Here is a 56,046-nt window from a genome sequence, read left to right as displayed (position 1 = left end):
AGCTTGACGAGGACCTGGTCACCGCAGGCATGGCCGTGAAGATCGTTTACGCGCTTGAAATGATCTATATCCAATATCAGGATCGACAGCGGGATATCCGCCGCCTTCGCTTGTTCCAACAGGTAGTTGGCTTCCGGAAAGAAGAATCGACGGTTGTAGAGTCTGGTCAACGGGTCTGTGGAAGCCTGTCTTTTCAGTTCTTCCTGAGAGGCGCGAATATCCTCCAGCAATTTGATGCGATGAGAAATGACGAATGCCAGCGTCAGCGCCTCGAGCATAATGCCAATGCCCACTCCATGACCGCTCACATAGCTGAGCGGGATCAGGCCTTTGTAGGCGAGCACGGCGATACCGTTGAAAACCACAAATGCGCTGTGGCCGAGCAGGAAGTATTTCGCCAGCGGGTGGCCTTTGCGGTAAAGCGATATACCGACTGTTAATGTCACTACCATCATCAATGCCGCCAGGCTGCTGGCGGGTTTCAACGCAGCAGAAATATCAAAAACGCCCCAGATCAGCGTACCGCCCAGGAGCGCGATGAGTCCTTGCAGAAAACGGTGCTCGGTGGGATAGGACAGTTTGGTTTCAAAGATAGCCATCATGAACAGCAGCAGGAATATCGGCATGGTGAACAGCGACAGGTTCAGCTTGAAGATGGCGGCGCCATATATATCGAATACACTCGCGATCAGTCCATATGAAAGGGCGATCCATACCAGGCCCGAGACCAGATACAGCGAGTAGAAAATGTTCTCCTTTCTACTGGTAGCGAAGTACAACAGGCCGTTATATAACACCAGTGCCAACAGCATACCGACCATCAGTGCTATGTCGGTATTGATGCCTACCAGGGTGTGGCGTGAGGCGTACGCATCCAGCACCTCGATGGCCAGCCATTGGTGTGAATAGGAAGCGCTGCGCAGGTAAAGGGTGGTGGATTGGCCTGCCGGCAGGGTAAGCGGGTAGACCGCAGTGCCGCGAAACATCATGTTGGTGTCGGCGATCCGGTCCATATCAAGCACGTCGCTGTGCGCCAGCTCGCCGTTGAGTTCCTGATATATGGCAACCGACTTCAGGTGATAGGCATACGGCAGGTGGACAAAAAGCCGTTGGTCGCTATCTGAGGTATTGTCCAGAATCAGCTTGAACCAGGTGACCCGCGCATCGGTACCCAGGCTGACCTTGTTGCGAATTTCGGCGAATGGCAGCGTCCTGACTTCTTCAAAGGTCAATTCCTGAGAAGGGTCGACGTGGTAGCCCATTCTGAAATCGGTGAGGCTGATCTGCGGCTGGTCAATTGAAATCCGAGGCTCCGCCCATGCCAGCACAGCCGCCAACTGGAGTAGCAGGAACAGCGATAGGTGCCGGTGTAGGTCCATCTACGATCGCCTGTTGTGTATTTATATGATCCAGCAGCTCAATCCCGCCCCAGCGCGAATAATCAGCGCAAGCCATGGTTCTAATCACACAGGAACACTTGGGATACTACCTCAAATGGTGGCTGCGGTAGAAGCAGCATTGGGCATAACCTAGCGCACCTCATATGAACCAGCCCAGCCCCTTCGCTGTCATAGTTGTGGCTGCGCTCCATTCAGCCTGACCCACGCTGCCCGTGGCGCGTGATTGGTGCTCAATAAGAATGCTGGAGTCAATTATGAGTCTGACACTGAAATCAGTATTGCTCGGAATGATGGTTCTGTTTATGGCCGGTTGTAACACCATGGAAGGCGCCGGTAGAGATATCCAGAGAGGCGGCGAAGCCCTGGAAGACTCGGCTTCGGATAGATAATGCCGGACCAAGCCGGGCCACCCCTTGGGTGCCCGGTACTGCCCCACCCATAAACCTCCTGAATACCCAACCAATCTGGTGTTTGCCCGCACGGGCCGCCTACACTCAGTCGACATTTGCCACCGGCACGCGCGGCGTGCTGCAACTCGACTCGGTAGGTACGCATGAAAACCAGAATCACAGAACTCTTCGGTATCGAGCATCCCATCATCCAGGGCGGCATGCACCACGTTGGCTACGCGGAGCTGGCAGCGGCGGTGGCCAATGCTGGTGGATTGGGCATGATCACGGCGCTGACGCAGCCGTCCCCTGAGGCATTGGCCAACGAGATTCGCCGCTGCCGCGAGATGACCGACAAGCAGTTTGGCGTGAACCTGACCTTCCTGCCGTCGGTTAAGCAGCCGGACTATCCCGGTTACATCAAGGCCATTATCGAAGGCGGTGTGAAGGTGGTGGAAACGGCCGGCAACAACCCGCAGAAGTGGCTGCCGATCCTCAAGGAAAACGGCATCAAGGTGATCCACAAGTGCACGGCGGTGCGCCATGCGCTCAAGGCCGAGGCCATTGGTTGCGACGCGGTGAGCGTGGATGGCTTCGAGTGTGGCGGTCACCCCGGTGAGGACGATGTGCCCAACTTCATCCTGCTGCCGCGCGCGGCGGAAGAGCTGAAGATTCCCTTTGTCGCCTCCGGTGGCATGGCCGATGGTCGTTCGCTGGCCGCTGCGCTGGCATTGGGCGCCGAGGGCATGAACATGGGCACGCGGTTTATCGCCACCCAGGAAGCGCCGGTGCACGAGAATGTGAAGCAGGCGATTGTGGCGGCCAGCGAGCTGGATACCCGGCTGGTGATGCGCCCGCTGCGCAATACCGAACGGGTAATGAACAACGCGGCGGTGGAGCGCCTGCTGGAGAAGGAGCAGCGCCTGGGCGCCGCGCTCAAGTTCGAGGATATTGTCGACGAAGTGGCCGGCGTCTACCCGCGTATCATGAAGACAGGTGAGATGGACGCCGGCGCCTGGTCCTGCGGCATGGTAGCGGGGCTGATTCACGACGTGCCGACGGTGCAGCAACTGATCGACCGCATCATGGCCGAGGCCGAAGGCATTATTCGTGAGCGCCTCAGCGCCATGCTCAACGGTTGAGGAGACGACACATGACTTTTGATACGCCTCTTTACCTGTGCGGCCCGCTGCGCGAGCCGAAGCAGATGTTGGCCGACCAGCAATACAGCGGCCATACCTCCATCCATGATGACGACATGGCGGAAAAGCTGGGCTTCCGCGCCGGCCCCATTGAAGGGCCGACGCACTTCAGCCAGTTCGTGCCGCTGCTGGCGGAAATCTGGGGCCAGGATTGGTTCGAGCGCGGCTGCTTCTCGGCGCACTTCCAGAACATGGTGGTGGAAGGTGAGCAGGTGCGCGCCTTTGTCGAGCGACCGGCGCCGGGGGCCACCCGCGTACGCTGCTGGGCCGAGAAGGCCGATGGCACACCGGTGCTGGAAGCTAGCGCCAGCCTGGGGCCGGGCGATGGTCCGACGCTGCTGGATGAGCGCATGGCCAAATTGCGTCCGCCGGAGCGGCTGGTAATCCTGGCGGATCTGCACGTGGGCATGACCGGGGCAGAAGACGAGCCGGTGCGCATGGATGCCGACCAGCACATGGGCGACCTGTATCCGTTCTCGCTGAGCCAGAAGCTGGCGGGCATTACCGAAAACTCGCCCTGGTATTCGCAGGCGGAAGCCTCACCCTGGGGGCGGCCGATCATCCCTTTGGAGATGGTCAGCGTGCTGGCGGAATACAGCAGCAAGCAGGCGGCCTTTCCGGTGAAACAGCCGGTGATCGGCCTGTTCGCCGACCAGGAAATCCGCATGGTCGACGGGCCGCTGTTCGTTGGGGAGGAGTATCTGATTCGCCGGGAAGTGGTGGCGCTGTCGGAGAGCAAACGCACCGAGTCGTACTGGGTGCGGTCGCGCATCTATTCTGCCGATGGCACTCAGCTGAAGGCGGAGATGCTGCTCAACCATGCCACGCTCAAGCACTCCTACGCGGATTACCCGAAGGACTGATAAGCGCAAGCCAGGAGCTGCCGCACCCCGTGCGTCAGCTCCTGCGGCTCAGGACGGAATAACCCGGGTCCGACCGCGATCGTCGATCGCCACGAAGACGAAGGTCGCTTCGGTCACCTTGCGGCTTTCCTCGTGGGTGTGATCGTCACTCCACACTTCTACCAGCACGGTAATCGAGCTGCGGCCGATGTCTTCCACCTGGCAGTGAAAGGCCAGTTGCGCCCCCACCGGTACCGGCACCATGAAACCCATGCGATCAATGGCCACGGTAGCGACCCGGCCGCGGGCGATGCGTGAGGCCGTGCTGGTGCCGGCCATATCCATCTGGCCAACCAGCCAGCCGCCGTAGATGTCGCCGAAGCTGTTGCAGTCGCGGGGCAATGCGGTGATTTTGAGTGCCAATTCCCCCCTTGGCACCGGGTCTTGATCTAGGTCTTGCATGGACTACTCGATGTTGTAGTTGTTGTTTGGCAGGGGCCACGAAAAGATGCAGTTCGCTGCATCCGGGATTAACCCCCTGGATAAACGACGATGATGATTGTTGACAATCCCAAGCCGCGTATCTTAAGGGATTGCGCGGGGGCGCTCAATGGCGGGGCGGCTGAAAAGCGGTCCGGGGCGGTGATATGGGGGCAGGGGCGACGGGTAACCAGGGCGGCCGGCACTGTGCCAGCGCTTTTTCATCCAATTGTCATAATCCGGGCATAGAGTTGTCACATCGGCTCCCGATACTGAGTCGCGTGTTGCAAACACTACCTCACCAGGAGAAAGACATGAAAATGAAGCGACTGTGCGCCGCTATCGCTGTTGCCGCCGCCGGGATGGCCGCAGGCACCAGCTTTGCCAACGTTGATGCAGACCTGAAAGCCTACGAGCGCGTCGGTGGCGTGTCCGGCAACCTGTCCAGTGTCGGTTCCGACTCGCTGGCCAACATGATGACCCTGTGGGCCGAAGAGTTCAAACGCCACTATCCGAACGTCAACGTGCAGATCCAGGCCGCCGGTTCTTCCACTGCGCCGCCCGCCCTGACCGAAGGAACCTCCAGCCTGGCGCCGATGAGCCGCAAGATGAAGGACAGCGAGCTGCAGGCGTTCGAGGAGAAGTATGGCTACAAGCCGGTCGAGATCCCGGTCGCCATCGACGCCCTGGCGGTATTCGCGCACAAGGACAACCCCATCAAGGGTCTGACCATGGCCCAGCTGGACGCCGTGTTCTCCTCTACTCGCCTGTGCGGTCATGACAGCGATATCACCACCTGGGGCCAGGCTGGCCTGGATGGCCAGTGGGAAAACCGCGACATCCAGCTGTACGGTCGCAACTCGGTATCCGGCACCTACGGTTACTTCAAGGAGCAGGCCCTGTGCAAGGGTGACTTCAAGAGCGGCGTGAACGAGCAGCCCGGTTCCGCTTCTGTGGTGCAGTCCATCAGCCAGTCGCTGAACGCCATCGGCTACTCCGGTATCGGCTATCGTACTTCCAGTGTGCGCACCGTGCCGCTGGCCGCCGAGGAAGGCTCCGAGTATATCGATGCCACTCCCGAGAACGCAGTGTCCGGCGAGTACCCGCTGGCGCGTTTCCTCTACGTGTATGTGAACAAGGCGCCGAACAAGGAACTGGCTCCCCTGGAGCGTGAATTCGTCAAGCTGATGCTGTCGAAGGAAGGCCAGGAAGTAGTCTTCAAGGACGGCTACGTGCCGATGCCCAAGCGTGTTGTAGACAAGGTCTACGAAGAGCTGGGCATGTAAGCGATGGATCGCTGAGGGCAGGATGCCCAAGGGAAAGGGTTGTGCCACGCGCACAGCCCTTTTTCGCCTTCTCGCTGTAATTATTCTGTCATATATGCCCTGTAGGGTGGCGCCATGAACATGCAACCATCACCCCAAGATACCCGCGTCGACTACGATACCAAGGCGATGCAACGCCACCGCAAGGTTCGTCACTTCAAGGATCACTTCACCCGCTGGTACGTGGCGGTCGGTGGCCTGGGCGTGATTGCTGCCATCTTGCTGATCTTCCTCTACCTGCTGTCCGAGGTGCTGCCGCTGTTCAGCGGGGCCAGCCTGGAAGAGCGCGCGCGGTACCAGCCGGCGTGGGCGCAGGAGAGCGGCGCGCCGCTGTTGCTGGCCATGGAGGAGCAGGCCGAAGTGGGCGTGCGTCTGGCCGATAGCGGCCAGTTGGCCTTCTTCCATACCGCCGATGGTTCGCTGATCAGCGAGCAGCAGTTGCCGATCCCGGCCGGTGTGCAGATCACCAGTTTCAATGTGGAAAGCCCCACCTCCCGGCAGTTTGTGGCGGGCCTGAGCAACGGCCAGGTCATCATTGGCCGGCATGATTATCGCGTCTCCTACCCCGACGACCGTCGGCTGATCACGCCCTCGCTGGTGTTCCCCTATGGCAGCGAGCCGCTGACCCTGGACGAGCAGGGCCGGGCGCTGGACAGCGTGACCATGCGCCTCAGTGGCGACAACATGGTGCTGGTCGGCAGTATCGACCGTGAGCTGGTCTATACCCGCGTCAGCACCCGCGAGAACCTGATGACCGGTGAGGTGACTGTCGAGCAGCGGCAGATCCCGATTGCGCCGGTGAGTGGCGATATCCAGAAGGTGCTGGTCGATCCGCTGCTGCAGTGGATGTATGTGTTCAATGGCGACCAGTACGTCAACGTCTACGCGCTGCGCCAGGACGCCAGCCTGCTGGCGCGTTATCCGGTGGTCGAAGGTGCCGATCGCAAGGTCACCTCCGCCAACCTGTTGCTCGGTGGCATCTCGCTGTTGATTGGTGACAATCAGGGCAACCTGGCCCAGTGGTTCATGGTGCGCGGTGAAGGCACCGCCAAGCTGACCCAGGTGCGGACCTTTGATGAGCAGCGCGGCAACGCTATCACCCATATCCAGGGCGAGGAGCGCCGCAAGGTATTCCTGGCGGCGGACGAGACCGGCCAGTTGGGCTTCTACAACACCACCGCCCACCAGAACCTGATGGTCCATCCGGTGGACGAGCAGCCGGTGGCCGCCTACGGCATCGGGCCGCGCGCCGCGGATCTGCTGGTGGAGCACGCCGATGGCCAGATCAGCGTCTGGGATGTGGACAACCCGCACCCGGAGATTTCCTGGTCGGCGCTGTGGGGCAAGGTCTGGTACGAGAGTTATCCCGAACCCGATTACGTCTGGCAATCCAGCTCCGGCAGCAGTGAGTTCGAGCCCAAGCTGAGCCTCGCGCCCTTGACCTTCGGCACGCTCAAAGCCGCCTTCTACGCGATGATCCTGGCGACCCCGCTGGCGATTGCCGCGGCGGTCTACACCGCCTACTTCATGGCCCCGGCCATGCGCCGCAAGGTCAAGCCGATCATCGAGCTGATGGAGGCCCTGCCGACGGTGATCCTGGGCTTTCTCGCCGGGCTGTGGCTGGCGCCGTTGCTGGAGACCAACCTGCCGGGCGTGGTCAGCCTGCTGATCCTGACGCCGATCGCCTTCCTGGGCTTCGCCTTTGCCTGGAGCAAGATGCCGGAGAAGGTGCGCTTCATGGTGCCCGACGGCTGGGAAGCGCTGCTGCTGGTGCCCGTGCTGCTGCTCATCGGCTGGTTCAGCTTCGAGATGAGCATCTACCTGGAAGCCTGGTTCTTCGGCGGTGACATGCGCATGTACCTGACCCATGACCTGGGCATCGACTTCGACCAGCGCAACGCCCTGGTAGTGGGCTTGGCGATGGGCTTTGCGGTGATCCCGACCATCTACTCGATTGCCGAGGATGCGGTCTTCAGCGTGCCGCGGCACCTGACCCAGGGCTCGCTGGCGCTGGGCGCCACGCCTTGGCAGACCATGAGCCGGGTGGTCATCCTGACTGCCAGCCCGGGGATCTTCTCGGCGGTGATGATCGGCATGGGCCGCGCCGTTGGCGAGACCATGATCGTGCTGATGGCCACCGGCAACACCGCGATCATGGATATGAACATCTTCGAAGGCATGCGCACGCTGTCAGCCAACATCGCCGTGGAAATGCCCGAGTCCGAGGTGGGCAGCACCCACTATCGCGTGCTGTTCCTGGCGGCGCTGGTACTGCTGAGCTTCACCTTCGTGATGAACACCCTGGCCGAACTGATCCGTCAGCGCCTGCGCAAGAAATATGCGTCGCTCTAAGGCCCACGGACAACAGGAATCGACATTGTGAAACAAGATACTTTCAAAGCCTGGTGCAAAAGCGGTAGCCCGTGGATCTGGATGAACGCCGGCGCGGTTGCCATTGCCGTGGTCATGACCCTGGGGTTGCTGATCCTGATCGCCGTACGCGGGCTGAGCCACTTCTGGCCGGCGGACGTGATCGAGGCCCAATACCGCATGCCGGGGCAGGAGGCCCTGGTTATCCTCGGCGAGGTCAACACCCGCGAAGAGGTGTCCGCGGCCCGGCTGGCCAGTGCCGGCATGCCGGTGGACCCGGAGAGCGATGGCTTCATGGAGCGCCAGCTGATCAAGGTCGGTAACCGCGACCTGTACGGCGCGGACTTTCGCTGGGTAGTCGGTGACTGGATGGAAGACATCCGCACGCCGGAAGAGGTCGTCGTCATCGAGCGGCGCGAGTGGGGCAACTTCTATGGCTACCTGAATGATGTGCGGCAGAACGGCGAGGTCATCGCCACCGGCGCCGACGCCTGGCCGGCGCTGGAGCAGGCGGTGGATCGCGCTCTGGCCATCTACGATGACATCCAGCAGCTGGAAAAGTCCGATATCGGCCGCATCAACGCGGGCCTGGAGCGGGTGCGTCTGCGCGAGCGCGGCTATGAACTGAACAACGAACTGACCCCCGAGCGGCAGGCCGAACTGGACGCCGAGCGCACCGCGCTGAACAACGAATATGCCGCGCTGGAGGGTAACCTCACGGCGCTGTATCAAGAGTTCAGTCGCGACAGCCTGACCATGCGGGTGCCCGACGGCCGCGAGAAGGAAATCAACCTCAGCAAGGTCGTGCGGGTCATCCAGCCCAACGCCATGTCCACCCTGGACAAGACTGGCCATTACTTCGCCAAGCTGTGGGAGTTCGTCAGTGACGAGCCCCGTGAGGCCAACACCGAGGGCGGCGTGTTCCCGGCCATCTTCGGTACCGTGCTGATGGTGTTGATCATGTCGGTGGTGGTCACGCCCTTCGGCGTGCTGGCGGCGGTCTATCTGCGTGAATACGCCAAGCAGGGCCTGGTCACCCGCATCATTCGCATCGCGGTGAACAACCTGGCCGGGGTACCCTCGATCGTTTACGGGGTATTCGGTCTGGGCTTCTTCATCTACTTCCTCGGCGGCAGCATCGACTCGCTGTTCTTCCCCGAGGCGTTGCCGACTCCGACCTTCGGTACCGGCGGCATGCTGTGGGCGTCGCTGACCCTGGCGCTGCTCACCGTGCCGGTGGTGATCGTGTCCACCGAGGAAGGTCTGACGCGGATTCCCCGCTCCCTGCGCGAAGGCTCCCTGGCGTTGGGTGCGACGAAGTCGGAGACGCTGTGGAAAATCATCCTGCCCATGTCCAGCCCGGCGATGATGACCGGTCTGATCCTGGCGGTAGCCCGGGCCGCCGGTGAAGTGGCGCCGCTGATGCTGGTAGGGGTGGTCAAGCTGGCGCCATCGCTGGCGGTCAATGGCAACTATCCTTACCTGCACCTGGACCAGAAGTTCATGCACCTGGGCTTCCATATTTTCGACGTCGGCTTCCAGAGCCCCAACGTCGAGGCCGCACGGCCGCTGGTCTACGCCACGGCACTGTTGCTGGTCGCGGTGATCGCATTGCTGAACTTCTCGGCCGTGGCGATCCGCAACCACCTCCGGGAAAAGTACAAGGCGCTGGAAAACTGATCATCTCACTCTATACGACGCGGATACCGAATTATGTCCAATAGCAGCAAAACCCATGCAATGGATATGAGCGCCCTGGGGCGCTCGCACCAGGCGCTGAGCATGGATCAGGAAACCGTCGCCCTCGATGTGCCCGGCCTGAGCCTGTTCTACGGCAGCAAGCAGGCACTGTTTGATGTCAACATCCAGATCCCGCGCAACCGGGTCACGGCCTTCATCGGCCCTTCCGGTTGCGGCAAGTCGACCCTGCTGCGCTGCTTCAACCGGATGAACGACCTGGTCGATGGTTGCCGGGTCGATGGCCAGATCTTGCTGGATGGCAAGGACATCTACGCCAAGGGCGTGAATGTGTCCAACCTGCGCCGCCGGGTCGGCATGGTGTTCCAGAAGCCCAACCCCTTCCCCAAGTCGATCTACGAAAACGTGGCTTACGGCCTGCGTATCCAGGGCGTCAACAGCAAGCGTACCCTGGATGAAGTGGTCGAGTGGGCGCTCAAGGGCGCGGCGCTGTGGGACGAGGTCAAGGACCGCCTGCATGAATCGGCCCTGGGCCTGTCCGGCGGTCAGCAGCAGCGCCTAGTGATCGCCCGGACCATTGCCGTGGAGCCGGAAGTATTGCTGCTGGACGAACCGGCCTCGGCGCTGGACCCGATCTCGACGCTGAAGATCGAAGAGCTGATCAACGAGCTGAAAAAGAAATTCACCATTGTCATTGTTACCCACAACATGCAACAGGCCGCGCGGGTCTCCGATTACACGGCGTTTATGTACATGGGCGAGCTGGTGGAATACGGTGATACCAACACCCTGTTCACCAACCCGACGAAGAAACAGACCGAAGACTACATTACCGGCCGCTACGGCTAAGCAGGGCATTGGGGAGAGTCGCCATGAATAAAGAGATCGAGAGCTTTACCCAGCATATTTCCCAACAGTTCAACGAAGAGCTGGAGTCGCTGCGCACACGCCTGCTGGAAATGGGCGGGCTGGTGGAGAAGCAGGTCTACGATGCGGTCACCGCCCTGATCGAAGCCGATGGCAAGCTCGCCGAGCAGGTGCGCGAGAACGACCGGGTAACCAACGAGATGGAGCGCCAGATCGACGAGGAGTGCATGCGTATCCTCGCCCGGCGCCAGCCGGCGGCCAGCGACCTGCGCCTGGTGGTGAACATCAGCAAGATCATCGTCGATCTGGAGCGCATCGGCGACGAAGCCTCAAAGATTGCCCGCCGCGCGCTGCAATTGATCGAGGAAGGCCAGGCCCCCCGTGGCTACGTGGAATGCCGACATATCGGCTACCACGTGCACAAGATGGTCCAGCAATCGCTGGATTCCTTCGCCCGTTACGACAGCCAGCAGGCGCTGGAAGTGGCGCGGGAGGACAAGGTGGTCGATCGGGAATACAAGACCGCCATGCGCGAAATGGTCACCTACATGATGGAAGATCCACGCTCCATCAGCCGGGTACTCAACATACTCTGGGTACTGCGCTCGCTGGAACGGGTCGGCGACCACGCCCGCAACGTCGGCGAACACGTGATCCACATGGTCGAGGGCACCAACGTGCGGCATATCGGCCTCAAGCGGATGGCCGAACAGGTGGAGGGCAACGCCCCCCAGGATAACGCTGCCGAGGAGTAATCCCGGCAGTGTTACCGCTGACTGCGAATCTGCACCAGTCGTCCATCGATAAAGCGCAGATGGTAGGACATGCCACGGGTTGGGCCGTATAACCAGTGCTCAACCGTGGCCGCGCCCGGCACGATCTGGCCGGCCGCATCCACATCAGGATGATTCACCTGGCGGGACGCCGGCTCACCGCATTTCTCCGTGACAATCAAAATGGTGTCGCCTGTGGAAATCAGGCCATTGTCGCACCGCATCGTCGCTGCCTGCGCTCCCGCAGCGAGCATCAATAGCGTGGTACCGGCCAGGCAGTAGGAAATGGGGTTCATTGCGCACCTCTGCAGCATGTCATGGCAAGAATCGCACCCAGCATATCGAGTGTCAGCGGCCTTGGGTAATGACTGATGTGCCGGTGCTGTGATGCACCTCTCATCCAGACAGCAAGCACCTTGACCTGCCTCGATGCTTCGCTAGGATCATCGCTGCCTCAATCCATAGGGCTCATCAGGAAAACAGGGACGGCGATGATCAAGATAGGCGTAGGCTCCAAGACCTCTACCGGCGGCACGGTGATCGAAGGCAATCCCGGCATTCTGTTCGATGGCCTGGTGGCCAGCTCGGTCGGACATCAGGCGACTTGTCCCAAATGTAAGAAAGGCATCGGTCCCATTGTGGCGGTCGGCACCAGAACCGTAGTGCTGCCAGCGGGCCCGGCAGCGCGCGCCGGTGACTACGTTGCCTGCGGCTGCCCGGCGGGTTCGAATACGTTGCTGGCGGACGGTACTGTGCATATTGGTAGTCTGGGCGGTGGCGTAGCTACCGCCGGTGCCTTCATCGTTGGCAACACCGTAGTAAACAAATCCGTCGATCGCATCTACTGGTCCTACAGTGAGAGTCAGACACCGGTATCCGATACTTCACGTTTCTATGTTGATCTCAATCTGCACGCCGAAACCTCAGGTTACAAGCCCGGTGAGACGGTGGAAATACAGCTGGAAGGGCCGCTCGACAAAGTCGTGACCGGCACCGTACAGAGTGACGGTACGGTATTTATACCGGAGGTTCTGAAGAATCAGCATCTGGAACTGCAGGGAGTACTCTAGTGACCAGTCTCGTCGCCACCGCCGGGGGAGCCTCGGCCCGCATGGAAATCAAGCGCCCCGGCTTCCAGTCGTTGTGGGAGGCCTATGCCGAAGTGGGAGCCATGGCCGCTCCGGATGTATACGAGCTGGTGGGAGGGGATGTGGCCGAGCATCGCCGGGCTAACCCAGAGGCTTACACCAACGCCTGCGCGCTGCGTATGAGCCGGGCCTTCAACAATGGTGGCTACGTAATCCCGCGAGGCACCATCATTCCCGCTACATCGATCTACCGGGTTGGTGGCGCTGATGGTCAGCCCTACATCATGCGGGTCGATGGCATCATCCACTTCGTCAAGCATAACTGGGGCAACGCAGATAAGGTGCTGCAGCCCGCCCAAGCGGGGCAACTGGCGGGACTGAGGGGGCTTATCGTGATGGAGGTGTCGGGCTGGAATGATGCCACAGGCCATGTCACCCTCTGGGATGGTACGCGCACCGCTGATGGCACGGACTATCAAAACCCGAACAGCCATAGTTATAACAGCCGGGTATCGCTTATCCGCATCCTGTATTGGGAACTCAAATGAAACCGCTCCTGTTTTTTCTGGCATTGGTTATAGGCACCCCCGTCTGGGCCACTCCATCCGAGGCGACGCTAGCGGCCCGCCAATCTTTGAAGAACTACGGGTTGTCCCGGTGTCTGCTGGACGCCTATCCGCAACCGGGCGCGCTCACGGATGATGTGGCAAAGGCGGTCGGCGCATATCATTTCATGGGGCGGGGCCAGCATCGGATTCAGCAGGACGAAGATACCCTTGAGACCCTGCACGACCCTTACGCAGCGGTGGAAAGCTACTTTCGCGAAGCCATGGCCGACGAGCCGGCGCAGATGAAGCGGGGCGGGGCGAATGCCTTTGCCGGGTGTCTTGCGCTGTATAACTCAGTGGGTGTGGATGAACTGGTGCGCCAGCAGGATGACTATATCCTGCCACGGACTGGAGATCAGACAGACGACTGAGACAGCTGCGGCTCAGGTCCGAAGGCGGCGTGACAACAGGATCAGGCCGTGGGCGCAGAGTTTTCCGGTCAGCACCACGCCGATCAGCCGCAAAGTCTGCAGGGCGACCACGAAGCTGGCATCGGAGCCGGTTTCCACCGCGATGATCGCCATGGCGTCGAGTCCACCGGGACTGGTGGCGAGAAACACGGACAGGAAATCCTTGGCGAACAGCCAGCTCAAGGGCCAGGCCAGGGCGGCGCACAAGAGGATGAGGAACAGGTTGGCAGTGATGATGGTGGGTATCAGCCGGACTACCTGCAGCACCGTTTCCCGATCGAAGCGCAGGCCGATATAACTGCCGATGGCGCCATAGGCCAGGGCCAGGATGCTGCTGGTCAGGGTGATGTCCAGCCAGCCCAGCAGGTTCAGGGCGCTGCCGATGATAATTGGGGTCAGCAGGGCGCCAGCGGGCAGGAAGTTGGCGCTCAGGGCACCTACAAACGCAACCGCCAGGGTCAGGGCAAGATTGACCAGACTGAAGCCGTTGTCACTATCAGCGCTGATTTCATGCATGGCCTCGGGGGCCACAATCAGGTGGCTGATCCAGGCGCCAGCCATGACTACGCACACCACCCGGATGTACTGCATGCAGGCCACGGCGCGGTAATCGGCGCCGGATTCCTCGGCCATGGCGATCATCGCCGAGGCCGCGCCGGGCGCAGTACCCCACGCCGCCGTGGTCGCCGGGATACCGCCGAACCGAACCATACCCAGCCCCACCGCCGCGCTCAGGATGAGCGTCAGGGCCGTCACCACCAGCATCAGGTGCCAGTCCCGACTCAGCGCCAGCAACACGCCGAGGGTTACCGACTTGGCCACCATCAGCATGACCACGCCCTGGCCGGAGCGAAAGGCCAGCCGCGGCACCCGGATGCTGCTGCCGGCGATGCCCATGGCCACGGCAACCATCATCGGCCCGAGAAATAGCCCGGCGGGCACCTTGAGGTAGTGCAGCAGGTACCCCGCGACCCCGCCAGCCGCAGCTAGCACACACCATTGCAGCCAGTGCGGCAGGCGGCTCAGACCAGGGGCGGTTGACGTAGGCATGGCGGTATTCCAGCGGGTTTCAGGTTAACGCAGCGCGAAAGTGTACCCGACGATCAGGCGGTTCTCATCCGCACCCCGGGCAAAGTCGGAGCGGTAGGATGCGTTGCGCCAGCGCAGCGACAGGTTCTTCAGCAGGCCGGTCTGGAATACGTAACGCACTTCCGAATCGCGCTCCCATTCCTTGCCGGTTTCGCTGGAGCCGATCACGGTCGCATCCGAGCCCCGGATGTAGCGGGTCATGAAGCTCAGTCCGGGCACGCCCGCATGGGCAAAGTCGTAGTCATAGCGGGCCTGGTAGGAGCGCTCGTCTGGGTTGGCGAAGTCATTGATCTGGGAAAAGTTGACCAGGAACGGGTCGGTACCCTCGACATAGGCAAAACCGGTATCACCGCCCATGTCCTGCCAGCCCAGGCCGAACTTGTGGCCGGCCTGCCCGTAGGACAGCATGCCGTTGAAGGCGCGGTTATCCACTTCGCCGCCGGCCTTGCGGCCATAGTCATCGCTCAGCGACAGGCGTACATCCGCCTGGAAAACGCCATCACCCAGCGGCTGGGAGTAGGCCATCCCGAAGAAGTGCTGGCGGTAGATGTTATCCAGTTCGGCGCCGAAATAACTCAGCTTTACGCGCTCACCGGCCGGGGCTTCCACGCCGATCAGGTTGAAGTAGTCCGCTTCGGCGCCGGCGGTGAAGCGGCGGTTCTTGTTGTTCAGCATCAGGGTGTCGCGGTCGGAGGAATTGCGCTGGCGCACTTCCTTCAACTGGCCCGCGGTGATGGCCAGGCTGCCAAGATCGCGGGAGGTCAGCATGACCCCATCAAATGTCTGGGGTATGATCCGCCCGTTGTTGGGCTTGAGTACCGGTAATACCGGCATGTGGGTGCCGACCGTGAGCTCGGTCTGGGACATCCGCACCTTGCCGGTCAAGCCCAGGCTGGCGAACTCATCGGCGGCGCGACCATCATCGTGCACCGGCAGCAGGCCGGTGCCGGCGCGGTCCGGGCTGGAGTCAAGTTTGACGCCCAGCATGCCCAGGGCATCAACGCCGAAGCCGACGGTGCCCTCGGTATAGCCCGACTGCAGTTTCAACAGGAACCCCTGGGCCCATTCCTCACGTTTGGACTGGCCGGTACCGTCGCGGAAATCCCGATTGAAATAGATATTGCGTAGTTCGAGGCTGGCCTTGCTGTCTTCGACAAACGCGGCGCTAGCGAGGGGGGACCAACTGGCGAAGGCGATGGCCAGGGCGGTTGGCACCACAGAAATCGACGTACGATGCATCAAGATATCCACCTTTATTATTAGACGTTGGCTTGTCTACGGTGCAGTCGCCCAGCGGCTCACCGCATGGCTTTGCACTCTACTGACATGCGCCCGCAGCGAGTTTGCACATAACTCATCCCGCTATGATTTTTGGTAAAACCACCGGATAGGCGTTTGGATATGATTGGGTCAACTCCAATTCCGCCGCCTTGCTGCGACAGATTGGAAAAAGGCGCGTCACCCACTGGGCTGTGATGACACAGCAGCTCCAGGCCACGCCGCCCACAAATAAGAAAATTGGAGTCGCAAAAAATGACTATCAGAAAATGTAGAGCGCTGGCGTTTGCCGCAATGTCGTCTGCCCTGATCCTGGCCGGTGCCACCTCTGCCCAGGCGCAGCAATCGCAGCTGTCAGTGGCGACCGCGGGCACCACCGGGGTGTTCTACGCCTACGGCGGCGCACTGGCCAACGTGGTGAGCAAGTATGTGCCGGGCATTTCCATGGTCGCCGAATCGACCGGCGGCACCGTGGAAAACATTAAGATGCTGGGCAAAGGACAAGCGGATCTGGCCACGGTATCGGCAGACGTGGTGCATGAAGCCTATATCGATTACAAGAACTCCAAGCACTTCCGCGGCAAGAAGGTAGAGATGTTCGGGCTGTTCAACATGTACCAGCAGCCGCACCATATCGTTACCCTGGCGAACAACGATGTGGATGACATCGAGGATATCCGCGGCGAGCGGGTAGTGGTCGGCGCGCCCGGCTCCGGTACCGAGGTCAAGACCCGCATGATGCTCGAGGCCCTGGGGATTACCTACCGCGACTTCCGTCCGGAATTCCTCAGCTTCACCGAAGGCGTCGAGGCGCTGCAGGACGGAACGGCGGAGGCGGTGTTTCTTGGGGTGAACTACCCCGCGCCGGCGGTCATGAGCCTGGCGATGACCAACCCGATCAAGCTGATCCCGCTGTCGGATGACCAGATCAAAAGCATCCAGAAGGAATATCCGTTCCTGAACAAGACGGTTATCCCGGCCGACACCTACAAGGGTGTGACCGAGGAAATCCAGACCGTATCGGTGCAAACCCTGGTGGTGGCCGGTGAAAAGCTGTCCGAGGAAGCGGCTTACCAGATCGTCAAGGCGGTGTTCGAACACAAGGAAGAGCTGGAAAACATCAACCACGCCTACAAGCAGACCACTCTGGAACAAGCCGCTGACACCTTCGTGCCACTGCATCCCGGTGCCGAGCGCTACTACCGCGAAGTAGGTCTGTTGAACTGATTTTCGGGAGGGCTCGGCCCTCCTGTTTCCAACTCCAGGCAGCCGCTGCCTGATGCGGTGAGAGGAAACCCAATGACTACAAGAAAAACCCTGGGCTTGGCGATTATCGCCATCTCCCTGTTGTTTACCGGATTCCAGGTCTTTACCGCCACCAACGGTCTGATGACGGCTTTGCTGCAACGCAGTATCCACCTGTCATTTGTACTGTCGCTGGTGTTCCTGTTCTTTCCCGCCATCAAGGATTCTAATCGAAGCCTGCTGATCGATATTCCGCTGATCCTGGCGGCCGTCTCCAGCGGTTTCTACCTGTATATGTCCTTCGATGACCTGATCTACCGGATCGGTGATCCCACCCTGACCGACCTGGTCATCGGCAGCGTCACCATCGTGGTGTTGCTGGAAGCCACGCGGCGTACCGTCGGCTGGGTAATGACGCTGCTGGCGGCCATCTCGCTGCTGTACAGCTACTTTGGCCAGTATCTGCCGGAGCCCTTCGGCCACTCCGGACGTGACCTGGAGCGCATCGTCACCCAAATGTTCTTCTCCACCGAGGGCATCTACGGTGTGCCGCTGGGTGTAGCTGCAACCTATGTATTCCTGTTTATTCTGTTCGGCTCCTTCATGGAGAAGAGCGGCGTGGGCGGCATTTTCATCAACCTGGCCAATGCCTTTGCCGGCAAATACCAGGGCGGCCCGGCCAAGGTCGGCATCATTTCCACTGCTACTGTGGGCATGGTTTCCGGCAGCCCGGTATCCGATGCGGCCACCACTGGTGCCTTCACCATTCCGTTGATGAAACGCGTTGGCTACAAGGCCAAGACCGCGGCGGCCATCGAGGCAGTGGGTGCTTCCGGCGCCTCGCTGATGCCGCCGGTGATGGGCGCCGGCGCCTTTGTCATGGCGGACATGACCGGTGTGCCCTACAGCGAAATCATTCTGCATGCGATCATCCCGGCGCTGCTGTTCTATACCGCCTTGATGTTCGTGGTCGGCAACGAGGCGCGCAAGGATGACCTCAAGGCGCTGCCGGCCGATGAGATTCCCGGCAAGCGTGATGCCATTCTCAAGAGCCTGCGACTGCTGATTCCCCTGGGGGTTCTGGTGTTCTCGCTGGCGGTGCTGCGCGTGTCACCGCTGCGCGCGGCCCTGTTTTCGACCATGATCATCCTGGTCACCACCATCCTCTACAACATCTTCCGGCCGGGTCTCAGGGTGCCGATGAAGAACCTGTTCGAGGCGCTGGTGGAAACGCCGCGCAAGGTCTTGGTGGTGTCGGTTGCCTGTGCCACTGCGGGCATCATCATCGGTACGCTGGGCATGACTGGCCTGGGCCTGAAACTGTCGGACATCCTGATGAGCGCGTCCCAGGGATACCTGGCTATCGCCCTGCTGTTCGCCATGGTGATTTCCATCGTGCTGGGCATGGGCCTGCCGCCAACTGCCGCCTATATCGTGATGGCGGTCACCGCGGCGCCGTTCCTGGTGCAGATGGGGGTTCCGGTCATCGTCGCGCACTTCTTCGTCTTCATGTACTGCTGTTATGCGCCGATTACCCCACCGGTGGCCCTGGCGGCCTACACCACCGCAGGGATTGCCGGCTGCGATCCGTTCAAGGCGGGGCTGGAATCCTTCCGCATCAGCCTCACGGGATTCATCCTGCCGTTCATGATCGTCTACAACCATGCGTTGTTGGGCATGGGTGCGTGGTATGAGATCGTGCTGACCTGTGCGCTCGGGCTGGCCGCGGTGTGGATGATGTCCATTGCCCTGGTCGGCTGGTATCAGCGGCATGTGAATGTGGCCTGGCGTCTGGTGTTGGCAGTGGCGGCGATCTGTTGCCTGACGCCGGTGCTCTGGGCCCATGCCATTGCCCTGGTGGTCCTGCTGGCCTTCGCGGCCACCAGTACCAACTGGCTGAAAAAGCGCAATGCCCCCGTGGTCTATTCCTGACCCGGGATGGAGGGGAGGGCGGCCCCTGGGTCGCCTTTCCTGCGTCTGCCGGGCCACAGACATGCCAGTGCGCGCTGACAGTAGTACCCTGATGCCTTCGATAACGTAAAAGGCCGATCAACATGCGTGACATTCCTCCCCTCAACGCCTTGCGCGTTTTTGAATCGGTAGCCCGGCTGAAAAGCTTTTCCAAGGCCGCCGAGGAGCTGCATGTCAGCCAGTCGGCGGTCAGCCGCCAGATCAGCCTGCTGGAGACCTATCTGGAGGTGCAGTTCTTTCACCGGGATCGGGCGGGCATTCGGCTGACCGAGGTGGGGCAACAGTATTTCGACGGCATCCGCCCGGCGTTTGAACGCATCGTCATTGCCACCCGCGGGCTTACCGCCCAAGTGGATGATGAACCGCTGCGCATCCGGGTGTACTCGACCTTCGCTGCCCGTTGGCTAATGCACCGCTTGCCGAAAATGCAGAAGGCGCACCCCGACCTGCGGATCCGCATCACCACGGCGGTTGCCCCAGTGGATTTCGGCGCGGAGAAGGTTGACGCCTCCATCCAGCTGGGCCGCGGCGAGTGGGAAGGGTTGGACAGTCAGTTCCTGTTCAGTGACGAGATGCGGCCGGTGTGCAAACCCAAGCTGATCGCCGGCATGCCCACCGGGCGCAAGCCCGAAGACGTGCTCAAGCATCGACTGATCCATTCGTATTACCGCAAGCAGGACTGGCCCGAATGGATGGCATCCGCCGGGCTGGAATACAGCATCGAGGAGGATCCCTTCATGCTGCCCAGCTCGCTGCTGGCCTACCAGGCCGCGCAGGATGGCCTGGGCATCGCCATGGCGCAGACGCGCATGGTGGAGCAGGAGCTGCGCGCCGGTACGCTGGTGTACTTTTGTGAACATACCCTGACCCGTGACCTTGGATATTATCTGGTGACGCAGCCCGACTCGCCACGGGAGAGCAAGTTGACGCTGTTCCGGCAATGGCTGGTCGAGCAGATCGGCTAGCATCCGGGTCGCGGTCAGGTTTCCGGCCCCACGGGGCTCGTTAGCTGACAGGAAACCCATGGCAACTTTGATAGAGCAACTCGCCGACTACAGCCTCAGCGAGGCTGGCCGACCCCTCAGTGATACGGTGCGTCACCATGCCAAGCGCGCGGTGCTGGACTGGTTCGCTTCCCTGTACCCAGGCACGCTTGAGCCGGTTGCCCAGCGCCTGGCCCAGGCCCACGCCGATGAGATCGGCAGCGGCCGCAGCTCCACGCCCGGCTACGCCGGCAGCTACCTGCCGGGGACGGCCGCCTGGATCAACGGCACCTCGTCCCATGCGGTGGAATTTGACGATATCTTCATCGATGCGGTGTACCACCCGGGCGTGCCGACCATCGCTGGCGCACTGGCGATTGGCGAACACATCGGCGCCAGTGGCGAGCAACTGTTGAAGGCCGTGGTGCTGGGCTACGAGATATCCACGCGTATCGGCGCGGCGGTGCAGCCTTCCCATTACCGCTTCTTCCATACCACCGGCACCATCGGCTGCTTTGCCAGTGCTGCCGCAGCGGCCTATCTGCTGGCGCCGGGCGACCGTCAGGTCATGGCCCATGCCCTGGCTACCGCAGGCTCCTTCGCTTCGGGCCTGCAGCAGGCGTTTCGATCCGACTCCATGACCAAGGCACTGCACGGTGGCCATGCGGCGTCCGCTGGAGTGGCTGCCGCCCGCGCAGCAGCAGCCGGCATTACTGGCGCGCTGGATATGCTGGAGGGGGAGGTGGGCTTCGGTGCGGCCATGAGTGTCGATCCGCAGTGGCACAAGGTAACGGCGGGTCTGGGGGAGGTCTACAACATCACCCGCATCACGCAGAAGTCCCATTGCTGCTGCGGCCATACCTTTGCCGCCATCGATGCGGTGCAGACGCTGCGCCAGCAGCTGTCGGCCGCCGAGCTGGAGCAGGTCGAGCGCATTGAGGTGGATACCTATCGGGTGGCACTGGATGTCACCGGCAGCTACGAGCCGGTATCGGCCTACCAGGCCAAGTTCAGCATGCCCTATGTGCTGGTGCAGGCGTTGCGCTACGGCTCGGTGCGCTTGCAGGCGTTTACGCCCGAGCGGCTGACCGAGCAGGCCAGTCGGGTGCTGATGCAGCGGGTGGTGTTGACCGCGGACGCGGAACTGACGGCCCAGTTTCCCCAAGCGCGGGCGGCGCGGGTGCGTATCATCCTGCGCGATGGTCGAACGCTGGAGCACTTTTCGCCGCACCGCAAGGGCGACCCGGCGGCGCCCTTGAGCGACCAGGAGCTGGATGACAAGTTCGCCGAACTGGTTACCCCGGTCATCGGCAACCAGGCCATGGAGCGCCTGCGCCAGCAGATCTGGCAGCTGGACGAGCTACCGACCCTGACCGAGCTGAACCTGCCCGCGCTGGGCCGATAAGAAAACGCCCCGGCACTGCCGGGGCGTTGTTTTACCGCTACTGGAATCAGGCGGTTGCCGCTGTCACCGGCCGGTTATGCAGGTGATGGAACAGCGCCAGGTCGCCCTTGACGAATCCGGGCCCCGTCACCTTGGCCAGCGCTTCCTGGCGTTGCCGCAGCTCCGCTAGATCCTGCTGTGCCGCCCAGAACGCCGGGCCGCCTTGCCACTTCGGAAAGCCGAAGCCATTGACCATCACCAGATCCACATCGCCGACCCGGGTGGTTACCCCTTCGGCCAGCAGCAGGGCGGCTTCGTTGACCATGCTCAGCAGGACCCGATCAACGATGGCCTGGTCCGTGAACGGCTGGCGCTCGATACCCTTGTCCCGCGATGCCTGCTCGATCAGCGCGGTAACCGCTGGGTCCTCGTGCCGTCGCAGCTGCTCGTCGTAGCGGTAGTAACCCGCGCCGGTCTTGCGCCCCAGGCGCTGCAGGGCGCACAGCTGATCCGGGATCGCCACATAGCGCGCCCGGGGATCGCGACTGTCGGCCCGCGCCTGGCGCATACGCAGCGCAATATCCAGGCCCGACATGTCCGCCACGGCAAAGGGGCCCATCGCAAAGCCAAAGCCTTCCAGGGCTGCATCGATCTGCGCCGGCAGCGCGCCTTCTTCCAACATGTACTCGCACTGTTGGCGATAGGCCGCGTAGATGCGGTTACCGATAAAGCCGAAGGCGTTATTGGCCAGGACCGGCAGCTTGCCCAGGCGCCGTGCGAAAGCAAAGCCACTGGCGATGGTTTCCGGGGCGGTATACATGCCCCGTACCACTTCTACCAGCCGCATGGCATTGGCCGGGCTGAAAAAATGCAGTCCCAGCACGTTCTGCGGCCGGCGAGCGACTTCGGCGATAGCATCGAGGTCGAGATAGGAGGTGTTGCTGGCAAACAGTACGTGCTCGGCCAGCAGCGGCTCGACGCGCCGCAGCAACTCCTGCTTGACCTTGAGGTCCTCGAAGACGGCCTCGATCACCAACCCGGCCTTGCCGATCAGGGTCCAGTCGGTGGTCGCAGTCAGCCGCGCCAGTTCGCTGTCCGCCCGGCTCTGGCCCATACGGCCCTTGCCCACGCGCTGCGTATAGAAGTCCCTGATGCGCTGTACACCTGCTTCCAGAGCCTGCTCCGACTGCTCCAGCAGGACCACGTCCAGGCCGGCTTGCAGGGCGGCCAGGGCGATACCGCTGCCCATGGTGCCGGCGCCGATCACGGCCACGGTGGAGATGGTTTGCGCTGCCGCGGTACTGACTTCCGGCAGCCGCGCCGAGTCGCGCTCGGCAAAGAACAGATGACGCAGAGCAAAGGCTTCAGGCGCCAGGCGCAGCGCCTGGAAAGTCTGCCGTTCGGCTGCCAATGCCTGGTCGATGGGCAGGCTGGTCGCCATCAATACCGCCTCGATGGCGGCCCGTACCTGGGGTCGATTACGGCCCAGGCGCAGGGCGTGGGCGCTGGCCGTGTCGATGCAGCTCTGCTCGACGGGCGGGAGAGCCAGGTCACGCAGTCGGCGCTTGCCATTCATATGCCGAACGAAGGCCACGGCGGTGCCGCGCAGATCGCTGTCCACCACCGCGTCGATGATCCCAAGATCCAGTGCTTCCGGTGCCTTGATGCGGGCGCCGGAGCAGATCAGTTGAATGGCCTTGGGAATCCCGGTCAGCCGGGGCAGGCGCTGGGTGCCGCCGGCGCCCGGAATCATGCCGAGGGTAACCTCCGGCAGCCCGACCACGGTTTTCTCCACCGCGATACGGGCGTCGCACCCCAGCGCTAGCTCGAAGCCGCCGCCCAGCGCAGCGCCATGCAGCGCCGCGATGATGGGCTTCGGGCACTGTTCGATGGCCTCGATCACCACCGGCAGCTGAGGGTCTTCCAGCGGTTTGCCGAATTCATTGAGATCGGAGCCGGCAATGAACATGCGCCCATCGCCGATCAGCACTGCGCCGATCAGCGTTGGATCGCCCGCCACCTCGTTGATCGCCGCCAGCAGGCCCTGGCGTACCGCCAGGGAGCCGGCGTTGACCGGCGGGTTGTTGATGTAGATCAGCGCTACATCACCGTCCCGCTCGATTCTTGTGCTCGGGTTCATGGGCGTTCCTCAGGCGATGCGGACCAGGGCGTCGACGGCGACTACCCCTTCGCCCTTGGCCTTCACCAGCAGCGGGTTCATTTCTGCCTCGAGCACCAGGCAATCCTCTTGCAATGCCAGACGGGAGAAGTTACTGACCGCCTGCGCGATGGCTTCCAGATCCCCCTCGGCGCGGCCGCGGTAACCGGCAAGCGCCTGCAGCGCCTTGACCTCGCTGACCATCTCGCGGGCGGTCTCCACGCTGACCGGGGCCAACCGCATTGCCCGGTCACGGTAGATCTCGGTGAGGATACCGCCGGCCGCCAGCATGATCAGCGGGCCGACATCGTTGTCGCGGCGGAAGCCCACCAGTACTTCGCCCAGCCCTTTTCCCATGGCCTGCACCAGCACCCGCTCAACGGTCAGCTGGGGCAGGTGCTGGCCGACGTTGTCAACGATGCGGCCCATGGCCTCGGCCAGTTCCGCGGCGTCACGCACCGGCAGGATCACACCGCCGACATCGGTCTTGTGGGCAATTTCGTCATGCAGCACCTTGACCACCACCGGGTAGTCGAAACCCAACTCGGGTACCGGCTCGTTGACGTTGAGCACCTTGTACGCCGCATGGGGCACGCCCAGCGGGGTGATCATGGCGTAGGCATCGGCCTCGTTGAGCATGCGCTCACCCTGGGTGGGCGCGGTGACCTGCACCTGCTCACCCGGCGCACGCCGGGCGAAGGCCGCCGCAATGACATCGCCGCAGGCTTCCGGAGTGCGGAAGCTCGGTACGCCAGCCTCGTTGAGCAGGCTCAGCGCCTGGGGCGCCTCAGGGACCACAAAACAGGCCAGCGGGGTCTCGCTGAAGGTGGCCGAGTCGATGACCGGCTTGACCGCCAGGTCAGGATTGTAGCGCGCCGAGGAGCCGACGGTCGCCACCACGAGGTCGAATTCCGGTGCGGTCAGCATGACTTCCAGCGCGGCCTTCATTACATCGTAGCGGGTACCGGCCAGGGTCAGATCGACAATGCCACCCGGGTTCACGTTAATGCCCCGCTCGGCCATCCGCGCCAGGGTCTCGGCACTTGGCGGCACCACGGCAACGCCGCGGATACCCAACTGGTCTACAGCCATGGCCGCGCCACCACCGGTGGTGGTCACCACGCCCACGGTGGGCGTACGACCTGTGGTATTGAGCTTGCTGACCGGCAGCCGGCCCAGCAGCGGCAAAGCCTCAAGGAAGCCTTCCAGGGTTTCCACCCGGGCGATGCCGCAATCGCGGAAGAAGGTTTCGGCGACCGCATCTTCGCCAGCGAGCGCGCCGGTATGCGATACCGCCAGTTCGGCAGCAGCCTCCGAGCGGCCCAGCTTGTAGGCCACCACCGGCTTGCCGCGCTGCGCGGCGCCAATGGCGAATCGGCGCAGGGCATCGGCGTGGCTCAGGGATTCGAGAAACAGCATGTAGCCGGTGATATTCGGGTCGTCCAGGGTGCTTTCGCAGATCTCGCCGATGCACAGGTCGGTTTCACTGCCCACCGAAATCAGCCCCGAGAAGCCCACACCTTTGGCACGCCCGCGGGAGGTCAGGGCGCCGAGCATGCTGCCGCTGTGCGACGCGCAGAAGATGCCGCCGACCGGCAGCTCAGGCTCGGCAAAGGCGGCGTTGGCGGTGAGCACCAGTTTTTCCCGCAGGTTGACCACACCGAGGCTCGACGGACCGAGTATGCGTACGCCGGTGCGCTTGGCGATATCCCGCAGCTGCTGCTCCCGGGCCGCCCCTTCGGGACCGGACTCCGAGAAGCCGCCGGCGAGGATGGTGGCCACGCGGATACCCAGCCGGCCGCACTCTTGCACGGCCTCGATCGCCAACTGCGAGTTGGTCAGGATGAAGGCATGCTCAGGCACCTCCGGCAAGGCCGACAACGACGGGTAGGCCGGCTCGCCCTGCACCTCGGTGCGGGTCGGGTTGACGTTGTAGATGGTGCCCTGGTAGCCCGCCGCGCGCAAAAAGCGCAGCGGCCGGCCGTTGGTCTTGGCGGCATCATCGGAGATTCCGACGAGGGCGATGGACCGGGGCTTGAGCAGGGCGTTGGCAATGGCGGCGTCGATCATGTCATTCATCGTGAAACTCCCGCTCAGGCTTTGGGCGGACGCTGATCGAACCGGCGGCCAAACACATCTTCGGCGATACGGTTTTTCAGGATCTCGATGGAACCACCGGCAATCATCCAGCCGCGGGTACGTTTGACGCAGTATTCCACCAGCGCCTCGGAGGAGTAGCCGTAGCCGCCCATGACCTGCAGCGCTTCGTTGGACACCTCCCAGCCGGCCAGGTTACATGCCATCTTGGCCACACTGGTCTCGTACGCGGACGGCAGGCCGCCATCGGCATTGACCGCGGCGCGGTACAGCAGCAGTTGGGCGGATTCGAGTTTGACGGCCATTTCAGCGAACTTCCACTGCAGACCCTGGAACTCGCACAGCGGACGGCCGAACTGTTCACGGGTCAGGCAATGTTCGCGGGCGACGTTGAAGGCATGACGACCCAGGGCCAGCGCGCGGGAGGAGTTGCCAATACGCTCGACGTTGAAACCGGAAATCTGCTTCTTGAAGCCGCCGGGCCCGAGCAGGACGTTAGCCTTGGGAATGCGGCAATCGGTGAAATACAGCTGGCACCATTCTTCGCCACTCATGAAGGGTGAGGGCTGGCCGACCTCGAAGCCCGGCGTGCCGCGCTCAACGATAACCGAGCCGATGCCGTTCAGGCCCGGTCCGAAGCGGACATAGATCAGGAAGGTATTGGCGTGGGGGCTGTGGGTGGAGAATACCTTGGAGCCATTGATGATGAACTCATCGCCATCCTCGACGGCGGAGGTCTTGAGCTCGGTCACCGCAGACCCGGCACCCGGCTCGCTCATGCCCAGCGCCAGCAGGCTCTTGCCGGCAATCAGATCAGGCAGGAAGCGCTCTTTCAGCTCGGGGGATGCATATTCGGCGAAGGTCCGGATGGCGCCGAAGTTGCCGGCCTGGACCACGTCGGCGCTCTTCGGGCAGACCAGGGCCAGTTCCTGGATGGCGATAACCGCGTCCATCAGGGTGCCCCCGATACCGCCGTCTTCTTCCTTCAGGGTGATACCCAGCAGACCCTGATGGGCCAGCTTGGCGGCTATATCCCAGGGGTAATCGCTGGCATGGGCACGTTCCAGGGCGCCATCGGCCAATTCACGCTGCGCGAAACGGCGTACGGACTCGGCAAAGGCTTTTTGTTCTTCTGTGAAATTGAAATCCATGGGTATCTACCACTTGTCTGATGATCGTGAGTTGATCCTATCCAATGTCGACAAGGGGAGGGTTTCCAAAAAATCATCGGGTCATGACATATTCGAAACAGCTGCGATCAGGCGGCAGAGCAGGGGAAGGCGCAGCAACCGCGACGCAAACAAAAAGGGCCGAGTCATCAGACTCAGCCCCTTCTCGGTACTTGCTGCGGACTGCGCTTATTTCAGCGACAGGATCCAGTCAGCCAGCTTGCCGGCTTCTTCTTCGGTGACCTGGTTCGGCGGCATGGGGATCGGACCCCAAACGCCACTGGAGCCATTCTGGATGCTGGCCATGATGTGTTCCTTGCCATCAGCCTGATCGGCGTACTTGGCGGCGACTTCCTTCATGGCCGGGCCAACCAGCTTGGTATCAACGGTGTGGCAGGCCACGCATACCTTGCTCTGGAACAGATCTTCGGCGGCGGATGCTGAATGGGCAGCTGTCAGGGCGGCTGCGGCTACCAAGGGCAACAGATAAAATTTCATGGAATATCCTCAAGGCTAATATGGATGCAGCTCCTGCTTGTGCGCTCAGTGTCTGCGGCAGGTATGTATCTAAAATGGCCCACGGATCGGGTTATTTCAAGTAGACATAATGCCGCAGCTCTGATTTGGTTGGACGCGGAGCCTGTGTTTGGGTATTTTGCGGTACATAAATCAGATCTGTATCCAGACGATCTATTCGCCTCGATTGGACGGGCGGTCGCTTCTTCAATCTGACACCTCAGGAGAGTAAATGGAAATCACGTCCTACAGCAACAACTGGAGCTATCCCACCCAGGTCCGTGTCGGCGCCGGCCGCATCCGTGAATTGGCCAAGAGCTGCGGGCAGTTGGGTATGAAGGCACCGTTGCTGATTACCGACCCGGGCCTGGCGGCCCTGCCGATTGTGGAAAAGGCACTGCAGATCTGCCGTGAGGCCGGCCTGGAAGTGGGTGTGTTCAGCGCCATCAAGGGCAACCCCACCGGCACCAACGTCAACGATGGCATTGCTGCGCTGCGGGCCGGCAATCATGACGGCGTCATCGCCTTCGGCGGTGGTTCGGCCATCGACGCGGCCAAGGCGGTGGCATTGGCGGGCCGCCAGAGCTGCTCGCTCTGGGAAGCGCGCAACCCGGCCAACGTCGACGCCAGCCTGATGCTGCCGGTAGTAGCAGTGCCCACCACCGCGGGCACCGGCTCCGAAGTGGGTAACGCCTCGGTGATCACCGATGAGGAAAACCACACCAAGCGCATCATCTTCCATCCGCAGATGACCCCGGCGATCGTGATCCTGGACCCCGAGCTGACCCTGGGCCTGCCGCCGAAGCTGACTGCGGCCACCGGGATGGACGCCCTGGCGCACAACCTGGAAGCCTTCCTGGCACCGACCTTCCATCCGATGGCCGAGGGCATCGCCCTGGAAGGCATGCGGTTGGTGAAGGAATACCTGCCGCGGGCCGTGCGCAACGGTGCTGATGTGGATGCCCGCCTGCAAATGCTGGTGGCCTCGAGCATGGGCGCCACGGCGTTCCAGCGCGGTCTGGGCGCTATCCACGCGGTATCCCACAGCATTGGCGCACTCTACGACTCGCACCACGGGTTGCTCAATGCCATCGTCATGCCCTATGTCATGCGCGCCAACCAGTCGGTCATCGAGCCGGAGATGGCCCGTGCGGCCCGCTACCTGGGCCTGCCGCATGGCGATTTCAACGGCATGCTGGACTGGGTACTGGCGCTGCGCGCCGAGTTGGAGATTCCCCATACCCTGGCCGAGATCGGCATCGACGATTCCAAGGCCGAACTGATCGGCGAGATGTCCATCAAGGATGTCACTGCGCGCACCAATGCGCGCCAGCTGACCGCCGCTGAATACCAGCAGCTGTTCCTCAACGCGCTGACTGGCACGCTCTGAGCCGGCAGTGACCGCTGGCGTTGGGTCGAGCGACCCAGCGCCAGCTCTTTCCTTCCTCATATACGCACTGACCGCCTGGCCCCGTGCTGGGTATTTGCCAGTACTCTAGGGTAAGCTGTGCGGGTTACCGACAGAGAGAATCCTCCATGGCGAGCGTATCCGTCCTGGTCGTCGATGATGCCCCCTTCATCCGTGACCTGATCAAGAAAGCCCTGCGCACTCACTTTCCCGGATTGCAGATTGAAGAGGCGGTGAACGGCAACAAGGCGCGGCAATTGCTGGCCAGGACCTCCTTCGATCTGATTCTGTGCGACTGGGAAATGCCTGAACTCAGCGGACTTGAACTGCTGCAGTGGTTCCGTGCCCAGCCCGGCCAGGAAAAGACGCCTTTCATCATGGTGACCAGCCGGGGCGATCGGGACAATGTGGTAGAGGCGATCCAGGCCGGGGTCAGCGATTATGTCGGCAAACCCTTCAGTAACGAGCAATTGACCTCCAAGGTACGCAAGGCCTTGCAGCGGTCGGGCAAGCTGCAGCAGCTGCGGGCCCGGGCAGCCGCCCCCAGTGGCGGCCATGCCCAGGACAGCGTGGCCAATCTGCTGGGTGCACGCCCGGCGGCTGCGCCCCAGGCCGAGCCCCCCGCCCCGACATCCGCCGGTGTGGCGCCACGGTCAGCGCGGGCCCAGCTGCGGGTAGCGGGGCAGCAGTTACCCTGCGTTATCCGCAGCCTGAGCCTGCGCGATGCCCGGCTGGTGGTGCGGCGCAGTGAGCAGTTGCCCGGGGTGTTCGCCAGCGCGGTGCTGGATCTGGAGCAGGCAGGGGATCCGAATGTGGCTCGGATCAACGGCTATCTGCATACCCTGACGGCGCTGGAGGACCGGCCGGATTGCGAATGGGTGCTGGTGACCCTGAAGTTTGTCGATCAGGACCCGGCCAAGCTGGAATGGCTGTCGCTGCTCATCGCTGAGGGCAGCCACTGACCCCTTGGCCTGCCGTCAGATAAGCCGTTCGGCCGGAAACACGCAGGTGAAGGTGCTGCCCGCGCCAAGGGTGCTGGTGATCTGTAGCTCGCCCTTGTGGCGCATCAGTACATGCTTGACGATGGCCAAGCCCAGACCGGTGCCTCCGGTGGTGCTGTTGCGGCTGGAGTCGACGCGGTAGAAGCGTTCGGTCAGTCGATGCAGGTGCTCGGGGGCGATACCCGGGCCGTTGTCCGTCACGCTCAACCGGGCGCCGCGGTCATCCTGGGTCCAGCTGATCCGGATTTCGCCCCCGTCCTGGGTGTATTTCACCGCATTGAACACCAGGTTGGAAACCGCGCTGCGCAGCTCGCTCTCCAGCCCGCGGATCCGTGCCTGGGTGGCGCAATCAATACTGATGCTGTGCTGGCGCTCGCCGGAGAAGGCGAGGGCGTCCTGCCGAATGCCGGGCAACATCAGGGCGATGTCCACCGGCTTTTCTTCGCCCCGGGCCTCGGAGGTTTCCAGGCGTGACAGCATCAACAGGTCGTTGAGCAGGCTCTGCATGCGCCGGGCCTGCTGCTGCATCTGGTGGAGCGGGCGCCGCCAGCGAGGTTCGATCACCTCCTCGCTGTCGATCATGGTTTCCAGGTAGCCAACCACCACGGTGAGCGGCGTGCGCAGCTCGTGGGAGACATTGGCGACGAAGTCCTTGCGCATCTGTTCCAGGTTATGCAGCCGGGTGACGTCGCGAACCAGCAGCAGGCGTTCGCCGTTGCCGTAGCGGGTGATGTTGTATTGCAGCCAGGTGCTGATGTTCAGCGGGGAAGGGATATCCAGGGGGTCGCCGTAGCGGCCGCTGTCAAAATAGTCGACAAAGCGCGGGTCACGCAGCAGGTTGTGCACGTGTTGACCGCTGTCATCGGGGGCGCGCAGGCCGAGCAGGCTTTCCGCAGCGTGGTTCCACCACTCCAGATGGCCGTCCTTGTCGATCATCACCACACCGTCGCTGAGGGCCGCGGTGGAGGCCTGGATGCGTTCGATAACACCCTGCATGCGGGCGCGCAGGCGCTTGTCGCGCCGCTGCATACGGTAGATGCCATCGAAGATCTCGCCCCACATGCCGGCGGTCTCGGGGGGCGGATCGCTGGGACGGGTCTGCAGCCAATGCTGGAAGCGCTGCAGCTGGCGCAGCATCCAGCCGAGATAGCCGGCCAACCCCAGGACCAGCGCCCAGGCGGGCTCGCCCAGCGCCCAACCCACCAGCAGACACGCCAGCAGCAGCCAGAACAGCCTGCCGGTTATTGCTCGGAACCAGTTTGTTTCCACCCGCGTTTATCCTGGATCAGTTGGCGACGCCGCCGCGTTGCTGGCCTCAGCCCTTGGTGGAGAAACGATAGCCGGTGCCGCGCACGGTCTGCACCAGGCCCTCATAGGTCGATCCCAGCGCCTTGCGCAGGCGGCGGATATGCACGTCCACGGTGCGCTCTTCGACATATACATTGCCGCCCCAAACCTGATCCAGCAACTGGCCACGGGTATAGGCGCGCTCCTGGTGGGTCATGAAGAACTGCAGCAGCCGGTATTCGGTCGGGCCGATCTCCGCGGGTGTGCCATCGATGGTAACGCGGTGGCTGATCGGGTCCAGGTGCAGGCCATCGACCTCAATGGGCGCTTCCTCATCCACCGGCCCGGCGCGGCGCAGCACGGCCTTGAGGCGGGCCACCAGTTCGCGGGGGGAGAACGGCTTGGTGATGTAATCGTCCGCACCGACCTCCAGCCCCTGGATCTTGTTGTCTTCCTCGCCCTTGGCAGTGAGCATGATGATCGGGATGTCGACCGTCAGCTCGTCGCGCTTGAGGCGGCGAGCCAGCTCGATGCCGGTGGTGCCCGGCAACATCCAGTCCAGCAGGATCAGGTCCGGTTTGGCATCAATGATGGCGGCATGGGCCTGCTGGGTGTTTTCAGCTTCAAGGCAGCGATATCCGGCCATCTCCAGCGCAACGGCAATCATTTCCCGAATGGGGGCTTCGTCGTCTACGATCAGTATGGTCTTGTCTGCCATGGTGCTCCGTCCAGTTGCAGTGTCTGACATACGTCGATTAGATAACAATATTATTGCAGTTGTATGACGGTGCCCCGGTTAGCCGAAACGGTAGTCCAGTACCAGGCCGATGAACACCAGCATCCCGCTCCAGTGATTGGACAGAAACGCTGCCAGGCACGCCTGGGGCTCCCGGTCGCGGATCAGCCAGTGTTGCCAGCCGAAGCTCAGCAACATGGCCAGCAACCCCAGGTGATACCAGAGCCCCAGATCGAAACGGCCGCCGACCAGTAGCAGGCAGACCAGCACCAGCCCCTGCAGGAGGGCGATGATCAGCTTGTCGGACTCGCCGAACAGGATGGCGGTGGATTTGACGCCGATGACCAGGTCATCCGGTCGATCGCACATGGCGTATTCCGTATCGTAGGCCACCGTCCACAGCAGGTTGGCGATATACAGCAGCCACAAGGCCGCCGGCAGCTCGCCGGTCTGTGCGGCGAAGGCCATGGGGATGGCCATCGAGTAGGCGGCGCCCAGCACCACCTGGGGATAGAAGGTGAAGCGCTTGCAGAAGGGGTAGATGGTCGCCAGGGCCAGGGCCAGCAGCGACAGCTTGAAGGTCAGCAGATTGGTGAACAGCAGCAGCGAGGCACTGAGCGCCACCAGGATGGCGAACACCACCAGGGTCTCCCGGGCGGTGACCTTGCCCGTGGCCAGGGGACGATTGCGCGTGCGGCTGACATGCCCATCCACCTTGCGATCGGCAAAGTCGTTGATGGCGCAGCCGGCGGACCGCATCAGCGCCACGCCGGCCACGAACACCGCCAGCAATACCGGATCCGGAAAACCACCCGCGGCCAGCCACAGCGCACACAGGGTCGGCCACAACAGCAGATAGATGCCGATAGGGCGATCCAGGCGCATCAGCTGGATGAAGTCGATGGCGCGGGGGTGGAGGCGCGACAGGGGTTTGATCAGCAGGCCGGACACAATGATCTCCGAAGGATGGTGGGTTCAGGCGGCGGGGGGCCAGCCGGGGAGAAAGACTTCGCACACCAGCAATTGCAGCTGGTCGCTGGCGAACAGCGAGCGCCGCGCCCAGCATCCATCGTGCTGGCGACCCGCCGGTAGCCAGTGGGCCGGATAGCGGCTGATCTCGATCGGCTCGCGGCGGATCCGCGGGTCGTTGAATAGCAGGTCGCCGAGACTGCGGCTGCCGAGGTTTTCCAGATGGACCCCGGCGGCATTGAAGGCCGCAAGGTCCGCAACGGTACGGGCAAACACCCGTGGCGCACCGGCCGTATGCAGCAGGACTTCACGTACCCAGACCGGCTGGCCGGCGGCCAGACCCAGGGCGGCGGCCTCATCGGCGCGAGCCGGCTGATGGGCTTCGTTGAGCACCTCTACCTGGAAATCATCATTGCCGGCGGCCATCAGGCGGCGGGTCAGCGAACCGGTGTCGCCGAGCCAGTCGCACAGGACGCCCTCACGTATCTCGGGGTGGGCCAATACGGGGTACCACTGGGGAATGCTCACGGATCTTCTATCGCTGCTGAATGTCTTGAAGTGCAGAGGGTAGCATGACTGGCCGGCCTTTTACCCCCTCCGGGGCGCAGCGGTTGGCCGGGTGCGGGCTTTGCGGTAGGCTCGACAACCCTCCATTCCCTTGGCTACAGCATTCAGGAAGCGTCGATGAAAAAATGGCAATGCATCGTTTGTGGATTTATCTATGACGAAGCGGAAGGTTGGCCCGACGACGGCATCGCCCCGGGTACCCGTTGGGAAGACGTGCCGGCGGACTGGCAATGCCCGGACTGCGGTGTTGGCAAGGAAGACTTCGAAATGATTGCCATCGGCTGAACGGGCGGGGTGAGGCAGTTTTGCCTTTTTACCGGAAATCAGCGATAACACCGGCTGTCCGCCCGGTTTAGGCTTGGCAACGACGCTGGAGTCGTGCCATGCTGGGCAGGCTTTGACAGCCTTGGGCCAGGATCGGCGGGGCCGTCGCGGAGCTCGCTGCAGCAGGCAGTGAAAAACAAAAACAACACATAGTGAGGCTTCATATGCGTAAACCGGAACTCGCAGCGGCTATTGCCGAAAAGGCTGACCTGAGCAAGGACCAGGCAAACCGTGCGCTCAACGCGATTCTCGATGAAATTACCCAGGCCCTGAGCCGCAAGGATACGGTTACCCTCGTCGGGTTTGGGACCTTCCTGCAGCGGCACCGTGGTGCCCGGACCGGCAAGAACCCGCAAACCGGTGAACCGGTACAGATCAAGGCCAGCAATACCGTCTCCTTCAAACCCGGCAAAGGGCTGAAAGACTCCGTCAACTGAACGGACAAGCCGGGGAGCGGCTCAGCTCCCCGGCCGCTTGCTCAGCGGTCCCAGCCCAGCTGGTATTCGTTCACCAGCGTGCGTAGCGCATCGCGCGCGTTCAACACCTTGTCCACTGCGGCTTCCGCCGCTTCCCGGTTCAATCCCAGACGTTCCAGCAATTCCTCCGGTATCGCCATGGGCGGCCCGCTACCCAGTTCCCGTTCCCGCAGCAGCGCCAGGCTGAGATAGACCAGGTTGGCGTACACATGATGCTCGCCCCGGTAGTCCGGATCGTGCTGGTGACGCAGGGCGCAGGAAATTTCCGCCGGCATGTCCCAGTAGCGCATCAGCCAGCTGCCGATCTGGTTGCGGTGCACCCCCAGCAGATACTGGTCCACCAGGTACGCCGGCACATGGGGGTTGGCATCCAGGTGGCGGCAGATCAGCTTGAAGTAGGGCGGGAAGATGTAGGCCAGCACCAGGTAGCCGAAGTTGTGCAGCAGCCCGGCCAGGTAGTTCAGGCCCAGTTCCGGGCGCTGGTGGCGGGGTATGGCCTTGGCCAGGCCCTCGATCACCGCGGCGGTATAGATCGCCTGCTCCCAGTAGGGCGTGCTGCGCTCGGGGGCATCCTTCGGCAGGCTGAAGGTCTTGCCCAGAGATAGCCCCACGGCCAAGTTGATGACCAGATCGAAGCCCAGGACCCGGGTGATGGCATCCTCCACCGAGCGGATCCTGCCGGGGGCGGCGTAGAACGACGAGGACGCCCAGCTGACTACCTGGGCCGCCAGGCTTGGGTCGGTCTCCACCACGTCGGTGAGCTGCTCGACCGTGACATCGGGGTTGACCCGCAATTTCATGATCTGCTGCGCGGTATTGGGCAGCGGTGGAATCTCGATGGTCTCCTCCAGCCGTTGGCGCATGCGCAGGGCAGTGAAGTTCTGCACCGCCAGGCTGATGTCCTGCCGGTCCTGTTCGGCGCCCTCTGCGCTGCAGGCAATGCTGTGCAGGGGCACGGCAAAGTCGGCGTCGGTGGCCCCGGTCATCCGCCGGTTGAAGGTGAGCTGATCAAGTTCCAGCCACTGGCCCGCCGCACCGCTGGGCAGCCAGAGCCGGTCATGGCTCAGCAATTGGCGGTCAATCAGGCAGGGCGCTTCCACCAGGGCGGGTAGGCCCGGCAGCTGGGTCGCTTGATAAGGCTGCAAGATCGCCTGCAGCTGCCGGTCACGCACCGGTTCCAGGGCGCGGCCGGTTTCCCGCTCCAGGCGTCGCAGGTCCAGCAGATGGTCAGCGGGGAACAGCACCAGCAGCGTCCCTGCGGCATCGGCGAGCAGGCAGACCTGGATCTGCTGGGCGAGCGGACCGGCGGCGCCTGGGCGCAGGTGCTGGGCGATCTGCAGATCCTGCAGCTGCTTCTCCAACGGCGTCGGCAGGCTTGCGCCGGCGGGGGGCAATGCCGCGTGGTCGGTCATCAGGGCGTTCCTTGTCTGGGCAGGCGAATGGGTAGGTCGTGCATGATCTTAGGGGCTGTTAGCCGTGCATCGCAAGCCGAGACGCAGCCAATGCTCGCCACATCATACCTGGGCGAACTGCTGCGCTTCGGCCAGCCAGCGGTCAATGAGCTGCTCGACCCGGTCGGGGTGCTGCCGGGCAAAGGCCGCAGCGGCCTCCTGAACCTGGGGTAACAGATCGGCGTCGCGCACCAGGTCCGCGACCCGGAACTGCACCAGCCCGGTCTGGCGGGTGCCCAATACCTCACCCGGGCCGCGCAATTCGAGGTCCTTCTCGGCGATGACGAAACCGTCGGAGCTCTCGCGCATGATGCTCATGCGCTCGCGGCCGAGGGCCGAGAGCGGTGCGTGATACAGCAGCACGCAATGGCTGGCGGTACTGCCGCGGCCGACCCGCCCGCGCAGCTGGTGCAACTGCGCCAGGCCGAGACGCTCGGGGTTCTCGATGATCATCAGACTGGCATTGGGCACGTCCACGCCTACCTCGATTACGGTGGTGGCAACCAGCAAATGCAGGTCGCCAGCCTTGAAGGCCTGCATGATTTCGGCTTTCTCGGTGGCTTTCATGCGGCCGTGGATCAGCCCGATGGACAGCCCCGGCAACTGCTCGCACAGTGTCTGCCAGGTGACCTCGGCGGCCTGGGCCTGGAGTTGCTCCGACTCCTCGATCAGGGTGCAGACCCAGTAGGCCTGGCGGCCCTCGGCGCAGCCGGCGCGCACCCGTTCAACCACCTCGTCGCGGCGGCTGTCGGATACCAGCACGGTATTGATGGGCGTGCGGCCCGGCGGCAGCTCGTCCAGAATCGAGGTGTCGAGGTCGGCATAGGCACTCATCGCCAGGGTGCGCGGGATCGGCGTGGCGGTCATGATCAACTGGTGGGGCGAGAAGCGTCCGGCGGCGCCCTTGTCCCGTAGCGCCAGGCGCTGCTGCACGCCGAAGCGGTGCTGTTCATCGATGATCGCCAGTCCCAGGTTATGGAACTGCACCTCGGCCTGGAACAGCGCGTGGGTGCCCACCACCATGGCCGCCTCGCCGGTGGCGATCATCTGCAACTGGTTGGTCCGCGCCTTGCCCTTGAGCTTGCCGGCCATCCAAGCCACCGAGATGCCCAGCGGCGCGAACCAGCGCTGGAAGTTGACGAAATGCTGCTCAGCCAGGATTTCCGTCGGGGCCATCAGCGCCACCTGCCAGCCGGCTTCCAGGGCGTGCAGGGCGGCGAGGGCGGCCACCACCGTCTTGCCAGCACCCACATCGCCCTGCACCAACCGCAGCATGGGCCGGGGTTGCTGCAGGTCGGTGCGGATTTCTGCTGCGACCCGGGCCTGGGCCCCGGTCAGCGGAAAGCCCAGCTGCTCGACATAGGCATGCGCCAGCTCACCGCCAGCCTGCATGACCGGGGCGCGCTGGGAGCGGGCCTCGGCGCGCAGCTTGAGCATGGTCAGTTGGTGGGCCAGCAGCTCTTCGAAGGCCAGCCGATGCTGCGCCCAGTGCCGGCCGTCTTCCAGGGCCTGCAGGTCGACATCCGGTGGCGGCCGATGCAGGGTGCGGATGGCTTCGCGCAGGGGCGGCAATTGGTACTGCTCGGTCAGCTCCGGGGCCAGCAGGTCCGGCAGGCTGTTACCCTGGTCCAGCCAGGCGAGGGCGGCGTCGGTGAGGCTGCGCAGGCGCTGCTGGGACAGGCCCTCGGTCGCTGGATAGATGGGCGTCAGGGTGGTGGCCACCGGCATGGCCTGGAGGCTGTCGAGCTTCTGCATTTCCGGATGGTAGATTTCCAGCCCGGAGGCGCCGGGTCGGACTTCGCCATAGCAGCGCCAGCGACTGCCTCGCTGCAGGTTGGTCTTCAACGCCGCATTGAAGTAGTAGAAGCGCAGGCTCAGGGTGCCGCTGCCGTCCTGCAGGCGGCACAGCAGGCTGCGGCGCCGGCCCATGACCACGTCCGCACCGGCGATCACGCCCTCGATGACCGCATCCATGCCGGGCCGCAGGGCGCCGATCGGTGTGACCCGGGTGCGGTCCTGGTAACGCAGCGGCAGGTGGAAGAGCACATCCTGCACGCTGGTCAGGCCGAGGCGGCAGAGCTTCTCCGCCACGGCGGGGCCGATACCCTTGAATACCGTCAGCGGCGTGCGTTCCAGCGGCCGGGTCATGGGGCGTCAGGCCTTCTTCGGCTTGTCGGCGGGTGCGCCGATCGAGCACAGGCGAATCGAATCGCTGAGAATCTCCACGGCCCGCGGCCGTGGGAAGCTGGCGCGCCAGGCAATGGCCACGGTGCGGAAGGGCACGGGCGACTTGAACGGCTTGGTCAGCAGCAGATCGGAGCTGTAATAGCGGTCGTCCGCCGCCGAGATCGGCAGCACCGTCATGCCCATGCCGGAGGCGACCATGTGCCTGATGGTCTCCAGGGAGCTGGACTCGATGGTGGTGTGCTTGTTCTGCTCGTCGGTGCGCCGGGTGGTCGGGCAGGCTTCCAAGACCTGCTCGCGGAAGCAGTGGCCTTCGCCCAGCAGCAACAGGCGGTCGTCGTCCAGGTCATCGAGGGTGACATGGTCGCGCTTGGCCCAGGGGTGGTCCGCCGGAATCAACAGGCTGAAGGGCTCGTCATACAGCGGCTTGGTCAGGATATCCGGCTCGTTGAAGGGCAGCGCGATGATGATGGCATCCAGCTCGCCGGTGCGCAGCTTGTCGCGCAGGACGTGGGTGTAGTTTTCCTCGATGTACAGCGGCATCTCCGGGGCGACCCGGTGCAGCTGGGGAATCAGGTGCGGGAACAGGTAGGGCCCGATGGTATAGATGGCGCCGACCTTGAGCGGGGCGGACAGCTGGTTCTTGCCGGCGCTGGCCAGTTCGCGGATGGTCATGGCCTCTTCCAGCACGCGCTGGGCCTGGGCAACGATCTTCTCGCCCACAGGGGTGACGCGCACGGCGCTCTTGGTGCGCTCGAAGAGCATGATGCCCAGCTCTTCCTCGAGTTTCTTCACGCCGACACTCAGGGTCGGCTGGGAAACGTGGCAGCGCTCGGCGGCGTGGCCGAAGTGCTGTTCCTGGGCCAGAGTAACGATGTAACGGAGTTCGGTCAGGGTCATGGCGTATACTGCTCGCAGAAATTTCTGCAAGCATAGCGGGTTGGTCGATAGAGGAAAACAATCAGCATGAAACATGTAGTTATTGCCGGCTGCGGCGATGTGGGAACAGCACTGGCCGAGCGGCTGCTCGCCCGGGGTTGGCAGGTCAGTGGCCTGCGCCGTGACCCCAGCGCCTTGCCCGATGGCATCGGCCGGATCGCCGCGGACCTGACCCAGCCGGAGAAGCCGGCCGCCTGGCCGGACAAGGTCGATTATCTGGTGTATTGCCCGGCCGCCGGGCGCCGGGACCCGGAGCTGTACCAGCGGCTGTATGTCGACGGCCTGCAGCATGTGCTCGGTTGGCTGAAGGATAGCCGGCACAAGCTGCGCCAGCTGCTGCAGGTATCGAGCACCGCCGTCTATGCCCAGAGCGAAGGGGAATGGGTTACGGAAAACAGTCCCGCGTTGGCGCAATCAGCCACCGCTCCGCTGTTGATCCAGGCCGAAGACGTGGCGCTGCGCAGCGGCGTACCAGCCTCCGTGGTGCGGCTGGGCGGCATCTACGGGCCGGGTCGCAACCGCCTTATCGAGCAGGTGCGCAACGGCCTGTATGTCCCGGAAACGCCGGTGCAATACACCAACCGCATCCATCGTGATGATGCCGCTGCGCTGCTGGAATGCCTGTTACTGGCTGCGGATCAGGAGGAATGGCTGGCGCCCTGCTATCTGGGCGTGGATGACGAGCCGGCACCGCTGCATGACGTGGCGCAGTGGTTGGCAGAGCAGTTGGGAGTGACCTTGCTGGCAGAAGGACCAACCGCCAATCGGGTGGGCAGCAAGCGCTGCAGCAATGAACTGGCGCGGGAGATGGGGTGGGAACCGCAGTATCCGAGTTATCGGGAAGGCTACTCGAGCATGCTCAAGTAGCCTTCAGCGGCAAGCTGGCAGCTAGTAGGCTTTAGCCTACGACCAGAATCCCGTCCATTTCGACCGGCACGCCCTTGGGCAGCGAGGCGATGCCGATGGCGGCGCGGGCCGGGTAGGGCTGTTCGAAGTAACGGCCCATGATCTCGTTGACGGTGGCGAAGTTGTTCAGGTCGGTCAGGTAGATGTTCAGCTTGACGATGTCCTGCAGCTTGCCGCCAGCCGCTTCGGCTACCAGCGCCAGGTTGTCGAACACGCGGCAGACCTGGGCTTCGAAGCCTTCAACCACTTCCATGGTCTTGGGGTCCAGCGGGATCTGGCCCGACAGGTACACGGTGTTGCCGACCTTGATGGCCTGGGAGTAAGGGCCGATCGCCGCGGGCGCGTGCTCGCTGGTAATGACTTGCTTGTTCATGAATGTCTCCATTGGATGTTCAGTTCTTCAGTCGAGTGATTCGCATGACGCCTTGCAGCACGCGGATCCGTTTGATCAATTGGGACAGGTGCAGGCGGCCGCGCACACGCAGCACCAGTTGCACCACGCTGACGCGGCCGTCGCGCTCGTCGACGCTGATCTTGTCGATGCTGGCGTCGGCGACGGTGATGCTGGTGGCCAGCTGGGCGATGATGCCCCGTTGGTGTTCCAGCTCCACGCGCAGCTCCACGGTGAATTCGCCACTGACGTTCTTGTCCCAGGTCAGTTGCAGGATCTTTTCATTGTTACCGCGGTGCTCCGCCAGGTTCTTGCAGTTTTCCTGGTGGATGACCATGCCCTTGCCGGTGGTGATGAAACCGACAATGGGGTCGCCCGGGATGGGGTTGCAGCAGCGGGCGAAGCTGACCACCAAGCCTTCGGTGCCGCGGATGGCCAGGGGCATTTCCTCGATGCTCGGTTGCTGCACCACCGCATCGTGCTTGGCCGCCTCGGCCTCGGCTTCAGCCGGGGCATCGCTGGCCAGTAGCCGGCGGGCAGTGACATAGGCCATGCGGTTGCCCAGGCCGATATCGGCCAGCAGGTCTTCCAGGGACTCCATGCGACAGTCCGCCAGCACCCGTTGCAGCTGGCGCTCGGGGATCTGGTCGAGGCTGGTGTCGAAGCTCGCCAGCACCTTGTCCAGCAGCCGTTCGCCCAGGGCGATGGATTCCGAATGCCGCTGATGCTTGAGCAGGTGGCGGATGTTGCTGCGCGCCTTGCCGGTGATGACGAAATTCAGCCACGCGGGATTCGGGCGCGCCCCGGGGGCAGTGATAATTTCTACGGTCTGGCCGCTTTCCAGTGGTTCGGACAGCGGCGCCAGGCGGCGGTTGATCCGGCAGGCGATACAGCTGTTGCCCACATCGGTATGTACCGCATAGGCGAAATCCACCGGCGTCGACCCCTTGGGCAGCTCCATGATGCGGCCCTTCGGCGTGAAGATGTAGACCTCGTCGGGGAACAGGTCAATCTTGACGTTCTCAATGAACTCCAGAGAGTTGCCGGCCCGTTGCTGCAGCTCCAGCACGCCCTTGAGCCACTGCCGGGTGCGGGCGTGATTGCCGTTGATCACCTCATCCTTGGACTTGTAGACCCAGTGCGCGGCAATCCCGTTGTTGGCCAGCTCTTCCATCTCCTCGGTGCGGATCTGGATCTCGATCGGCACCCCGTGCATACCGAACAGCGTGGTGTGCAGGGACTGGTAGCCGTTGGCCTTGGGGATGGCGATGTAATCCTTGAAGCGGCCGGGGAAGGGCTTGTAGAGACTGTGCACGGCGCCCAGCACGCGATAGCAGGTATCGGGCTTGTCGACGATGATGCGGAAGGCGTAGACGTCCATGATCTCGTTGAACGCCCTGCGCTTCTCGCGCATCTTCTGGTAGATGCCGTACAGGTGCTTCTCGCGCCCCAGCACCTTGCCCTGCAAGCCTTCCCGTTCCAGGCAGGCTTCCAGCGACTCGAGGATCCGCGTCAGCAGTTCCTTGCGGTTGCCCCGGGCATCCCGCACCGCCTGGGCAATCATCCGCGAGCGCATCGGGTACATGGCGCTGAAGCCCAGGTCCTCGAACTCGGTACTCAGGCTGTGCATGCCCAGACGATTGGCGATGGGGGCGTAGATTTCCAGGGTCTCGCGGGCGATACGCCGGCGTTTCTCGGGATTGAGCGCGCCGAGGGTGCGCATGTTGTGCAGGCGGTCGGCCAGCTTGACCAAAATCACCCGGATGTCCCGGGCCATGGCCAGGGCCATCTTCTGGAAGTTTTCGGCCTGGGCCTCAGCCTTGGTCTCGAAGGTCATCTGGGTCAGCTTGCTGACCCCGTCGACCAGATCCGCCACGGTGTCGCCGAACTGGGTGACCAGGGCTTCCTTGGGGATGCCGGTATCCTCGATCACGTCATGCAGCATGGCGGCCATCAGGCTCTGATGGTCCATGTGCATGTCGGCGAGGATGTTGGCTACCGCCAGCGGATGGGTAACGTAGGGTTCACCGCTACGCCGAGTCTGGCCGTCATGGGCCTGCTCGGCGTAGAAGTAGGCGCGACGCACCAGATTGACCTGCTCGGGTTCGAGATAGTCATCCAGCCGATCGGCAAATAGTTCTATACCGGACATGCAACTCTCCTGCACCCTGCTGTCAGGGCAGTCTGAACGAGGTCGCACGGCCATCGCAACCGCTTACTCCGGCAGTTCGGTTTCCAGCGAGTACAGCGGTTCCTGCTGTTCGCGCAGGGCTTCTTCGGCCATGATCTCGTCGGTGATCAGGCCTTCGGCGATTTCGCGCAGAGCGACCACGGTCGGCTTGTCGTTTTCCCATGCCACCTTGGGTTCCTTGCCACCGGTAGCAATCTGACGCGAACGCTTGGTGGCCAGCATGACCAGCTCAAAGCGGTTGTCTACATTTTCCAGGCAGTCTTCAACAGTGACGCGGGCCATGGTGTACTCCGAACGGCAGGATAAGAAAAATCGGGAAGCGCTTGATAATAACGCAGGACCGAGCAGTTTACCGGTTTACCCGTCAGTCTGACAACAACCCCGTGAGAAGGTGCCGGTGCAGCTGCTGCTGGTGAGCCAGAGTCAGGCGCCCGCAACGCAGGATGGCCCGCAGGTCGTCCAGGGCGGTCTGGAAGTCATCGTTGATGACGATGTAGTCGTATTCCACGTAATGGCTCATCTCTTCCACCGCCTGGGCCATGCGCCCGGCGATCACCTCATCGCTGTCCTGCCCGCGGTTGCTCAGGCGTTGCTGCAGGGCCGTGCTGCTCGGCGGCAGGATGAAGATCGAGCGGGCCTGGGGCAGGGCGCGGCGCACCTGCTGGGCACCCTGCCAGTCGATTTCCAGAATCAGGTCATGCCCTTCGGCCAGGGTCTGCTCCACGGTGCTCTGGGAGGTGCCATACAGATTGCCGAAGACTTCCGCATGCTCGAGAAAATCGCCCTGGCCCACCTGCTCGAGGAAACGCTCACGGCTGGTGAAATGGTAATTGACGCCATCCACCTCGCCGGGGCGCATGGCCCGGGTGGTATGGGAAACCGATACCCGCAGCGTGTCGATCTGCTCGATCAGCGACGTGACCAGGCTGGTCTTGCCCGCACCGGACGGGGCGGAAACGATATAGAGAGTACCGGTGGCTTGGCTCATGGCGGATATTGTCCTGGGTTGCGGCGTGGCGGGATTATAAAGGCAACGGCCGGCGGCGTCATGCCAACGTGGCCGGAACGGCTGGCGCAGCGATCATCCGCGGGCGGGGGACGCCCCGGTCTGCTGCTCTGGCGAGGCATCCTCGAAGCGGTCGACCTGGCGCAGAGTACGGAACGCCGCCGCCCAGCCACCGACCACCGCCAGGGTGGACAAGGCGCCGATCAGCGCCGCTGGCACCGCCCCGAACCAGGCGGCGCTCACACCGCCGCGGAAGTTGCCCAGCTCGTTCGACGAACTGATGAATAGCATGTTGACCGCATTCACCCGGCCGCGCATGGCGTCCGGGGTGGAGAACTGGATCAGCGCCGAGCGGATGTACACGCTGACCATGTCGGCGGCGCCGGCGATGAACAGCGCGGCAAAAGACAGCCAAAACAGGGTCGATAGCGCAAACACCAGGTTGGCCACACCGAAGATCGCCACGGCAATGAACATGGTGCGCCCGACATTGCTATTGAACGGCCGCGTACTCAGGTACAGGCCGACGCAGATTTCCCCCACCGCCATGGCGCTGCGCAGTATGCCCAGGCCCTCGGGGCCCACCTGCAGCACGTCGCTGGCGTAGATCGGCAGCAGCGCGACCACGCCGCCGAGCAGCACGGCAAACAGGTCCAGGGAAATGGTGCCGAGGATGATCGGCCGCGTGCGGATGAAATGCAGCCCGGCGGTAAAACGCTTCCAGCCCGAGCTTTCGGTAACCTGCATGGCCTCGGCGTAGAGCACGGGCACCCGCATCAGCAGCAACAGCCCGCCGCCAAAGCACACCAGGCAAACCGCATAGGTCAGCTCGCCGCCGCCAATGGCATAGAGCACGCCGCCCAGCACCGGACCCATAATGGTGGCGGTACGCATGATGGTGCTGTTGGCGGCGATCGCCTGAGCCAACTGGTCCCGGGGCACGATCTGCGGCAACAGGCTCTGCAGCGCCGGCCCGATAAAGGCCCGGGAGCAGCCATAGAGCACCAGCGCGCCGTAGAACCAGGCGGGGTCATGCTCGCCGCTGAAGGTCAGCCATAACAGGATGGCGCTGCAGCAGGCGGCACCGACCCAGGACAGCCCCAGGATCAGCTTGCGGCTGTACCTATCGATCAGATCGCCGGCGGGCATCAGCAGGAACAGCATGGGCAGGAACTGGGCCAGGCCGACCCAGGCCAAGGATAAGGGGTCGCCAGTAATCTCGTAGATCTGCCAGGCCACCACGATGGCCTGGATCTGCATGGCAAAGACCGCCAGCAGGCGGGCGATGACAAAGGGCATGAAGCCCGGCTGACGGTAGACGTTCAAACGGGAAGCAGAGGGGGCCAAGGCAAGATCTTCAATGCGGAATGAAAGAACCCACATAGTAGCAGCCGTCACGGCGCCCGTCAGCGCGGGCCCGGGCCCCCTCGGTTTCCAATTCTCCCGCTTTGGGGTAGTTTGCGGGACTGACTTTTTATCCGCGCAGGGGAAACACATGAGCATCAACTGGATCATGCTGATCATCGGCGGGCTGTTTGAAACCGGCTTCGCCATCAGTCTCGGCAAGGCCCAGCAGGCCAGCGGCAAGTCCCTGGCGTTGTGGCTGGGCACCTTTGCAATCTGCGTGGCGATCAGCATGTTCCTGCTGTTCAAGGCCATGGGCGGTGAACGCGCCATCCCGGTGGGCACGGCCTATGCGGTGTGGGGCGCCATCGGCGCCTTCGGCACAGTGGTTGCGGGCATCATGCTGTTCGACGAGCCAGTGACCTTCTGGCGGCTGTTCTTTCTCACCAGCCTGGTGTTGTCGGTGGTGGGGTTGCAGATGGTGAGTTCTTCCTGAGGCGAGCCGGCGGCGTCACTCGATATTCTGCACCTGCTCGCGCATCTGCTCGATATACACCTTCAGGTCTACCGCGGCCTGGGTACTGCGGGCATCGATGGCCTTGGAGCCCAGGGTGTTGGCTTCGCGGTTGAATTCCTGCATGAGGAAGTCCAGGCGGCGGCCGATGGCGGTTTTGCTGTCGAGTACGTGGTGGGTTTCCTGGATATGGGTGTCGATGCGGTCGAGTTCTTCGGCAACGTCGATCTTCTGCGCCAGGATCACCAGTTCCTGCTCGATACGGGTGCCGTCCAGTTCGAGCCGGGCTTCGTTGAAGCGGTCGATGAGTTTCTGCCGGTGGGCGGCGAGCAAGGTCGGCATCATCTCGCGCAAGGTGGTGACCCGTTCGGCCATGCTGTCCAGGCGGCTCTCGATCAGCTCGCGCAGTTCCGCGCCTTCGCGGGCGCGGTGCTGCTTCAGTTCTTCCAGGGCCTGGTCGAACAACTGGTCGGCCTGCGCTTTCAAATCCACCTGCTCCCGGCCTTCACCACCGAGCACACCCGGCCAGGCCAGTAGCTCCAGGGGGTTGATCGGGGCAGGATTGTCCAGCTGGGTGCTGATTCGCCCGGCGGCGTCGATCAACTGGTCGAGCAGCGGCTGATTCAGAGTCAGGTCCGGGCGGGCATCGGCCACCGGGTTGAAACGCAGGGTGCACTCCACCTTGCCGCGGGCGATATGCTTGCGCAGACGCTCGCGCAGCGGGCCTTCCAGATCGCGAAAGGCCTCGGGCAGGCGCAGGGTGGCTTCCAGGTAGCGATGATTGACCGAACGCAGTTCCCACGCCAGGTTGCCCTGATCGGTGCTGAGTTCGCTACGGGCAAAGGCCGTCATGCTGAATACCATGGGTCCACTCCAGTCTGTCTATTTATCGATCGGCGGCGGGCATTGTACTCCGCCAGTCGGCTGCGGGGTACAGGCCGCTGTTGTGCCCCCGGGCAGGCTCCGTATAATCGCCGCTCACATACGCAGTAAGGAATGAACAGATGATACGACCCAGCGGCCGCGCGGCAGACCAGATGCGTCAGGTAACCCTGACCCGCCACTACACCAAGCATGCCGAGGGCTCGGTGCTGGTCGAGTTCGGTGACACCAAGGTGATCTGCACCGCCAGCGTGGAAGGCGGCGTGCCGCGCTTCCTGCGCGGTACCGGCCAGGGCTGGATCACCGCCGAGTACGGCATGCTACCCCGGGCCACCGGCGAGCGTATGCAGCGCGAAGCCAGCAAGGGCAAGCAGGGCGGCCGTACCCTGGAGATCCAGCGCTTGATCGGGCGTTCTCTGCGTGCGGCAGTGGACATGAAAACCCTGGGCGAGAACACCATCTACGTCGATTGCGACGTGATCCAGGCCGATGGTGGCACCCGCACCGCCTCCATCACCGGGGCCTGCGTGGCGCTGGTCGATGCCCTGCGGGCGATGAAACAGCGTGGCGCCATCAAGCGCGTTCCCTCGGTGCAGATGATCGCCGCCGTGTCGGTAGGCATCTACCAGGGCGTGCCGGTGCTGGACCTGGATTACCCGGAAGACTCCGCCGCCGATACCGACCTGAACGTGGTCATGACCGACAAGGGCGGTTTCATCGAGGTGCAGGGCACGGCCGAAGCAGCGCCCTTCACGCCCCAGGAGCTCAATGCGATGCTGGAGCTGGCTACCAAGGGCATCAACGACTTGTTTGCGGCGCAGCTGGCCGCGCTGGCCGAGTAACTCTCTGGGCGCGTCGGATCGTCGCACCCCTGCGACGATCCGGTCATGCTCTTGATCCGTGCAACCCCCGCCCTGCCTGGCTTCCGATTGGTACAACGCCCTGCCTCCCCCGCGATAGAGCCTTTGCCCTGAAATATCTGCGCCATTTCCTCCTCAAGTAAATCTCCCCTGGGTCGATAGAGGCTTCGAATTGCTGCTGCTCGGGGATTGACGCACCAATGCCACTGACCAATGGCATATCGCCATCTTCCTGCTTGCTGTTAGTATCCGCGTCCTGTTTGTGGAGCCCGTCATGCTCAAGAATTTCTCGCTCGGATATAAGTTGGCCCTCGCCCCTGCGCTCGCATTGTTGGGTCTGGTGTTATACGTGTCTTACACCTCGTTGCAGCTGGCCGCGACGGACGCGCGCCTGCTGGCGCTGGAAGACCAGCACTATCCCACGCTGGAAAAGGCCGACGCCGCCATCTTCCAGTTTTCACGACTGCCCGGTCTGCTCAACAACGCCGTCACCGCTGGTGAAGCAGACATGCTGGACGAGGCGTCCGAGGTATTGGCAGGTGTTGAGGCTGATCTGCAGAGCGCTGAACAGCTGCTCAGTGAGGAGGCCCAGCGCCTGCAGGAGCTGCGCGCCTGGCGCGGTGCAATTTCCCGCTACGGTGTTAACGCCCTGTCTGCCTCTCGCTCGATGATTACCGGGGAGGTTTCCTTTGATGAGCTGCGCCCCAGCCTCGAGCGCATGGCAGCGGATCTAGCGCAGGCGCAGCAGTTGGCAAGCCAGTTCCGGCAGAACGCCTACGGCGATTTCAAACAGACCTTGGTCACCGCCCGCGAAACCAACGCCGACACCACCCGCCTGGGTATCCTGTTGTGCGTGATACTGCTGCTGGTAACCGGTACCGGCGCGCTGGTGGTCACTCGCAGCATCATGCAGAACGTGCGCGGTGTTATCCGCTCCCTGGAGTCGATTGCCAGCGGCGATGGTGACCTGACCAAGCGGGTGACCGGGGAGTCGTCCGATGAAATCGGCACCATGATCAAATTGTTCAACGCTTTTCTGGGCAAACTCCAGGGCACCATCGGCCAGACGGTCCACGCTGCGAGCCCCCTTGGCGAGGTATCGAAAGAGTTGTACCGCGTGACACAGAGCGCAGAGGAAAATGCCCGTTCCCAGCAGCGCCATACGGATTCGATCAGCCGCGATATCCTGACCATGACGGATCGCATTCAGGACGTGGCACAGCGTTCACGCCAGGCCTCTGATGAAGCCCAGGCGGCGACGCAGCAGGCCAGTACCGCACGGGTACATATCGACAGCCTGTCCGACAGCATTGCCGACCTGGGCAGTAGCGTCATGGATGCGGTGCGGTCGATGGCCCAGCTGGAAGAGGAAACCCAGGAAGTTGGCTCGGTGCTCACGGTGATTCGCAGCATCGCCGATCAGACCAACCTGCTGGCGCTCAACGCGGCCATCGAAGCGGCCCGGGCGGGCGAACAAGGGCGGGGATTCGCCGTGGTTGCCGATGAAGTGCGCAACCTGGCGCAGAAAACCGCCAGTTCGACCGCGGAGATCCAGCACATCATCCAGCGCCTGCAGAACAGCGCGAACGCCGTACTTTCTATCATGACCGCCAACGGGGAAAAATCCCGGCAGAGCATTGATCGCTCCATCGAAGCGACCCAACTGCTGGAAGCCATCACCAGCGCCGTCAACCGCATTAACGAGTTCAACGCCGGTATCGCCCGCCATACCCAGGAGCAGATCGGTCTGTCGAACTCCATCCAACAAGAAACCCAAGTGTTGCAGCAGGACGCCCAAGCAACCGCCAACGGAGCAGAGGCTACCGCGCGCCTCGGCGAACAACTGGTCAGTACCCATGATCACTTGCGCGCAGCCACTGCCCAGTTCCGCATTTAATCTTTATCAGGAGCACTACTCAATGTTTGCACCACGACTTCTCGGCTTGGCAGTGGCATGCCTCGCCGCTGCGCCCGCGTTCGCCCTCGAGCAGGGCGATTATCGCCTGAATGGCTTCGGTACCCTTGGCATGACCTATTTAGGCGGCGAGCACGACGGGCGCAGTTACGGTATCAATGGACAGACCACGGATTCGTGGCGCTTCGACGAGCTCTCCAAGCTGGGTGGCCAGTTGCGCTATGGCGTGACCGACGACCTCACCCTGACAGCGCAAGTCATAGCCAAGGCGCAGCATGATAGCTGGGACGTGAATCTGGAGTGGTTCTATCTCTCCTACCAGGCAACCGACCGCCTGGTATTGCGTGCAGGGCGCCTGCGCAACCCGGTTTATATGTACTCGGAAGCGCTTGATGTCGGATTCACCTACCCTTGGATCCGCCTGCCCGATGAGGTTTATCACCAAGTTCAGATCAGTAGCTATGAAGGCGTGGACTTTATCTACACGCTACCGCTGAGCTTCGGCAATCTGAGCGTGCAGGCGAACGTCGGCCAGGCGCTTAACAGCGACTATTTCTTCTACGACACGACCGAAGACATGGACTACCGGAAGATCGCCGGATCCAGTGTCGCGCTTGAGACCAACGATTACGGCACGCTGCGCTTGAGCTACAGCGAAGCTGACCTGACGCTTGACGGCATCTTGAGAACGACGCTGGATGGCACCAAGGGCAAGTTTACCTCCCTGGGCTACCAATATGACAATGGTACCTGGATCACTTCCCACGAGGCTACCCGTCTGGTGGTAGAGGGCGTGATACCCACCAAGAACGCCTTCTACATGATGGGCGGCCGTCGTTTTGGCGACTTCCTGCCCCATGTCACCTATGCACAGCTTGATGAACAGAGCGGTGGACGCCAGGTGTCCTGGACCTACGGTCTGAATTACAGCTTGTTGCCCAATGTCACGCTCAAGGGCGAATACAAGCGTGTGGACACCTCTAACGAGGCCCATGGTGTATTCGTCAAAACAGGCACCGAATACTTCACGGACCTGGCCATGAACCAACTCTTCGGTATTCCCCAGCCCACCTATGACGGCGATATTTTCAGCGTCGGCATCGACTTCGTATTCTGAGGAGCAACCAGATGAACATGTTTTCCCGCTCTGTCATCGCTGCCTTGCTGGCTACCGCCGGCCTGGCCCAGGCCGAAGTCGCTGTTATCGTCAACCCGGCGGCGTCAGCTGCACCGTCCCAGGCCGAAGTCGCGAACCTGTTTCTCGGCAAGGACAAGTCCCTGACCGCTATCGACCACAACGGCTGGACGCCGGCCAAGGAGAGGTTCTACAGCGTCATTACCAACAAGAACGAGTCCCAGCTCAACGCCTACTGGTCCAGCCTGATCTTTACCGGTAAAGGCCAGCCGCTGGCTGCGGTCGAGGGCGACGCCGCCGTGATTGCCAAGGTTGCCAGCGATGCCAAAGCCATCGGTTATGTCGACAGCGCTGCGATCAACGATCAGGTGAAGGTGCTCTTTACCATTCCCTGATCTACCTGGCGTAGGCTCAGCGCACACGTTCGGCTATCCTGACATCAGATATGGTTACCTTCTGATATAAGGAGCAGCGAGCATGCTTGACGATGAGCCTCTCATCCAGATGCAGGAGCCAGATAAGGATGCCCGGCTATGGGCGATGATCGCCCACCTGGCCGGGTTTCTCGGGTATTTCATTCCGGTGATCGGCAGTCTTATCGGCCCGCTGATTATCTGGCAGATGAAGAAGGACCTGCATCCCTTCGTTGATGATCAGGGCAAGGAGGCGCTCAACTTCCAGATCACGGTGGCGATTGCCGTGCTGGTCTGCTTTCTGTTGATGATCATCGCCATCGGCTTTCTGATGATCTGGGTGGTGGGCATCGGCGCCATCGTGCTGATGATCATCGCCGCGATCAAGGCCAACGAGGGCAAGACCTACCGCTATCCCTTCTGCCTGCGATTGATCAAGTAGTAGCTGGCTGGTCACCGCCCCGGTGACCAGCTTTCCCCCTGCGTTTGCCCGCGCTTCTTCCGTCCGCGTTCGCGTCCCTGATTATTGAAAGCTCCGCGCGTATTTGACGAGTGCATCAAGTAGCGCTACCTTCTCATTACAAATGTTAATCGTTCTCATTTAGTGTTTTGATCGTGCCGGGCATCCATTCGGCCGAGGGGGAAGCATGAGCCGCATCGATGAACCATCCGGCGCGTCCGGCCTGGGTACGCACCTGGCCGCCATGTGCCGGCAACAGGCTGAGCTGGTGGCGCTGGGGTGGGACGGTGAACGCTGGGATTACCGTCGGCTCGCCGAGCGCGCTGCTCATATCGCGGCGCAGTTGATGGAGCGGGGGTTAGGGCCGGGGGATCGTGTTGGCCTGTATCTGGAACGTTCAGCGGAGCTGCTGGCCACCATGCTCGGCTGTATTCGCGCCGGCATGTGCTTCGTTCCCTTGGCACCGGATCTACCGTTGCCGCGATTGCAGGCCCTGATCCGCCGCCTGGATGTGCAATTGATCGTGATGAGCGTACCGACCCGGGGCGTCTTTCCGGTACCGGTACATGGCCTGCGCCCCGGTGGGCGAGATGATCTGCCCTGGCCTGAGCTGCACCATCGGCTGCCGGTCTGCATATTGCCCGGGGCAGGCGGTGGACGTGGTGATGTCACCCTTACCCGGCGCGCGCTGGCCAGCTACCTGCACCGCGTGACCGAGCGAATGGAGGCCTGTGCCGGAAGCCGCTGGCTGGCGGTAACCGCATTGACAGAGGTGGAGGGCCTATTGGAATGGCTGGGCCCGCTATGGGTAGGGGGTTATGTGGAAATCGTATCCAGCGACCTGCGTGATAAACCCGTGGAGCTGGCTGCCTTGCTGCGGCGTCGGCCCGACCTTAACACCCTGCAGGGCAGCCCCGGTTTCTGGCGGCGATTGTTGAAGGCGGGTTGGCGTGGCCACCGTGGGCTGGTGGCGCTCTGCTCCGGGACCGGGCCGGATCTCGCCCTTGCCACCCACCTGCAGGATTGTGTCGGGCAATTATGGAACTGCTATGGCACGACGGCTACCGTCGGTTGGTCGATGATGCGCCGGGTGAGCTTTCCGCTGGCGGAGCGCAGCCTGCACCTGGGGCAGAGCCTGGACGGTTACCGGCATTGGGTGCTGGATGCGGAAGGTGGCGACGTTGCCGTGGGCGGCGTGGGTGAACTCTGTATCGAGTGCGATGAGCCAGCGCTGGTTCGCGATGCAGGGGCGCCCGTGCAGTGGTGTGGCCGACAGGTGCGCCGCACCGGGATCCGCGTGCGCAAGCAGGGCTGGGACGGTTTCCACTATCTGGGGCCGCTGGAGAAGCCGAACCGGCTGTGCGGCTTCCGTATCGAGCTGGGTGATCTGGAATCCGGCCTGCGGCAGCTGGCGGCGCGGATGAATCAGCAGGGCGCCGGAGCTGGCGCCTGCCTGGTGGGCTATGTGGAAGTGGCCGCGGAGGGCGGCGCTCGTGGGTTAGCGCCGCGGGGGCGGCAGTGAGCCAACTCAGCGCAGGCGCAGGGGTAGACTGGCGTAACCGCTGGTGGGGTAGGTGGCCAGTACCGCAGGCTGGTCGGCGATCAACTGCAGCTCGCGACTGAGCTGCAACAGGCTGCGCATGATGATCACCAGTTCCATGCGCGCCAGGGGCGCCCCGGGGCAGACATGGACACCGGCGCCATAGAGCAGGTTCAGCGAGGGGTCCCGGTCCAGTGAAAAGCGTTCCGGCTCGACGAAGACTGCCGGGTCACGGTTGGCCGCGACCCAGTTGATGGTGATGGGCTGCCCGGCCTCGATCCGCCGACCGCCCAGCTCCACCGGACAGGTGGTGCGTCGACGGTTATCCACCAGCGGGCCGTGGATGCGCAGGATCTCGTCATTGGCTTGCCACAGGAGCTCGGGATCGGCCCGCAGCTGTTGCTGGACATCGGGATTGGCAGCCAGGAACTGCGCCAGGATGCCCACCGATGCGGCAATGGTGCCGACTTCGCCGACGGTCCAGTTGCGCAGGATGCTGGCGATTTCCTGGTCGGTCAGCGGCCGGCCGTCGACCTGCTCGTGCATCAAGGCGCTGGTGACATCTTCGTCGGCGCTGGTTCCCGCCTGGCGCCGGACCCTCAGTTGCTCTGCGATCAGGCAGTCGAACTCCTCGGCCAGTTGGCCGAGCGCCACGCGGTCACGGGTCAGGGTCGCCTGGGCATTGCGGTTGGCCCAGCTCAACAGGGTTTCCTGCAGGCTCAGCGGCCAACCCATGAAGGCGCATTGGATACGCAGTGCGAAGGGCTGGGCAAACTCGCTCATCAGCTCGATGGCGTCCTGGTGCAGGGTGCTGCGCGCGAGGTCGTCGGCAATTTCCCGGCAGATGGGCTCGAATTCAGCCATGTGCGCGGGCCCGAAGTAGGGCTCGATGATCTTCCGGTAAGGGGTATGGTCGGGCGGGTCCATGCCGTTGGGCACGGAAACGTGCCGGGATACCCGGTTGCTGAAGCTCTGGTGATCCAGCAGGACCCGGCTCACATCGGCGTGGCGGAACAGGCTCCAGCCGGCATAGTCGCTGTGCGCGACGGGGCAAGCCTCGCGCATGGCGTCGTAGGCGGCACGCTGGTCACGTAGTACGGCATCGGATCGGGGGTCCCAATCCTGTTTCGTCGGTTCGGACATAGGACGATTCCTGTCAAACGGAGGCAGTCGCTCGCAGCGGCTTGGGGATATTGATATAGGAGAAGTTGGTAATAACGTGGGTTGAGTTTAACAGGGCCGGGATGATCAAGAATTGATCAATATCAAATCGAGGAGGGAAGGAAGGAGGCTGCGGACGCCTGGGCGACGCCCGCAGAAAATCAGATGCTCAGCACCCAGTCGTAATCGATGATGACCGGGGCATGCTCCGAGAAGCGCACCTTGCGCGGGATCGAAGCGTGCTTCACGAAGCGGCGCAGGCCGGGCGTGAGGATCTGATAATCCATACGCAGCCCGAGGTTGAGGTCCTGGGCCTGCTCACTGTCCGGCCACCAGCTGTACAGATCGGCCTCGCGGGTTACTTCGCGCAGGGCGTCAACATAGCCGAGGTTACCGAAGATCTCGTCCATCCAGGCACGCTCCGGCGCCATGAAACCCGGCTGGTGCTGGCAGTCGCGCCAGTTTTTCACGTCCAGTTTCAGATGGGCGGTATGCAGCGAACCACAATAGATGAACTCGCGGCGCTTGCGACGCTGCTTGGTCAAGTAGGTGGTAAAGTCGTTCATGAACTTGAATTTCTGGTTCAGGCTCGCATCGCCGTCGCGGCCCGAGGGCAGCAACAGGCAGCCGATGCTGACCTTGTCGAAATCCGCCTGGATATAACGCCCATACCGATCCGCCAGCTCGAAGCCAAGCCCCATGATGATGGCCTTGGGTGCGGTCTTGGTATAGATGGCTACGCCGCCCTGGCTGGGCACTTCCGCCTCGAAGCAATACTGCCAGTAACCTTCAAGCCAATAGGGGTCCTGTTCCAGCTCGGGAGCGGTGACGCGTATGTCCTGAAGGCAGATGACGTCCGCATCCTGCGTGCGCAGCCAGTCAAACAGACCTCGGGCCGCAGCGGCCTCGACACCGTTGACATTAAGACTGATTATTCGCATACATGGCTCCCCCAAATTCGTGCGTGTATGATACCCGAGCTGAAGGGATTTTTGTTATAGATGAGGGTAATAGAACACATGCATGAATATCAGTGGGAATTTATTCGTTTTGCGCTAGACCGGGAAGTTTTGCGCTTCGGCGAATTTACCCTCAAGTCAGGTCGCAAAAGTCCTTATTTCTTCAACGCCGGTTTATTCAACAATGGCAGCTCGCTGGCACGGTTGGGGCGCTACTATGCCCAGGCGCTGATCCACAATGGCCCTAAGGATTTCGATATGCTTTTCGGTCCGGCCTACAAGGGCATCCCCCTGGCGGCAGCGGCGGCGATTTCCCTGGCTGACAGCTTTGATGTCGATCTGCCATACTGTTTCAACCGCAAGGAAGCCAAGGACCACGGAGAAGGTGGGTCTTTGGTCGGCGCACCCCTGCAGGGCCGAGTGGTGGTGGTAGATGACGTGATTACCGCCGGTACCGCCATCCGCGAAGTCATGCAGATCATCAAGGCGGCGGGCGCCGAGCCCGCGGCAGTGATGGTGGCGCTGGATCGGCAGGAGCGCGGCCAGGGCGAGTTGTCGGCCATCCAGGAAGTGGAGCGCGATTTCGGCGTTCCGGTGGTCAGTATTGTGTCGTTGACCCAGATCCTTGCCTTTCTTGAGGATGACGCGCAATTGCGCAAATACCTGCCTGCAGTACAGGCATACCGTGATCAATACGGCATCTGAAAGGAGGCCGTCAACAGCGAGGACAGGGTGGTCCAGTTATGCACAAAAGGATCAGGTTGAAGGCAGCAGGTGTCGTGCTGGGCGGGCTGGCCCTGGCGACCGAGGGGCATTCGGCCGACCTGTATCGCTACATCAATGACAAAGGGGTCACGGTGCTGGACAGCAGCGTACCGCCCCAGCATGTCAGTCGTGGCTACGAGATACTGGACGCCGATGGCCGGGTGAAGCAGGTGATCCCGGCGGCGCTCACGCCCCAGGAGCGGGAAGCGGCGCGGGCTGCCGAGCGGGAACAGCGGCAGCGCCACAGCGCTGACGAAACCCTGCTGCGGTTGTATTCCAGTCTCAATGATCTTGATCGTGCCCACAGCCGTCAGGTGCTGCAGATCGAGAACCTGATCGCGACGTCCGAGGCGGGGATTCTCACCCTGCAGGCCCAGCGCGAAGATCTGCAGAGCCGGGCGGCGGCGCAGGAACGGGCCGGTCGCAAGGTGGAGGCGCATATCCTTTCGGAGCTGGCTGAGGTGGAAGCGGAGCAGCAGCGGTTGCAGCGGCTGATCGGCAGCCACCAGCAGGAAATCGAGGCTGTGAACCAGACGTTTTCCGCCCGGCGCCAGCGCTTGCAGGAACTGCTCGCTGACTGAGCCGGGCCCTGTCAGCGGTCAGGTCACGATTGGACGCTGGTCTTCTCGAAGGCGTTGACCGCGTCGCGGAACGCCTGGCCGATGCTCTTCGGCCGACGGGTTTCCATATCCGCATGCACGTAGACAATCTCCCCGGTGACCAGCAGATCCGCCTCGCGGTAGATGCCGATGGCAAACTGCAGGCTGCTGTTACCCAGCCGGGCAATTCGCACGTGGATATCCAGCAGGTCGTCGAAGCGCGCCGGCGCCTGATACTCCAGCAGGGTGCGTACGGCGAAGAACTCGCTGCCGGCAATCTCGGCATCGGTGCTCGCCCCGCGCAGCGCGCGGAAGTACTCG

54 protein-coding genes (2 of these 54 cut by a window edge) are annotated in these 56,046 nt (G+C 62.6%); 29 read left to right on the top strand and 25 right to left on the bottom strand.

All coding sequences use genetic code 11. The annotated features are described in order from the left end of the window. Nucleotides 1-1,379 carry the 5' portion of a sensor domain-containing diguanylate cyclase gene (locus tag VG99_RS07975; protein WP_044499259.1) on the bottom strand. Its footprint begins 319 nt before the window's first position, so only the first 1,379 of its 1,698 coding nucleotides appear in the window; it begins with the start codon at nt 1,377-1,379; the stop codon falls past the left edge of the window. Nucleotides 1,380-1,654: 275 nt separating this feature from the next. Between VG99_RS07975 and VG99_RS15505 the strand changes: the two genes are divergently transcribed. The 3 genes from VG99_RS15505 (at nt 1,655) to VG99_RS07965 (ending at nt 3,854) form a co-directional block, all read left to right on the top strand. Continuing rightward, the gene (locus VG99_RS15505) at nt 1,655-1,789 is read left to right on the top strand and encodes an entericidin A/B family lipoprotein (RefSeq protein WP_051611213.1); all 135 of its coding nucleotides are present in this window, start codon (nt 1,655-1,657) and stop codon (nt 1,787-1,789) included. Between the two features lie 164 nt (nt 1,790-1,953). Continuing rightward, entirely contained in the window at nt 1,954-2,931 is a 978-nt protein-coding gene (locus VG99_RS07970; protein WP_044499258.1) for an NAD(P)H-dependent flavin oxidoreductase, read from the top strand. An 11-nt stretch (nt 2,932-2,942) separates the two neighbouring features. Then, nucleotides 2,943-3,854, top strand: coding sequence for a hotdog family protein (locus VG99_RS07965; RefSeq protein ID WP_044499257.1), 912 nt, complete (start codon nt 2,943-2,945; stop codon nt 3,852-3,854). A 48-nt stretch (nt 3,855-3,902) separates the two neighbouring features. On the opposite strand, the gene VG99_RS07960 is transcribed toward VG99_RS07965, so the two are convergent. Continuing rightward, nucleotides 3,903-4,295 carry an acyl-CoA thioesterase gene (locus VG99_RS07960; protein ID WP_044499256.1) on the bottom strand — a complete coding sequence of 131 codons (393 nt, stop codon included), beginning with the start codon at nt 4,293-4,295 and terminating at the stop codon, nt 3,903-3,905. Nucleotides 4,296-4,627: 332 nt separating this feature from the next. Here VG99_RS07960 and VG99_RS07955 point away from each other — a divergent pair, with 332 nt between their 5' ends. The 5 genes from VG99_RS07955 (at nt 4,628) to phoU (ending at nt 11,328) form a co-directional block, all read left to right on the top strand. Further along, entirely contained in the window at nt 4,628-5,599 is a 972-nt protein-coding gene (locus VG99_RS07955) for a PstS family phosphate ABC transporter substrate-binding protein (protein ID WP_044499255.1), read from the top strand. A 114-nt stretch (nt 5,600-5,713) separates the two neighbouring features. Further along, complete coding sequence (locus tag VG99_RS07950; RefSeq protein ID WP_044499253.1) at nt 5,714-7,990, top strand: ABC transporter permease subunit; 2,277 nt, start codon at nt 5,714-5,716, stop codon at nt 7,988-7,990. Nucleotides 7,991-8,071: 81 nt separating this feature from the next. After that, the gene (gene pstA / locus VG99_RS07945; RefSeq protein WP_204216757.1) at nt 8,072-9,688 is read left to right on the top strand and encodes a phosphate ABC transporter permease PstA; all 1,617 of its coding nucleotides are present in this window, start codon (nt 8,072-8,074) and stop codon (nt 9,686-9,688) included. Nucleotides 9,689-9,721: 33 nt separating this feature from the next. After that, nucleotides 9,722-10,555, top strand: coding sequence for a phosphate ABC transporter ATP-binding protein PstB (pstB, locus tag VG99_RS07940; RefSeq protein WP_044499249.1), 834 nt, complete (start codon nt 9,722-9,724; stop codon nt 10,553-10,555). A 23-nt stretch (nt 10,556-10,578) separates the two neighbouring features. Further along, a complete protein-coding gene (gene phoU / locus VG99_RS07935; RefSeq protein WP_044499248.1) occupies nt 10,579-11,328 on the top strand; it encodes a phosphate signaling complex protein PhoU in 750 nt (249 codons plus the stop codon). An 11-nt stretch (nt 11,329-11,339) separates the two neighbouring features. Here phoU and VG99_RS07930 read toward each other — a convergent pair whose 3' ends face one another. Beyond that, entirely contained in the window at nt 11,340-11,642 is a 303-nt protein-coding gene (locus VG99_RS07930) for a DUF2845 domain-containing protein (protein ID WP_044499246.1), read from the bottom strand. A gap of 195 nt (nt 11,643-11,837) precedes the next feature. On the opposite strand from VG99_RS07930, the gene VG99_RS07925 reads away from it, so the two are divergent. Genes VG99_RS07925 through VG99_RS07915 form a run of 3 tightly spaced genes read left to right on the top strand, consistent with a single transcriptional unit; the run spans nt 11,838 to nt 13,413 of the window. Beyond that, nucleotides 11,838-12,416 (top strand): PAAR domain-containing protein, encoded by a 579-nt coding sequence (locus VG99_RS07925; RefSeq protein WP_044499243.1) that lies wholly within the window; start codon nt 11,838-11,840, stop codon nt 12,414-12,416. A gap of 41 nt (nt 12,417-12,457) precedes the next feature. Beyond that, nucleotides 12,458-12,982 carry a type VI secretion system amidase effector protein Tae4 gene (locus tag VG99_RS07920; protein WP_044501523.1) on the top strand — a complete coding sequence of 175 codons (525 nt, stop codon included), beginning with the start codon at nt 12,458-12,460 and terminating at the stop codon, nt 12,980-12,982. Next, entirely contained in the window at nt 12,979-13,413 is a 435-nt protein-coding gene (locus tag VG99_RS07915) for a hypothetical protein (RefSeq protein ID WP_044499242.1), read from the top strand. Before VG99_RS07920 ends, VG99_RS07915 begins: the two co-directional genes overlap by 4 nt. A gap of 12 nt (nt 13,414-13,425) precedes the next feature. Here VG99_RS07915 and VG99_RS07910 read toward each other — a convergent pair whose 3' ends face one another. Next, complete coding sequence (locus tag VG99_RS07910; RefSeq protein ID WP_044499241.1) at nt 13,426-14,502, bottom strand: AbrB family transcriptional regulator; 1,077 nt, start codon at nt 14,500-14,502, stop codon at nt 13,426-13,428. A 24-nt stretch (nt 14,503-14,526) separates the two neighbouring features. Then, a complete protein-coding gene (locus VG99_RS07905) occupies nt 14,527-15,780 on the bottom strand; it encodes an OprD family porin (RefSeq protein ID WP_044499240.1) in 1,254 nt (417 codons plus the stop codon). 294 nt (nt 15,781-16,074) lie between these two features. On the opposite strand from VG99_RS07905, the gene VG99_RS07900 reads away from it, so the two are divergent. From VG99_RS07900 to VG99_RS07885, 4 genes are all read left to right on the top strand, one after another. After that, a complete protein-coding gene (locus tag VG99_RS07900; RefSeq protein ID WP_044499239.1) occupies nt 16,075-17,046 on the top strand; it encodes a TAXI family TRAP transporter solute-binding subunit in 972 nt (323 codons plus the stop codon). A gap of 72 nt (nt 17,047-17,118) precedes the next feature. Continuing rightward, nucleotides 17,119-18,996: a TRAP transporter permease gene (locus VG99_RS07895; RefSeq protein ID WP_076939737.1), complete on the top strand. Its 1,878-nt coding sequence runs from the start codon at nt 17,119-17,121 to the stop codon at nt 18,994-18,996. A gap of 122 nt (nt 18,997-19,118) precedes the next feature. Next, nucleotides 19,119-20,000, top strand: coding sequence for a LysR substrate-binding domain-containing protein (locus VG99_RS07890; protein WP_044499237.1), 882 nt, complete (start codon nt 19,119-19,121; stop codon nt 19,998-20,000). A 58-nt stretch (nt 20,001-20,058) separates the two neighbouring features. Further along, nucleotides 20,059-21,423: an MmgE/PrpD family protein gene (locus VG99_RS07885; RefSeq protein WP_044499236.1), complete on the top strand. Its 1,365-nt coding sequence runs from the start codon at nt 20,059-20,061 to the stop codon at nt 21,421-21,423. Between the two features lie 46 nt (nt 21,424-21,469). Here the strand turns inward: VG99_RS07885 and VG99_RS07880 are convergent, their stop codons facing one another. From VG99_RS07880 to VG99_RS07865, 4 genes are all read right to left on the bottom strand, one after another. Continuing rightward, nucleotides 21,470-23,542, bottom strand: a complete 2,073-nt coding sequence (locus VG99_RS07880; RefSeq protein ID WP_044499235.1) for a 3-hydroxyacyl-CoA dehydrogenase NAD-binding domain-containing protein — start codon at nt 23,540-23,542, stop codon at nt 21,470-21,472. Nucleotides 23,543-23,551: 9 nt separating this feature from the next. Next, nucleotides 23,552-25,639 carry an acetate--CoA ligase family protein gene (locus tag VG99_RS07875; protein ID WP_044499234.1) on the bottom strand — a complete coding sequence of 696 codons (2,088 nt, stop codon included), beginning with the start codon at nt 25,637-25,639 and terminating at the stop codon, nt 23,552-23,554. Nucleotides 25,640-25,653: 14 nt separating this feature from the next. After that, nucleotides 25,654-26,808 carry an acyl-CoA dehydrogenase family protein gene (locus VG99_RS07870; RefSeq protein WP_044499233.1) on the bottom strand — a complete coding sequence of 385 codons (1,155 nt, stop codon included), beginning with the start codon at nt 26,806-26,808 and terminating at the stop codon, nt 25,654-25,656. A 207-nt stretch (nt 26,809-27,015) separates the two neighbouring features. Beyond that, nucleotides 27,016-27,324 (bottom strand): c-type cytochrome, encoded by a 309-nt coding sequence (locus VG99_RS07865; RefSeq protein ID WP_044499232.1) that lies wholly within the window; start codon nt 27,322-27,324, stop codon nt 27,016-27,018. A gap of 250 nt (nt 27,325-27,574) precedes the next feature. Here VG99_RS07865 and VG99_RS07860 point away from each other — a divergent pair, with 250 nt between their 5' ends. Further along, entirely contained in the window at nt 27,575-28,732 is a 1,158-nt protein-coding gene (locus tag VG99_RS07860) for an iron-containing alcohol dehydrogenase (RefSeq protein WP_044499231.1), read from the top strand. Between the two features lie 146 nt (nt 28,733-28,878). After that, nucleotides 28,879-29,712 (top strand): response regulator, encoded by an 834-nt coding sequence (locus VG99_RS07855; protein ID WP_044499230.1) that lies wholly within the window; start codon nt 28,879-28,881, stop codon nt 29,710-29,712. A gap of 15 nt (nt 29,713-29,727) precedes the next feature. Here VG99_RS07855 and phoR read toward each other — a convergent pair whose 3' ends face one another. The 4 genes from phoR to VG99_RS07835 all read right to left on the bottom strand — a co-directional run bounded on the left by phoR (nt 29,728) and on the right by VG99_RS07835 (nt 33,271). Further along, nucleotides 29,728-31,020, bottom strand: a complete 1,293-nt coding sequence (gene phoR / locus VG99_RS07850; RefSeq protein ID WP_044499229.1) for a phosphate regulon sensor histidine kinase PhoR — start codon at nt 31,018-31,020, stop codon at nt 29,728-29,730. Between the two features lie 46 nt (nt 31,021-31,066). Continuing rightward, a complete protein-coding gene (gene phoB / locus VG99_RS07845) occupies nt 31,067-31,756 on the bottom strand; it encodes a phosphate regulon transcriptional regulator PhoB (protein ID WP_044499228.1) in 690 nt (229 codons plus the stop codon). Nucleotides 31,757-31,834: 78 nt separating this feature from the next. Then, the gene (gene ubiA, locus VG99_RS07840; RefSeq protein WP_044499227.1) at nt 31,835-32,725 is read right to left on the bottom strand and encodes a 4-hydroxybenzoate octaprenyltransferase; all 891 of its coding nucleotides are present in this window, start codon (nt 32,723-32,725) and stop codon (nt 31,835-31,837) included. 24 nt (nt 32,726-32,749) lie between these two features. After that, complete coding sequence (locus VG99_RS07835) at nt 32,750-33,271, bottom strand: chorismate--pyruvate lyase family protein (protein ID WP_052508737.1); 522 nt, start codon at nt 33,269-33,271, stop codon at nt 32,750-32,752. 156 nt (nt 33,272-33,427) lie between these two features. Here VG99_RS07835 and VG99_RS07830 point away from each other — a divergent pair, with 156 nt between their 5' ends. Together VG99_RS07830 and VG99_RS07825 are read left to right on the top strand one after the other, a co-directional pair. Continuing rightward, on the top strand, nt 33,428-33,595 hold the full coding sequence (locus VG99_RS07830) for a rubredoxin (RefSeq protein ID WP_036991777.1): 168 nt from the start codon (nt 33,428-33,430) through the stop codon (nt 33,593-33,595). Between the two features lie 203 nt (nt 33,596-33,798). Then, nucleotides 33,799-34,071, top strand: coding sequence for an HU family DNA-binding protein (locus tag VG99_RS07825; protein WP_044499226.1), 273 nt, complete (start codon nt 33,799-33,801; stop codon nt 34,069-34,071). A 41-nt stretch (nt 34,072-34,112) separates the two neighbouring features. Here the strand turns inward: VG99_RS07825 and VG99_RS07820 are convergent, their stop codons facing one another. The 3 genes from VG99_RS07820 to VG99_RS07810 all read right to left on the bottom strand — a co-directional run bounded on the left by VG99_RS07820 (nt 34,113) and on the right by VG99_RS07810 (nt 38,645). Beyond that, entirely contained in the window at nt 34,113-35,522 is a 1,410-nt protein-coding gene (locus tag VG99_RS07820; protein WP_044499225.1) for an aminoacyl-tRNA deacylase and HDOD domain-containing protein, read from the bottom strand. Nucleotides 35,523-35,624: 102 nt separating this feature from the next. Then, on the bottom strand, nt 35,625-37,709 hold the full coding sequence (gene recG / locus VG99_RS07815; protein ID WP_044499224.1) for an ATP-dependent DNA helicase RecG: 2,085 nt from the start codon (nt 37,707-37,709) through the stop codon (nt 35,625-35,627). A 6-nt stretch (nt 37,710-37,715) separates the two neighbouring features. Continuing rightward, nucleotides 37,716-38,645 carry a hydrogen peroxide-inducible genes activator gene (locus tag VG99_RS07810; protein ID WP_044499223.1) on the bottom strand — a complete coding sequence of 310 codons (930 nt, stop codon included), beginning with the start codon at nt 38,643-38,645 and terminating at the stop codon, nt 37,716-37,718. Nucleotides 38,646-38,711: 66 nt separating this feature from the next. Between VG99_RS07810 and VG99_RS07805 the strand changes: the two genes are divergently transcribed. Continuing rightward, complete coding sequence (locus VG99_RS07805; RefSeq protein ID WP_044499222.1) at nt 38,712-39,551, top strand: NAD-dependent epimerase/dehydratase family protein; 840 nt, start codon at nt 38,712-38,714, stop codon at nt 39,549-39,551. A 31-nt stretch (nt 39,552-39,582) separates the two neighbouring features. Here VG99_RS07805 and VG99_RS07800 read toward each other — a convergent pair whose 3' ends face one another. The 5 genes from VG99_RS07800 to VG99_RS07780 all read right to left on the bottom strand — a co-directional run bounded on the left by VG99_RS07800 (nt 39,583) and on the right by VG99_RS07780 (nt 44,525). Beyond that, nucleotides 39,583-39,963 carry a RidA family protein gene (locus VG99_RS07800; RefSeq protein WP_044499221.1) on the bottom strand — a complete coding sequence of 127 codons (381 nt, stop codon included), beginning with the start codon at nt 39,961-39,963 and terminating at the stop codon, nt 39,583-39,585. 19 nt (nt 39,964-39,982) lie between these two features. Further along, entirely contained in the window at nt 39,983-42,133 is a 2,151-nt protein-coding gene (spoT, locus tag VG99_RS07795; protein WP_044499220.1) for a bifunctional GTP diphosphokinase/guanosine-3',5'-bis pyrophosphate 3'-pyrophosphohydrolase, read from the bottom strand. 63 nt (nt 42,134-42,196) lie between these two features. Then, on the bottom strand, nt 42,197-42,454 hold the full coding sequence (rpoZ, locus tag VG99_RS07790; protein ID WP_044499219.1) for a DNA-directed RNA polymerase subunit omega: 258 nt from the start codon (nt 42,452-42,454) through the stop codon (nt 42,197-42,199). Between the two features lie 82 nt (nt 42,455-42,536). Beyond that, the gene (gene gmk / locus VG99_RS07785; RefSeq protein ID WP_044499218.1) at nt 42,537-43,160 is read right to left on the bottom strand and encodes a guanylate kinase; all 624 of its coding nucleotides are present in this window, start codon (nt 43,158-43,160) and stop codon (nt 42,537-42,539) included. Between the two features lie 93 nt (nt 43,161-43,253). Further along, nucleotides 43,254-44,525, bottom strand: coding sequence for an MFS transporter (locus tag VG99_RS07780; RefSeq protein ID WP_275425468.1), 1,272 nt, complete (start codon nt 44,523-44,525; stop codon nt 43,254-43,256). A 148-nt stretch (nt 44,526-44,673) separates the two neighbouring features. Between VG99_RS07780 and VG99_RS07775 the strand changes: the two genes are divergently transcribed. After that, nucleotides 44,674-45,018, top strand: a complete 345-nt coding sequence (locus VG99_RS07775) for a DMT family transporter (protein WP_204216701.1) — start codon at nt 44,674-44,676, stop codon at nt 45,016-45,018. Between the two features lie 15 nt (nt 45,019-45,033). Here VG99_RS07775 and VG99_RS07770 read toward each other — a convergent pair whose 3' ends face one another. Beyond that, complete coding sequence (locus VG99_RS07770) at nt 45,034-45,900, bottom strand: YicC/YloC family endoribonuclease (protein ID WP_044499216.1); 867 nt, start codon at nt 45,898-45,900, stop codon at nt 45,034-45,036. Nucleotides 45,901-46,040: 140 nt separating this feature from the next. Here VG99_RS07770 and rph point away from each other — a divergent pair, with 140 nt between their 5' ends. The 6 genes from rph (at nt 46,041) to VG99_RS07740 (ending at nt 52,223) form a co-directional block, all read left to right on the top strand. Further along, on the top strand, nt 46,041-46,760 hold the full coding sequence (gene rph / locus VG99_RS07765) for a ribonuclease PH (RefSeq protein WP_044499215.1): 720 nt from the start codon (nt 46,041-46,043) through the stop codon (nt 46,758-46,760). Nucleotides 46,761-47,052: 292 nt separating this feature from the next. Next, nucleotides 47,053-48,675, top strand: coding sequence for a methyl-accepting chemotaxis protein (locus tag VG99_RS07760; protein WP_044499214.1), 1,623 nt, complete (start codon nt 47,053-47,055; stop codon nt 48,673-48,675). A 22-nt stretch (nt 48,676-48,697) separates the two neighbouring features. Further along, complete coding sequence (locus tag VG99_RS07755; RefSeq protein WP_044499213.1) at nt 48,698-49,810, top strand: porin; 1,113 nt, start codon at nt 48,698-48,700, stop codon at nt 49,808-49,810. Between the two features lie 11 nt (nt 49,811-49,821). Then, on the top strand, nt 49,822-50,223 hold the full coding sequence (locus tag VG99_RS07750) for a phosphate ABC transporter substrate-binding protein (protein WP_044499212.1): 402 nt from the start codon (nt 49,822-49,824) through the stop codon (nt 50,221-50,223). A gap of 82 nt (nt 50,224-50,305) precedes the next feature. Continuing rightward, the gene (locus tag VG99_RS07745; protein ID WP_044499211.1) at nt 50,306-50,683 is read left to right on the top strand and encodes a DUF4870 domain-containing protein; all 378 of its coding nucleotides are present in this window, start codon (nt 50,306-50,308) and stop codon (nt 50,681-50,683) included. Between the two features lie 205 nt (nt 50,684-50,888). Continuing rightward, nucleotides 50,889-52,223, top strand: coding sequence for an AMP-binding protein (locus VG99_RS07740; protein ID WP_052508736.1), 1,335 nt, complete (start codon nt 50,889-50,891; stop codon nt 52,221-52,223). Between the two features lie 6 nt (nt 52,224-52,229). Here VG99_RS07740 and VG99_RS07735 read toward each other — a convergent pair whose 3' ends face one another. Next, on the bottom strand, nt 52,230-53,384 hold the full coding sequence (locus VG99_RS07735; RefSeq protein ID WP_044499210.1) for a cytochrome P450: 1,155 nt from the start codon (nt 53,382-53,384) through the stop codon (nt 52,230-52,232). A 179-nt stretch (nt 53,385-53,563) separates the two neighbouring features. Beyond that, nucleotides 53,564-54,343, bottom strand: coding sequence for an exodeoxyribonuclease III (locus VG99_RS07730; protein WP_044499209.1), 780 nt, complete (start codon nt 54,341-54,343; stop codon nt 53,564-53,566). Between the two features lie 78 nt (nt 54,344-54,421). Between VG99_RS07730 and pyrE the strand changes: the two genes are divergently transcribed. Beyond that, nucleotides 54,422-55,066, top strand: coding sequence for an orotate phosphoribosyltransferase (gene pyrE / locus VG99_RS07725; RefSeq protein ID WP_044499208.1), 645 nt, complete (start codon nt 54,422-54,424; stop codon nt 55,064-55,066). 56 nt (nt 55,067-55,122) lie between these two features. Continuing rightward, nucleotides 55,123-55,707: a hypothetical protein gene (locus VG99_RS07720; RefSeq protein WP_082050014.1), complete on the top strand. Its 585-nt coding sequence runs from the start codon at nt 55,123-55,125 to the stop codon at nt 55,705-55,707. A gap of 23 nt (nt 55,708-55,730) precedes the next feature. On the opposite strand, the gene VG99_RS07715 is transcribed toward VG99_RS07720, so the two are convergent. After that, on the bottom strand, nt 55,731-56,046 hold the 3' portion of the coding sequence (locus tag VG99_RS07715; RefSeq protein WP_044499206.1) for an acyl-CoA thioesterase. It continues 125 nt past the right edge of the window; 316 of the gene's 441 nt are visible here — the last part of the coding sequence; its start codon lies beyond the right edge, outside the window; the stop codon is at nt 55,731-55,733.

Origin of the sequence: Pseudomonas saudimassiliensis (assembly GCF_000939975.1) — a bacterium.
Lineage (GTDB): Bacteria > Pseudomonadota > Gammaproteobacteria > Pseudomonadales > Pseudomonadaceae > Halopseudomonas > Halopseudomonas saudimassiliensis.
Note: the sequence above shows the minus strand (reverse complement) of the source record. Positions and strands in the feature narration are given on the sequence as shown.

What these genes read in the sequence shown, in the direction of transcription:
- VG99_RS15505 (WP_051611213.1), top strand. Translation starts at nt 1,655, where the DNA reads ATGAGTCTGACACTGAAATCAGTATTGCTCGGAATGATGGTTCTGTTT.
- VG99_RS07970 (WP_044499258.1), top strand. Translation starts at nt 1,954, where the DNA reads ATGAAAACCAGAATCACAGAACTCTTCGGTATCGAGCATCCCATCATC.
- VG99_RS07965 (WP_044499257.1), top strand. Translation starts at nt 2,943, where the DNA reads ATGACTTTTGATACGCCTCTTTACCTGTGCGGCCCGCTGCGCGAGCCG.
- VG99_RS07960 (WP_044499256.1), bottom strand. Translation starts at nt 4,295, where the DNA reads ATGCAAGACCTAGATCAAGACCCGGTGCCAAGGGGGGAATTGGCACTC.
- VG99_RS07955 (WP_044499255.1), top strand. Translation starts at nt 4,628, where the DNA reads ATGAAAATGAAGCGACTGTGCGCCGCTATCGCTGTTGCCGCCGCCGGG.
- VG99_RS07950 (WP_044499253.1), top strand. Translation starts at nt 5,714, where the DNA reads ATGAACATGCAACCATCACCCCAAGATACCCGCGTCGACTACGATACC.
- pstA (WP_204216757.1), top strand. Translation starts at nt 8,072, where the DNA reads ATGAACGCCGGCGCGGTTGCCATTGCCGTGGTCATGACCCTGGGGTTG.
- pstB (WP_044499249.1), top strand. Translation starts at nt 9,722, where the DNA reads ATGTCCAATAGCAGCAAAACCCATGCAATGGATATGAGCGCCCTGGGG.
- phoU (WP_044499248.1), top strand. Translation starts at nt 10,579, where the DNA reads ATGAATAAAGAGATCGAGAGCTTTACCCAGCATATTTCCCAACAGTTC.
- VG99_RS07930 (WP_044499246.1), bottom strand. Translation starts at nt 11,642, where the DNA reads ATGAACCCCATTTCCTACTGCCTGGCCGGTACCACGCTATTGATGCTC.
- VG99_RS07925 (WP_044499243.1), top strand. Translation starts at nt 11,838, where the DNA reads ATGATCAAGATAGGCGTAGGCTCCAAGACCTCTACCGGCGGCACGGTG.
- VG99_RS07920 (WP_044501523.1), top strand. Translation starts at nt 12,458, where the DNA reads ATGGAAATCAAGCGCCCCGGCTTCCAGTCGTTGTGGGAGGCCTATGCC.
- VG99_RS07915 (WP_044499242.1), top strand. Translation starts at nt 12,979, where the DNA reads ATGAAACCGCTCCTGTTTTTTCTGGCATTGGTTATAGGCACCCCCGTC.
- VG99_RS07910 (WP_044499241.1), bottom strand. Translation starts at nt 14,502, where the DNA reads ATGCCTACGTCAACCGCCCCTGGTCTGAGCCGCCTGCCGCACTGGCTG.
- VG99_RS07905 (WP_044499240.1), bottom strand. Translation starts at nt 15,780, where the DNA reads ATGCATCGTACGTCGATTTCTGTGGTGCCAACCGCCCTGGCCATCGCC.
- VG99_RS07900 (WP_044499239.1), top strand. Translation starts at nt 16,075, where the DNA reads ATGACTATCAGAAAATGTAGAGCGCTGGCGTTTGCCGCAATGTCGTCT.
- VG99_RS07895 (WP_076939737.1), top strand. Translation starts at nt 17,119, where the DNA reads ATGACTACAAGAAAAACCCTGGGCTTGGCGATTATCGCCATCTCCCTG.
- VG99_RS07890 (WP_044499237.1), top strand. Translation starts at nt 19,119, where the DNA reads ATGCGTGACATTCCTCCCCTCAACGCCTTGCGCGTTTTTGAATCGGTA.
- VG99_RS07885 (WP_044499236.1), top strand. Translation starts at nt 20,059, where the DNA reads ATGGCAACTTTGATAGAGCAACTCGCCGACTACAGCCTCAGCGAGGCT.
- VG99_RS07880 (WP_044499235.1), bottom strand. Translation starts at nt 23,542, where the DNA reads ATGAACCCGAGCACAAGAATCGAGCGGGACGGTGATGTAGCGCTGATC.
- VG99_RS07875 (WP_044499234.1), bottom strand. Translation starts at nt 25,639, where the DNA reads ATGAATGACATGATCGACGCCGCCATTGCCAACGCCCTGCTCAAGCCC.
- VG99_RS07870 (WP_044499233.1), bottom strand. Translation starts at nt 26,808, where the DNA reads ATGGATTTCAATTTCACAGAAGAACAAAAAGCCTTTGCCGAGTCCGTA.
- VG99_RS07865 (WP_044499232.1), bottom strand. Translation starts at nt 27,324, where the DNA reads ATGAAATTTTATCTGTTGCCCTTGGTAGCCGCAGCCGCCCTGACAGCT.
- VG99_RS07860 (WP_044499231.1), top strand. Translation starts at nt 27,575, where the DNA reads ATGGAAATCACGTCCTACAGCAACAACTGGAGCTATCCCACCCAGGTC.
- VG99_RS07855 (WP_044499230.1), top strand. Translation starts at nt 28,879, where the DNA reads ATGGCGAGCGTATCCGTCCTGGTCGTCGATGATGCCCCCTTCATCCGT.
- phoB (WP_044499228.1), bottom strand. Translation starts at nt 31,756, where the DNA reads ATGGCAGACAAGACCATACTGATCGTAGACGACGAAGCCCCCATTCGG.
- VG99_RS07830 (WP_036991777.1), top strand. Translation starts at nt 33,428, where the DNA reads ATGAAAAAATGGCAATGCATCGTTTGTGGATTTATCTATGACGAAGCG.
- VG99_RS07825 (WP_044499226.1), top strand. Translation starts at nt 33,799, where the DNA reads ATGCGTAAACCGGAACTCGCAGCGGCTATTGCCGAAAAGGCTGACCTG.
- VG99_RS07820 (WP_044499225.1), bottom strand. Translation starts at nt 35,522, where the DNA reads ATGACCGACCACGCGGCATTGCCCCCCGCCGGCGCAAGCCTGCCGACG.
- recG (WP_044499224.1), bottom strand. Translation starts at nt 37,709, where the DNA reads ATGACCCGGCCGCTGGAACGCACGCCGCTGACGGTATTCAAGGGTATC.
- VG99_RS07810 (WP_044499223.1), bottom strand. Translation starts at nt 38,645, where the DNA reads ATGACCCTGACCGAACTCCGTTACATCGTTACTCTGGCCCAGGAACAG.
- VG99_RS07805 (WP_044499222.1), top strand. Translation starts at nt 38,712, where the DNA reads ATGAAACATGTAGTTATTGCCGGCTGCGGCGATGTGGGAACAGCACTG.
- VG99_RS07800 (WP_044499221.1), bottom strand. Translation starts at nt 39,963, where the DNA reads ATGAACAAGCAAGTCATTACCAGCGAGCACGCGCCCGCGGCGATCGGC.
- spoT (WP_044499220.1), bottom strand. Translation starts at nt 42,133, where the DNA reads ATGTCCGGTATAGAACTATTTGCCGATCGGCTGGATGACTATCTCGAA.
- rpoZ (WP_044499219.1), bottom strand. Translation starts at nt 42,454, where the DNA reads ATGGCCCGCGTCACTGTTGAAGACTGCCTGGAAAATGTAGACAACCGC.
- gmk (WP_044499218.1), bottom strand. Translation starts at nt 43,160, where the DNA reads ATGAGCCAAGCCACCGGTACTCTCTATATCGTTTCCGCCCCGTCCGGT.
- VG99_RS07775 (WP_204216701.1), top strand. Translation starts at nt 44,674, where the DNA reads ATGAGCATCAACTGGATCATGCTGATCATCGGCGGGCTGTTTGAAACC.
- VG99_RS07770 (WP_044499216.1), bottom strand. Translation starts at nt 45,900, where the DNA reads ATGGTATTCAGCATGACGGCCTTTGCCCGTAGCGAACTCAGCACCGAT.
- rph (WP_044499215.1), top strand. Translation starts at nt 46,041, where the DNA reads ATGATACGACCCAGCGGCCGCGCGGCAGACCAGATGCGTCAGGTAACC.
- VG99_RS07760 (WP_044499214.1), top strand. Translation starts at nt 47,053, where the DNA reads ATGCTCAAGAATTTCTCGCTCGGATATAAGTTGGCCCTCGCCCCTGCG.
- VG99_RS07755 (WP_044499213.1), top strand. Translation starts at nt 48,698, where the DNA reads ATGTTTGCACCACGACTTCTCGGCTTGGCAGTGGCATGCCTCGCCGCT.
- VG99_RS07750 (WP_044499212.1), top strand. Translation starts at nt 49,822, where the DNA reads ATGAACATGTTTTCCCGCTCTGTCATCGCTGCCTTGCTGGCTACCGCC.
- VG99_RS07745 (WP_044499211.1), top strand. Translation starts at nt 50,306, where the DNA reads ATGCTTGACGATGAGCCTCTCATCCAGATGCAGGAGCCAGATAAGGAT.
- VG99_RS07740 (WP_052508736.1), top strand. Translation starts at nt 50,889, where the DNA reads ATGAGCCGCATCGATGAACCATCCGGCGCGTCCGGCCTGGGTACGCAC.
- VG99_RS07735 (WP_044499210.1), bottom strand. Translation starts at nt 53,384, where the DNA reads ATGTCCGAACCGACGAAACAGGATTGGGACCCCCGATCCGATGCCGTA.
- VG99_RS07730 (WP_044499209.1), bottom strand. Translation starts at nt 54,343, where the DNA reads ATGCGAATAATCAGTCTTAATGTCAACGGTGTCGAGGCCGCTGCGGCC.
- pyrE (WP_044499208.1), top strand. Translation starts at nt 54,422, where the DNA reads ATGCATGAATATCAGTGGGAATTTATTCGTTTTGCGCTAGACCGGGAA.